Consider the following 56982-nt stretch of genomic DNA (forward strand, 5'->3'; position numbering starts at 1 on the left):
AGAAGAACAGATCAACCGAAATGTACGCGCCGAAGAACTACAAATCGTGAATTCTTCAGTGCTTCCCTAGAGACTAGACGCTGTCAATCTGCTGTGTCTAGGTTAAACGCCTTCTTTACAGGTGGACCTTCAAACGACTGGTCTGTCAGAGGATCGTAATAACCGCCTGGCAATTGCAATACAAACTGACCACTAGGGTGGTTTTTGAATCGGTAAAGACTTGTAATGTCTAAATGTCTCTCAATAGTTTGCCCAGGCTGAATGATCTCGTAATCGTCTAGCGTTAAAGGCCCACGTTTCACCATCACGCCAACGTACTTTACCTCTTCACCATTTTGATCAAACACCTCGAAACGAGGCGCCGATTTTGCAAGGTACAGCGACCTTGAAGATATGTTTTGGTATTGAGTGTCAATCAATACGTGCCCATTCAAATCTTTGGAAACAGTAATTTTGAGTTGGAAGAATTGAGTGTTCATAGAATAGCCAGTAGTAACAATTAACAAACTAATGAAAAAAAGTGCAAGTCTCAAGAACCTCTTCATTGATCTTCCACCCAATATTCAAAGCTATCGGCATGCTTCATAGCTAGTTCTGGTTTTGCCTTCGCTAGTGCGTGGCTGGCTTCCATTCCGTAAATGGAAGTGCCTTGTTTGTAACTTGTAAAATAGTCTGCTGTGTCGCCAATATCCTCAAAATGAGACATCTCGTGAGTCAGTGTGCCAGCCTTTGAATCTTCGCCTTGCAATGGTGCTCGCCAGAATGCATCGCCCAAATAAATTGAATGTTTCTTAACATCGTCTGGATGAACATACGCGTACAAGCTACTCGGATCGATATCTGGCGTATCTTTGTTGTTGGCTTTTTTAAATTGCCCAACCCCTGTCTTTGAGTTCAGCGTCAACATTCTGTCTAAGCGCCTTTTAATCTTTAATCTGCTCAATTCGCTGTCATCACCGAAGGCCAAAATAAACTTCTTTTGATCACTTTCAGACCATCGTTTCAACTCGGAAAGCTTAGCCTCCAATAATTTCTTTTGAGCCTGGAGCGCTTCATGTATTTGTTTCTTCTCAGAATCAGAAAAGCCATGAGGTGGCTCCTGCGTCGAAGCCTCTTTATCATTGTCAGCCTTAAAAGCCTGCTCAAAGCTTCCTGTCACTGCAATTAATGTTGCCCCACAAGCTGTTTTATGGCCATGTAAGGCCACTCGCATATAGTTGTCCGTGAAAATCGGATCGCCTTCAACTATTGGAAATACATGCGGAGGACAACGGACAAGATGTCATGTCTCCAACGCGTGCAATCGGAATTCTAGAAGGGCCAAAGAAAGTTGTCGGACTACCCGAAATAACTTTGCCCCCGTGAGAGGTTGCGTCCCCCATGACCACTTGAGCGCGGCCGTTTACCAATGGACGAGAAGTCATGCGAATCGCGAAAAATTGACGATCCGCAAGCTTAATTCAGCCTCTGGCGAGGACCAAATTGAGGACCAATGGCTAATCCAATGTGATTAATCAGAGGAAAGATCTAAGGGTTCAAAAGAGAGCCCGGTCACCACCGCATTTCGCAAAAACTGCTTTTCATAATGCCGGTTGCGTCTGGCCTGCTTGGCTTTGGCCCTTTTTCCAATCCGTTTGTCGACCACTAATTCGTCAAGATTGGTGAGTTGATCAAGGCTTTCGACCTGCTTCATCGAATTTCGCTTTGTCATCGGTGCTGCTCAAATAGTTTTTAATCAATGCAACGGCCTCGGGAACATGCATCAAGCCCGAGTGCGAGGCCCGCACATTCGGAAACTCGTCCTGCAGCAACACATTGGTTACCTCAGGTTCTTGCAAAAACTGGCTGCTGACAGGTGTCACCACTTCATCCTGTTTGGTGGCAATAATCAAGGCCTTCACGCCTTCGGAGTCCATTTTTTCTGAGTGCACGCGGGCCATGAATTCAGAATTGGCGCCCTGCTCTGCACACGCCGGGCAATGTTCTGAATTGAAGTCGGCAGGTACACGCGTTGTACCCCGCAAGCTAGGCGCCACCGCCACAATGCGATCAATTTTGCCCTCAAACTCGGGCCTTCTGGCCATCAAAAAGGCAATCAGGCCACCTTGCGAATGACCCACCAAAATCACTTTGCCGGCACCCGTATTACGCAACACGCCGTCCGTGAATTGACTGAGTTGATCCACCGAGGTGTCGATTTCTGCCATGCCGTTCAAACCGAACATGCCACGGCTGCCGTAATTCATGGCGTACAAACAATAGCCCTGCCGCTTTAAAACCGGGGCAAGGCTTGAAAACGCCCTGCGCGTGTTGGCAAAGGTGCCATGAATCAGAATAACGGGGGGACGATCAACCGATTGGCAATCGACGTTGACCAAACCCGGCAGGCCCAAAGACTGATCTTGAAAATGCGCGCAGCCCGCCAGCCAGAGCGGTAGCGATAGCAAGAACATGCGCAAGGTCAGTTTTGAGAAGAAATGCATGACGACGAGGGGCCAAAAACTGTGATGACAATTCTACAGTCGGTTATAAGGCCTTGCCTATCGGCACTTTTTACGCAGTAAATTGCGTGCCGGTTTACTTCCCCCAATGCCCTTCAAAATCGAATGACAATTGCTTCTGGTGCTTGATCGAAAGCAGGTAAAGCGTGTCTTCAACTTGGAGGTAAAGCACCACATGGCTTTTCATCACATACTCACGCAAGCTGTTCAATGAGGAACCGGCCAAGGCAGCCAGCTTGGCTTGCAGTTCGGCATTGGCATTGGCAGCTTCCGCAGAACCGACGGCCCTGTTGAAAAACGGTCCGCCCAGTTCAGGGAACCGTTCAAGGTTGGGCAGCACCGTATCGAGTAACTCATCAATCAAAGTGTCAAATGCTTGCGGGGCTTCCGCCTCTGCCAAGAAGTGTTCAATGTCGGCCAGATTTCGCTCGAAGTTCGCAGTAAGCTTAATTCTCATGCGACTGTGCGTCGCTTTTTGATGGCTTTCAATGTTGCCTTCGCATCTTTGGTGCGTCCTGCCACAACATCATCCAGCCCCTTGGATGCTTCGTCGATCAACAAGAGGTGAATGCGCTCACGCTCTAGCCGGTGATAGTAGTCGAGTCTTTTTGCGTCTATGATGGCGATATACGCTTCACCGTTTTTGGTAATCAGTTTTTCAGCGCCACCCTTCACCTCTTCCGCGAGATCAGAAAAGTTGGCACGGGCGGAGGACAGGGGAATTACATCGCTGGCTGAGATCGTCATAAGAACCTCCATACATTAAAAACGTACAAAATTTTGTACACTATACTCCTGTATTTTTGAATCAATCAATAGTTTTATCCGAATTGGTGCGACCATGATCAGGAGAGCAACTATTTAAAAAGATGATTGTTTTTCTCAGGTGAGCAGCCTTGTTAATAAACACCGCGAGCGACGAACCATTAGCCACTTGAAAGGAGACCCAATGACCAAAGACAAAACGAAAAATCAAGATTGTGCTTGCGGATGCGGCGGTAGGCCTGTAGCAGGTGATTTTTTACCCGGGCATGATCAAAAGCTAAGATCTGAACTTGAAAAGCGTGTAGGCGGCTTAATTCCACTCAGGATGCTGGTGGAAGCCGCAGAGTATTTCGCTGATGGGACAATTCAAGCCAGTATGTTCAACAACATGGTCAAAGATATCTTCCGAATGAGTGACCGTCACTAAAACATACTCACAACCTCCCCAACCATACCAAATAGGTACTTTGAGGCACAGAAAAGAAAAAAGCCCTTTCGGCTAAAAACCGTAAGGGCTTGATTCAACTTCAATATTTGGCTCCCCGACCTGGACTCGAACCAGGGACCTGCGGATTAACAGTCCGTCGCTCTACCGACTGAGCTATCGGGGAAAGAGCCGAGATTATAGCAGCGAAATTTTTTTGTGCAACCCTTACCACCCGATTTGGGCAAAAGAATGACAAAAAACCTCGCTGCTGGCCGTCAAGGCTTTAAGACAGCGCTTTGGCGATGCGCTCGCAAGCCTTTTCAAGGTTGCCCATGCTGGTCGCAAAAGAAATACGGAAATAACCTTCAGCGCCGAATGCAGAGCCAGGCACCACGGCCACACCGGCTTCCAGCAGGTAGGCGGTCAGTTCCAGGTCGTTGGCCGCCTTGATCTTGCCGGCAGCGGCCAGCTTTTCAATGGCTTTGCGTGCATCCACAAATGCGTAGAAAGCGCCTTCGGCCTTCAAACACTGAATGGTGGGCACGGCGTTCAAGGCTTTGAACACAAACTCGTTGCGCTCGCGGAAGGCGTTGACCATGGGCACCAAGCACCCCTGATCGCCACTCAGCGCGGCTTCAGCAGCCACTTGCGAAATGGACGTGGGGTTGGACGTAGACTGGCTTTGCAGGTTGGTCATGACGTCGATCAGCTTGGCTGGGCCAGCGGCAAAACCAATACGCCAGCCGGTCATGCTGTAGGCTTTGGACACGCCATTCAGCACCACTGTGCGGTCTTTGAGGGCTGGGCAAGCGTTCACGATGTTCACGAAGGGCACGCCGGTCAGGTTGATGTGTTCGTATATGTCGTCGGTGGCCACCAAAATGTTGGGGTGCTTCAGCAGCACTTCACCCAGCGCAGCCAACTCTTCCTTGGTGTACACGGCACCAGTGGGGTTGCTGGGGCTGTTGATCATGAACATTTTGGTTTTGGGCGTAATGGCCGCTTCCAGCTGGGCTGGGGTAATTTTGAAGCCTTGCTCAATACCGGCAAACACCAGCTTGGGTACGCCACCTGCAATTTCAACGATGTCGGCGTAGCTGACCCAGTAAGGGGCAGGAATAACCACCTCGTCACCGTCGTTGATGGTGGCCAGAATCATGTTGAAAATACACTGCTTGCCGCCGACGCCAACCACCACTTCATTGGCCTTGTATTCCAGGTTGTTGTCGCGCTTCAGTTTGGCGATGACCGCATTTTTCAGGCCCACGGTACCGCCCACGGCGGTGTACTTCGTGAAGCCGGCGTCAATGGCTTTCTTGGCGGCTTCCTTGATGTGGTCGGGGGTGTCGAAGTCGGGTTCACCAGCGCCCAGGCCGATGATGTCCTTGCCTTCCGCTTTCAGTTGGGCTGCCTTGGCAGTGACAGCAAGAGTGGGGGAAGGTTTGATCGTAAGTGCGCGATTTGAAAGCATGATTCCGTTTGCGTTAGTTCAAAAAAAGAATTTGTCAAGTCTGGAAAACTTTTTGATTTCCAACGATAATGTGCGATTGGCACCCAGTCGCAATCATCGCAAAACTGCAACTACAACACCATGTTTTTGACGCATCACATGTCAGCCATGCACCGTAAAACAGACAGGTCTAGCCACAAAGCAGCATTCTAACATGACATCCGGTTTCGTGACTTTTCCGGGCAGCCCCTTCCAGCTGTACCAGCCCTACCCGCCCGCGGGTGATCAACCTCAGGCCATTGAAAAACTGGTCGAGGGGATCGACGACGGCCTCAGCTTTCAAACGCTGCTGGGGGTGACTGGTTCGGGCAAAACTTACACCATGGCCAACGTGATTGCACGCACTGGCCGCCCTGCCCTGGTGCTGGCGCCCAACAAAACGCTGGCTGCGCAGTTGTACGCTGAAATGCGCGAATTCTTCCCGAACAACGCGGTGGAATATTTCGTCAGCTACTACGACTATTACCAGCCCGAGGCCTATGTGCCCAGCCGCGACCTGTTCATCGAAAAAGACAGCTCGATTAACGAGCACATTGAGCAAATGCGCCTGTCGGCCACCAAAAGCCTGCTGGAACGCCGCGACACCATTATTGTGGGCACCGTTAGTTGCATCTACGGCATTGGCGACCCCTCTGATTACCACGCGATGATTCTCACGCTGCGCCACGGCGACAAAACCAGCCAGCGCGACGTGCTCAAACGCCTGATTGCCATGCAATACAAGCGCAACGACCTCGACTTTTCACGCGGCACCTTCCGCGTGCGTGGCGACACCATCGACGTGTACCCGGCCGAACATTCCGATTTGGCCGTCCGAATTGAACTGTTCGACGACGAAATTGATTCCATCCAACTGTTTGACCCACTGACCGGCAAAATACAGCAGCGCATACCGCGCTTTACGATCTACCCCAGCAGCCATTACGTCACGCCGCGCACCACGGTGCTGCGCGCCATCGAGACCATCAAGGAAGAACTGCGCGAGCAACTCGACTTCTTTGTGAAAAACGGCAAACTGGTTGAAGCACAGCGTCTTGAACAGCGCACCCGATTCGACCTTGAAATGCTGGCCGAGCTGGGTTTCTGCAAAGGCATTGAGAATTACAGCCGCCACATGTCGGGCGCAGCACCGGGCGAACCACCGCCCACGCTGATTGATTACCTGCCCAAAGACGGCCTGATGATCATTGATGAAAGCCACGTCACCATTGGGCAACTGGGCGGAATGTACCGCGGAGACCGATCCCGCAAGGAAACACTGGTTAACTTCGGCTTTCGTCTGCCATCTGCCATGGACAATCGCCCCTTGCGTTTCGAAGAATTCGAGTCCAAAATGCGTCAGACAGTGTTTGTCTCTGCCACACCGTCCAATTACGAGAAGACGCACGCAGGGCAAGTGGTGGAACAGTTGGTGCGCCCAACCGGGTTGATCGACCCAGTCATTGAGGTGCGCCCTGCCGCAACACAGGTGGACGATCTGCTCAGTGAAATACACGAGCGCACAAGCGCTGGTGACAGGGTTTTGGTAACCACGCTGACCAAGCGCATGGCCGAAGACCTGACCGATTACCTGAGCGACAACGGTGTAAAGGTTCGTTACTTACACTCTGACATCGACACTGTTGAACGAGTCGAGATTATTCGTGATCTTCGGCTTGGCGAATTTGATGTATTGGTTGGTATTAACTTGTTGCGGGAAGGTTTAGACATTCCCGAAGTATCTTTAGTCGCTATTTTAGACGCAGACAAGGAAGGTTTTTTGCGAAGCGAGCGAAGTTTAATACAAACCATCGGCCGTGCTGCACGCAATTTGAACGGCAAGGCCATTCTGTACGCCGACAGGGTCACCGACTCCATGGAGCTGGCCATGGGCGAGACTCGCCGTCGCCGCGACACGCAAATTGCCTTCAACCTTGCAAACGGCATTACGCCGGTCGGCGTCAAAAAGCAGGTTCGGGAACTTATTGACGGCGTGTTTGATCCAAACGCTGCGAAGAAAAAAGCCCAAACCCGCGAGCTAGAGGCACTGCCCGCCAACGAAAAACAACTGGCCAAAGAGATCAAGCGACTTGAAAAAGCCATGCTTGAGCACGCCAAGAACTTGGAATTTGAGAAAGCGGCCCAACTTAGAGACCAACTGGGCCGCCTGAAGGAACAGGTTTTCGGCAGCAACGGCAGCAGCAACGTCATACCGATAGAGACCAAGAAAACCGCCTGAATGCCTTCGCGCATTCGGCAACACGATTTTTATTTGATGGGTTTTAGCAATAGGAACCAATTATGAAAAGCAAAGTCTTGTTTGTGTGTATGGGAAATATTTGCCGCTCTCCAACAGCGCAAGGCATTTTCCAGCAGATGGTTACAGACGCAAATCTAGACCATGAAATTTCTGTGGATTCAGCAGGTACGCACGCTTATCACCTGGGCAAAACCCCCGACCCCCGCGCAGTGGCAGCAGCCGCCAAGCGTGGCTACGACATTTCCAACTACGTTTCCAGGCAGGTAACTGCGGAAGACTTCCGCGACAGCGACGTCATCCTCGCCATGGACTGGGACAACATGTCACTGCTTCAGCAGCAATGCCCACGCCAGTACTCGCACAAAATCCAGCTGATGATGCGCTACGCCACCGAGCACGACGAAGCCACTGTGCCCGACCCCTACTACGGCGGCCCAGACGGTTTTGACACCGTGCTGAACTACATCGAAGACTCTTGCACGGGTCTGCTTGAAGTGCTGCGCAAGCGCGTATTTCAGTTCGCGGCAGCTTAAAGTCGGCTCGTATGCAATGAACCCCGGGGTCTGGAGACAGGCCACCGGGGTTTTTGTTTGGCCGCTGACTTGCCTTTTCTCGCAAAGCAAATTCTGGCTGGCCTAGAGCGCAAAGCCCGGTCTGTCTTGCCCTTGAATTGGGCTGCGACAGACCGGGCAGTGCGCTTGGGGCAAGATTCAGCAGCCGCGTCACCCACGAGAGGGGTGAACAGACACCACTTTTGCTAGGTTAAAGCCAGAAACCTATACTGCATCGGGTCCGGAGATTCAACTCGACCGATGCAATTCATCCACCGACTACTCAAACCAGTTTCACTGATCGCCGCAATCGGCGCGCTTCTACTGCTGACCAACCAAGCAGAGGCTTTTATGTTCTCGAAAAATGTGTATTGCTCGCCCGTGCACGGCGTCATTCAGCTTCACGGCAAACCACTCCCTGGCTTGCAAATCACCAGAACCCTGATCAGCGGCGGTTTCAAAGGCAGGCGTTACCAGGACACCACAACAACCGATTCCAACGGCAAATTTGAACTTCCAGAAGTCAGCAATCGCACCTTCTTCAGGCCGGATTTGTTGTCGCCTTACCCTAGAGTCGATCAGGAATTCCTGTTGACTTATGAAGGCAAAGACTACGGAATTTGGGAGTTCACGAAGGAAAACTTTGAGCTTGGGGGTGAAGTTAATGAACCAGAAAAAGTCATCAATATGATGTGTGATCTGAAAAATGCGGAATCTGCGGGAGAAGCGCGAATTGTTCGCTGCTCCACCAATGAAAGGAAAAACAATGAGTGAACTTTCACCGAGCCTTGCTTTAGGCTTCGCCAAATCAGCATATAAAGCAGCCGAATTCAGCCAGATAGAGCTAGAGCGATACTTACTTAAACATGAAGCTCAAATCGACACTCAATCGCTGGTTCGGCTTAACGGCACCGCGAGCCTGTAAAAAATTCTGTGTAAGTTCATTCGGAATCAAGGGTGGTGAACGGTAACTCGTTCGCCGAATTCCAGAACAAATCTGTTCAGTGCCATTTTCCAGTTTTGTATCGGCATGGTCCACTTTCGACTGGCTTGCTCGATGGCAAGATACACCACCTTTCTGGCCGAGTCATCCGTGGGAAATACCTTTCGTCGTTTGGTGGCGGCACGAATGACGCTGTTCAAGGACTCCACGGCGTTGGTGGTGTAGATGGCCTTGCGAATCTCGGGTGGGTATTCAAAGATAGTGCGCAGGTTGGCCCAATGCGCCGTCCACGATTTGCTGATCTGTGGATACTGCGAGTCCCATGCTCTGCCGAATTGCTCCAGATTGCTCAAGGCTTGATCCTCAGTGGGCGATTGGTAAATCGTCTTCAGGGCCGCTGTGACCGCTTTGTAATCCTTCCACGACACATAGCGCAGGCTGTTGCGAACCATGTGCACAATGCAAAGCTGAACACGGGTTTGGGGAAACTCCACCGCGATGGCGTCTGGAAAGCCCTTCAAACCATCGACACAGGCAATCAGAATGTCTTGCACCCCACGGGCCTTCAGCTCAGTGAGCACGGACAACCAGAACTTGGCCCCTTCGTTCTCACTCATCCACAGGCCCAGCAAATCCTTGTGGCCGTCCATATTCACGCCTAGAGCCAGGTAAATCGATTTGTTGATCACCCGCATGTTCTCGCGAATCTTGATGACAATGCAGTCCAGATACACAATCGGATAAATGGGATCAAGGGGTCTGGATTGCCATTCGGTGATTCGGTCAATCACACTGTCGGTGACTTTGGAAATGAGCGCTGCCGACACATCGGCATCGTACATTTCCTTGAATGCAGCAACGATTTCACGGGTGCTCAAGCCCTTGGCATACAGCGTCAGGATTTGATCATCCATCTGCGTCAGGCGGCTTTGGTGTTTCTTCAAAAGCTGTGGCTCGAACGATCCATCGCGGTCACGCGGGGTGTCGATTTGAACTTCGCCGTGCTGGCTCTTCAAACGTTTGGGCGTGCTGCCATTTCGGCTGTTGCCCTTGGCGGGTTTGCTGTCGGCGTGTTTGTCGTAGCCCAGGTGATCCGTCAATTCGGCACCCAGCGCTGTTTCTACGGTCAGTTTCAGCAGTTCCCGGGACAACGCGTTCAAGTCTGCTTCAGTCTTGATGTCCTTGGCCAGCTCGCTGGCCAAGGCTTGTAATTTGCTACGATCCATTGTGTGTGTACTCATCATCGGTCATTTCCTCAAAAGAGGTTAATTGGCCGAATGCACTTACACAAATTTATTTACAGCCTCGGCACCGCTGGCATGTTCAGCGATGTTCAAAGTGGCTTCGGTTTCATTGCCAGACTGAAAGGCGCTCGTTCCCGGGAAATTCTGATTGCAAGCCGTGGCACAGACCCCGGTAGGGCTTCCGACATCGGCACCGACCTCAATGCCCTACTTGTTCAGGGCCCAACCGGTCAGCGAATCCACAAAGGTTTCAACAGCACGTTCAAAAGCTACGTTCAGCAAATCGACGCATTTTTGAAGCCTCAAACCCTTGGCTTTAAACCATCTGCCATTCATTGTGTCGGGCACAGCCTGGGTGGTGCCCTGGCCAACCTGAACGCCGCCGCTTGCGCTGAACTGGGTTACAACGCCTACATGTACACTCTGGCAGCCCCCAGGGTGGGCACTCTGCCTTATGCAGAACACGTCAGCAAAAAATTCAATTCCGCACACACTTACCGAATCGCCAACGCATCAGACCCGGTCACCATGGTGTCCTGTTATCCATTCATCCATGCACCCTACCAGCGCGGCACCTACCTGCTGAACGGCGGCACGCTGATCGTGAACCCTGCCAATCATTTGCTTGGCGTTGGTTATCAATCGCTCAGCGGTAAAAGCTGGGCGCAGCTTAAGGCTGAAAGCGATGGCCAGATCAAATTGCTCGAACAAACGCTTTTCCCCGGTAACAATTTCGGCATTGGTGTTGACAAAATGCTGTCGATGCCAGTGATGCACTTCAGCGCAACCCTCTTGAGAAGCATCAATCTGGCGATCAACAAACTACTTCAAAAAATCGGGGCCCAGAACCTGATGTGCGTCAATCATTTCTCAACGGGTGCATTCACGACGCTGGATCAACTGGCAGAAATGCTCGTTCGTGCCGCCACAGCTTGCATTGATCACGCCAAAGAGGTCTACAGCATGTACGCAGCCGTTATGCAATTTTTGGGCAGAAAAGCGGGCAACGTTACGGGTATGACTGTTGCCTTGCTGCGTTGGGCATTTAATCTGATGTATTCCAGCATGCTGGGCATGGCATCCTTGGCAATCAAGCGGTTGCAATAACAGCATGCTGGTTGCTCTGCGCGCAACTAAGATGCAAAGCCTGATCTGTTTCGCCTAGAAAACTGGCCCAGTCTGGCTGGCCTATGGCGCAAAGCCCAGTCTGTCTTGCCCTTGAATTGCCCGATTCACTTTGAATTGCCTCTGGCCTTGGAAGCCCGAGCGACAACTCGCCCCGGTAAAGCCGGGGCTCAGACAAGTCGCAGGTCGGGCAAGTTCCAAGGCTGCGAGTCAACATAAGCGGGGCGATTCTTGAATCGGGCTTCGACAGACTGGGCAGTGCGCTCGGATCAGACCGAGGCTTTGTAGGTGGGTGTGTCACGCAGCGCGATTCAGGGTTGCCCGGCTGTTCAGAGCCCGCAGCTTTGGAACATGCCCGACCTGCGACATGTTTGAGTGGCTTGCAAAGCCACGAGTTGTCGCTCGGGCTTCCAAAGCCAGGGTTCTGATCAGCGCTTTTGGGGCAAACCAAGCGCAAGTGACATACACACCTGCAATAGCCGACGCAGCAACAGCCGACTCAGCATGCAAACCCGCAACAGCCAACCCAGCCACAGCCCCCCCAGTGTTTACCCTCAAACCCGCACACTTCCAACCATTGCTGCACCGCAAAAAGTTGATCAAAACACTCAACTTTGTTAAACTTGACTGAAATAGTAGGTTATTAGGAACCCACATGCGTTTAACCACCAAAGGCAGATTTGCTGTGACCGCCATGATCGATCTGGCCATGCAACAAAGCAAAGGCCCGGTTGCGCTTGCGGGCATTAGCCAACGGCAAAACATTTCTCTCAGCTACCTCGAACAACTGTTCGCGAAATTGCGCAAACACGAGCTGGTTGACAGTGTGCGCGGCCCTGGTGGTGGTTATCAAATCGTCAAGAATCTGAACGAGGTCAGCGTGGCCGACGTCATTCTGGCGGTCGATGAACCGCTGGACGCCACGCAATGCGGTGGCAAGGAAAACTGCACCGACGAGGGCCAGTGCATGACGCACGACCTGTGGTCCAGCCTGAACCGCAAGATGCTTGAATACCTGGGGTCGGTCACCCTGCATGCACTGGTTGAACAAAACAACCGCAAGCATGTTGAACAACCGATTCAGTTAATGAAAACAACAGCAGTCTAATGGAGTACAGAACACGATGAAGATGCCGATTTATCTTGATTACAGCGCGACAACCCCTGTAGACCCACGTGTTGTGGACGCCATGATCCCTTACCTGCGTGAAAGCTTCGGCAACCCCGCGTCACGCAGCCACGCCTATGGTTGGGAAGCGGAAGACGCCGTTGAAACTGCCCGCGGCCACGTGGCTGCGCTGGTCAACGCCGACCCGCGTGAAATCGTCTGGACCTCCGGCGCGACCGAATCCAACAACCTGGCCATCAAGGGTGCCGCCATGTTTTACGGCGAAACCAAGGGCAAGCACATCATCACGCTGAAAACCGAGCACAAAGCGGTGCTTGACACCTTCCGCGAGCTAGAGCGCCACGGCTTTGAAGCCACTTACATGGACGTTCAGGAAAACGGCCTGATCACGCTGGATGCGCTGAAAGCGGCCATTCGCCCCGACACCGTGTTGGTCTCCATCATGGCGGTCAACAATGAAATCGGCGTGATTCAAGACATCGAGGCCATCGGTGAGCTGTGCCGCGAGAAAGGCATCATCTTCCACGTGGACGCAGCGCAGGCCACCGGCAAAATCGAAATCGACCTGCAAAAGCTGAAGGTCGACCTGATGAGTTTCTCTGCCCACAAAACCTACGGCCCCAAAGGCATCGGCGCGCTGTATGTACGCCGCAAGCCCCGTGTTCGCATTGACGCGCAAATGCACGGTGGCGGTCACGAGCGCGGCATGCGCTCAGGCACTCTGGCCACCCACCAAATCGTGGGCATGGGCGAGGCGTTCCGTCTGGCCAAAGAAGAAATGGCCGCTGAGCTGCCACGCATGCGCGCACTGCGCGACCGTTTGCTGAACGGCCTGCGCCAAATCGACGAAATTTACGTCAACGGCGACCTGGAGCGCCGCGTGCCCCACAACCTGAACGTGAGCTTCAACTTTGTGGAAGGCGAATCTTTGATCATGGCGATCAAAGACATTGCGGTTTCATCCGGCTCAGCCTGTACTTCCGCTTCTCTCGAGCCGTCCTACGTACTGCGCGCACTGGGCCGCAGCGACGAATTGGCACACAGTTCCATCCGTTTCTCAGTGGGCCGTTTCACCACCGAAGAAGACATCGATTTCACCATCAACCTGCTGAAGGCCAAAGTGGCCAAGTTGCGCGAGTTGTCACCCCTCTGGGAAATGCACTTGGACGGCGTGGACCTCAGCACCGTGCAGTGGGCAGAACACTAATTCAAGGAGTAAAAGATCATGGCATACAGCGACAAAGTTCTCGATCACTACGAAAACCCCCGCAACGTGGGTTCATTTGACAAAGGCGACAACGAAGTGGGCACCGGCATGGTCGGCGCTCCTGCGTGTGGCGACGTCATGAAGCTTCAAATCAAGGTGGGTGAAGACGGCAAAATCACCGACGCGAAGTTCAAAACGTACGGCTGTGGTTCAGCCATCGCCTCGTCTTCACTGGTGACTGAATGGGTCAAGGGCAAAACCCTGGACCAGGCACTCGAAATCAAGAACACAGCCATTGCGGAAGAACTGGCCTTGCCCCCAGTCAAGATTCACTGCTCCATTTTGGCCGAAGACGCCATCAAGGCGGCCGTGGAAGACTACCGCAAGAAGCACGCTTCCTGACCTGTGTTGTATTTGTAAAAGGAATTGGCAATCATGGCAGTCTTAGTGACCGAAAAAGCAGCCGAACACATCAACAAGTTTCTGCAAAAGCGGGGCAAAGGCCTCGGTTTGCGCGTGGGTGTACGCACCACGGGCTGCTCGGGCATGGCCTACAAGCTGGAATTTGTAGACGCGCTGACTGAAGGTGACACCGTGTTTGAAAGCAACGGTGTGAAAGTGATTGTGGACCCCAAAAGCATGCCGTACCTGGAAGGCATTGAACTCGACTTCGCCCGCGAAGGGCTGAACGAGGGCTTCAAGTTCAACAATCCGAACGAAAAGGCGCGTTGTGGCTGCGGGGAAAGTTTTACCGTTTGAGGAAAATTCCCCCGGGTTGATATGGCTTCATTGAATGACAGTGATTTTGAAATTTTCGGTTTGCCCTGCCAGTTTGAGATTGACTCAGCCGCGTTGGGCAATGCCTACCTGAATCTTCAGAACCAAACCCACCCCGACCGCTTTGCCAACGCCAGCGCACAAGAAAAGCGCCTGGCGGTGCAATGGACAACCCGCATCAACGAGGCGTACAAGCGCCTATCCAACCCGGTTGAACGTGCCATTTATTGGTGCGAACTTCAAGGTGAAGACCCCCGCGGACGTCAAAGCAATCTGCCCGCCGATTTGCTGATGCAGCAAATGGAATGGCGTGAGGCACTGGAAGACGCTAGGGGCGTCGCCGATCTGGACCAACTGCTGGCGCAGGTACGTGCAGAAAAGCAAGCCAAGCTCACTGAGATGGCCGCGCGGATCGACCAAGACCGCGATGCAAAAGCCGCCACTCAGACCGCCCAAGCCTTGCTGTTTATTGACAAATTCTTGCTTGAACTGAACAAGCGAATCGAAATTCTGGAGGACGCCAGCTAATGGCACTGCTACAAATTGCCGAACCTGGCCTGTCAACCGCCCCCCACGAGCACCGACTCGCCGTGGGCATCGACCTTGGCACCACTCACTCATTGGTGGCCAGCGTGCGATCAGGCAGCGCTGAATGTTTGCCCGACGAACGTGGCCGCGTGATTTTGCCCTCTGTGGTGCGTTACGGTGAACAGGGCGTTCGCAACCTGGGCGAAGACGCTCTGGCTTGCGCAGATCAAGACCCGTTTAACACCATATTTTCGGCCAAGCGCTTGATGGGCCGTGGCTACGCCGATGTGGTCGGTCTAAAGTTGCCTTATCGCTTGACCGACGGCCAGGGCATGGTGGGCATACAGACCGACTTTGGCGCGAAAAGCCCGGTTGAAGTGTCTGCCGATATTTTGCGCAGCCTGAAAAAGCGGGCCGAAGCCACCTTGGGTGGCGACCTGGTGGGCGCGGTCATTACCGTGCCGGCTTACTTTGACGACGCCCAGCGGCAAGCCACCAAAGACGCCGCGCAACTGGCCGGGCTTAACGTATTGCGCTTGATCAACGAACCCACCGCTGCGGCACTGGCCTACGGGCTGGACCAAAAGGCGCAGGGCCGCTTTGTGGTGTTTGATCTGGGTGGTGGCACCTTTGACGTGTCAGTGCTGCGGCTTACAGGCGGTGTGTTCGAGGTACTGGCCACAGGCGGCGACTCTGCCCTGGGCGGCGACGACTTCGACCGTGCATTGGCCGACCACTTCATCACCACTCACAAGCTGAACGACCTGAATCACCAGCAGCGCGGCCGCTTGGTGATGGCCTGCAGGCGCGTGAAAGAGCAAATCTCAAGCGAACACACTGCCTTTTTGAGTGTTGAATTCGAAAAGGGCATGACCATCGCTGAAACAGTAACAGCTGAGCAATTCCGCGAAATTACGGCGCACTTGGTCAAAAAGGCCATGACAGCCACGCGCAAAACCCTGCGCGATGCTGAGTTGAGTATCGACGACATCGACGGTGTGGTGATGGTGGGGGGTTCAACCCGCATGCCGATTGTACGCAAAGCGGTTGCCGAATTTTTTGGCAAAGACCCGCTGATCAACCTGAACCCGGATGAAGTGGTGGCCATTGGCGCCAGCATTCAAGCCGACAAGTTGGCGGGCAATCGCAACGACGAAGAATTGTTGCTGCTGGACGTGATCCCCCTGTCACTTGGCCTTGAAACCATGGGTGGCCTGACTGAACGCGTCATCAACCGCAACTCCACCATTCCGATTGCGCGTGCTCAAGAATTCACGACCTTCAAAGACGGGCAAACCGCCATGGCCATTCATGTGGTGCAGGGCGAGCGTGAACTCGTCAGTGAAAACCGCTCACTGGCCCGCTTTGAATTGCGTGGCATTCCGCCCATGGTGGCGGGTGCAGCGCGTATTCGCGTCACCTTTCAGGTGGACGCCGATGGCCTGCTGGAAGTCACCGCCATGGAAACGACATCGGGCGTGTCTGCGCACATCGAGGTCAAGCCCTCTTATGGCCTCAGCGACGATCAAATCGCCGACATGCTGAAAAGCAGTTTCGCCAACGCCGAGGCTGACATGCATGCCCGCCAGTTGCGCGAACATCAGGTGGAGGCCATGCGACTCGTTGAATCCATTGAAAGTGCGCTGGCGCACGACAAAGCGCTGCTAGACGAGCAGGAGCTCGCTGACATTGAAAGTGAAACCCGCCTGCTGAAGCAACTGGCCCAAACGGAACAACTTCGTGACATCGAGGCTGGCATTGAAAAACTGAGCCACCTGACAGAAAATTTTGCCGCCCGCCGAATGGACGCGGGCATCAAGAAGGCGCTGACCGGAAAGACCATCGACGGCATCAGCACCACCTTCGGATCCAAATGAGACAGCATCATGCCAATTATTAAAGTATTGCCCCATGAACAGCTTTGCCCGCAAGGCAAAGAATTTGAAGTAGCCGCAGGTGCACAGCTGTGCAAGGCACTGCTGGACAACCACATCGAAATTGAGCACGCCTGCGAAATGAGCTGCGCCTGCACAACCTGCCACGTGGTCGTGAAGGAAGGTTTTTCAAGCCTGAACGAAAGCGACGACGACGAGGATGATCTGCTGGACATGGCTTGGGGTTTGACGCCGCAATCGCGACTGTCTTGCCAGGTGAAGGTGGCCGACAAAAACCTGACCATCGAACTGCCGAAGTACACCATCAACCACGCCCGCGAAAACCACTGAGCCAGGAGCCACTGCGATGAAATGGACCGACACGCTGGACATTGCGATTGAATTGTCAGAAACCCACGCCGACGTAGACCCCCGCTACATCCGGTTTACAGACCTTCACGCCTGGGTAATGGCCTTGCCCGGCTTTGATGACGAACCCAACAAATCCAGCGAAAAAATTCTGGAAGCCATTCAAATGGCATGGATCGACGAAATGAACTGAGCCCTGTGGCTCAAACACCCTCAGGGCACCAGGGCCGTTTCATCCCATGTGCCCGTTTGCCTATTCAAGGCAAAGCCCACACGCTGGTGCCCTTCCCTGTCCAGCTTTAGCCAATCCATGTGTTCAGCCTGAAACTCCAGCACGGTGAAGTGCTGGCGGGCCAGGCTGAAGTCGTGCACCACCCCTGCGCCAGTGGCTGCACCCGGCGCGCTCAAGGTTGCGTAATCCTTTCTTGCATAGTCAGGTATGCGCTGCCAGTGCGCGTTCACAATGGTGTCATCGGTCAGGGGATACGCTTTGCCAGTCAGCCGCAATTGCTCATTGCTTCTGGGGTTCCAGAACAGCAGCGCAACAGCCTGTGTATGCTGAAGGTGGCTCATTTTCTGACTGCGTGAGTCGGTGTAAAAAACAAGCCGCTTGTGTTCAACATCGGCGCCGCGCAGAATGACTGAACGCGCAGCGGGCCCTTCGGCGCTGGCTGTGCAAAAGCTGACCACACGCCAGGGATGCTTTTTGTCCACGGTGGCGCGCAGCAGTGTCTGCCAGATTTCAACGGCATGATTCATGCTTTGCTCCCTTCAAAAGCCCGTTTTTCAACGATGTACCTATTTTCCGGGATAAAAAAGTGTCTATTCATGTTGCCTTACGCCACATTACGCGTTACCACTACGACAGACTGATCAACCTGGGCCCCCAAGTGGTGCGTCTGCGCCCTGCACCGCATTGTCGCACGCGAATTTTGAGTTACAGCATGCAGGTGTTGCCCGCCGGGCATTTCGTCAATTGGCAGCAAGACCCGCAAAGCAACCACTTGGCTCGCCTGGTGTTTCCCGAGCGAACCACCTCCCTTGAAATCGCGGTGGAGTTGGTGGCTGAAATGTCGGTATTGAACCCTTTCGACTTCTTTCTGGAAGAAAGCGCTGAAGAATTTCCGTTCAAGTACGACCAGTCGCTGGACCAGGAATTGGCGCCCTATTTCAAGCGATGCAAAACGGGCAAGGCCTTTGAGAAATACGTCAAAGGCATATCGCTTGAGAAGACACGCACCATTGATTTTCTGGTGGGGCTGAACCAGCGAATATTCAATGACATCCGTTATTTGATCCGTATGGAACCGGGGGTGCAAACCCCCGATGAAACACTGACCAACGCCTCCGGCTCCTGCCGCGACAGCGCCTGGCTGATGGTGCAAGTGCTTCGGGAAATTGGCCTGGCTGCGCGGTTTGTGTCGGGCTACCTGATCCAGCTGACCAGCGATGTGAAGGCCATTGACGGCCCCAGCGGCCCTGAAGCCGACTTCACGGACTTGCACGCTTGGTGCGAAGTGTATCTGCCCGGTGCTGGCTGGATAGGACTAGACCCCACCTCCGGCCTGCTGGCCGGTGAAGGACACATTCCACTGGCCTGCAGCCCCGAGCCTGGCAGCGCAGCACCCATCACCGGCGCGCTGGATGAGTGCGAGGTGAGCTTCGAACATGACATGCAGGTGACCAGGGTGTATGAATCGCCCCGAACCAGCAAACCTTACACAGACACGCAGTGGCAGCGAATCGCTCAATTGGGCTTTGAGGTGGACAAGATCCTTCAAAGCCATGACATTCGCCTGACCATGGGTGGCGAGCCCACCTTCGTGGCCGATGGCGACCGGGGCGGGGCTGAATGGAACACCGATGCATTGGGCCCCACCAAGCGCGCCTTCGGCGTCAGCCTGCTTCAACGGCTGGCCCGGCACTACGGTGCAGGTGGGCTGTTTCATTTTGGACAGGGCAAGTGGTACCCCGGCGAACAATTGCCACGCTGGGCACTGACAATGGTGTGGCGCAAAGACGGCAAACCCGTCTGGCACAGCGCAGACTTGCTGGACGACGAACGCAGCCCCCGTGAGATCGGCTTTGCCCAGGGCCAGCGATTCATTGAACACTTGGCTGTTGAACTGGGGGTGACCACGCTGACCATTCAACCCGGCTATGAAGACGCTTGGCACTACCTGCTGAAAGAAAGAAACCTGCCCGTCAATGTGGACCCTTTTGACAGCAAACTGGCCGACCCCATTGAACGGGCCCGCTTGCGCAAGGTGTTCACGGACGGACTGGACAAAACCGTGGGCCACTGCCTGCCACTGGCCTACTCCGACATTGGCTGGAAGACCAGCCACTGGCCCTTGCGTGACAAACGCCTGTATCTGATTCCGGGTGACTCACCCATGGGTTACCGGCTGCCCTTGGCCTCGCTGCCTTGGCTAGACCCCCGGCAGGCAGAGGTTGAGCATCAGGTAGACCCCCTTTCACCGGTGATGCAAAGCCCCATTGTGGTCGCACAAGGCCCACGCACAAGCCAGGCGGTTGACCCTGCACCCAAGCCGGTAAACCTGGTTCGAACTGCACTGTGTGTGCAGGTTCGCAATGGGCACCTGTACGTCTTCATGCCCCCTTTGACCACCATCGACGCTTACTTTGAACTCGTCAGCGCCGTGGAACGGACCGCAGCAGAATTGGGGCAACCCGTGATTCTGGAAGGCTACCCACCGCCCCGTGACACCCGGGTCAACCTGTTGCAAATCACGCCCGACCCTGGCGTGCTGGAAGTGAACATTCAGCCTTGCAACAACTGGGGGGAATTGCTGGAACTGACTGAAACCCTGTACGAAGAAGCAAGGCTGACCCGGTTGTCCACCGAGAAATTCATGCTGGACGGGCGCCACAGTGGAACGGGTGGCGGCAACCATTTTGTGCTGGGTGGTGCAACCCCGGCGGACAGCCCGTTTTTGCGCCGGCCCGATTTGTTGGCCAGCTTGCTGAGGTACTGGCACAACCACCCCGGTTTGTCCTATCTGTTTTCAGGCCTGTTTATTGGACCCACCAGCCAGGCCCCGCGTGTGGACGAAGCCCGCAGCGACCAAGTGCATGAGCTTGAGCTGGCTTTGAGCGAACTGGACCGGCAAATTGCAAAACACAAGGGCCATGTGCCCCTGTGGATGGTGGATCGCGTGCTGCGCAACATCCTGGTGGATGTGACCGGCAACACCCACCGCAGTGAATTTTGCATCGACAAACTGTACAACCCGGACTCGACCACAGGCCGACTGGGGCTGCTGGAATTGCGCGCATTCGAGATGCCGCCCAACGCCCGAATGAGTTTGACGCAGCAATTGCTGTTGCGTGCACTGGTGGCCAAATTCTGGCAAACCCCCTACAAAGCCAAACTGGTCAAATGGGGCAACCGGCTTCACGATCAATTCATGCTGTCCAGCTTTGTAGCCAATGACCTTGAAGAAGTGGTGGATGACCTGAATGCGTCTGGCATTGCGTTCGACATGGAATGGCTTGCGCCGCATTTTGCCTTCCGCTTTCCGAAGCTGGGCGACTACGCAATCAATGGCATAGAACTCGACCTGCACGCGGCACTGGAGCCCTGGCATGTGCTGGGCGAAGAAGGCACCGCAGGTGGCACCGTGCGTTACGTTGACTCGTCAGTAGAGCGGCTGGAAGTGAAGTTGCGCAATTACGTCAGCGAACGCTATGTGCTGACCTGCAACGGTGTTGCGGTTCCGCTGCATCACACCGGGCGTGAGGGTGAATTTGTGGCGGGTGTGCGCTACCGGGCCTGGCAGCCACCCAGTGCGCTGCACCCCACCATTGAAGTGGATTCCCCTTTGCATTTCGACATTTACGACACCTGGAACCGACGCAGTCTAGGTGGATGTACCTACCATGTTGCACACCCCGGCGGCCGAAATTACGATATATTTCCGGTCAATGCATTCGAAGCTGAAAGCCGCCGTTTGGCGCGGTTTTTCCGCATGGGCCACAAGCAGGGGCAATTTGATTTTGCACCCGCCAAAACCCGCGACGAGTTTCCGATGACGCTTGATTTAAGGTGGGTGTAAACAATTTGAGTGCGAATCCGCAACCCGAGGCAAAGCAGGATCAGGGTGTGCTGTGGCAACAGGCCATTATTCAGGGCACCAATGCCTATTACAGTGAGCTGAGCAACGGGCTGGAACTGCGGCCCGACTGGCTGGATTTTTTCAGCCATTTGCCACGCACTGGCAGTGCAGAAACCCTGCACGCCAAAACGGCAGCACTGGCCAAGCAGATTCGCGACAATGGCATTACCTACAATGTGTACGCCGATCAGGAACAGGGTGCCGCGCGCCCGTGGTCACTCGATCTGCTGCCCTTCATCATCAATGACACCGAATGGTCCGTGTTGTCGGCAGGCATTGCACAGCGCGCGCGCCTGCTGAACCAGTTGATGGAAGACGCCTATGGCGAAAAAACCATGCTGGCCAAGGGCTTGCTGCCCGCCGACCTGTTGTTTGGTCACCCCGGGTTTTTAAGCCAGATGCACGGCACAAAGCCCGCAGGCAATGTGTGGCTTCACCTCGTTGCATTTGACCTTGGCCGTGGCCCGGATGGGCGCTGGTGGGTCATCAGCAACCGCATTCAAGCCCCCTCGGGCCTGGGTTATGCCCTTGAGAACCGCCTGAGTATTTCACGCAGCTTCACACGGGCCTTTCGTGAAATGCAGGTGCAGCACCTGGCGCGGTTTTACAAAACCTACATCTCGTCTTTGCAGCAGTTGTCGCCCAAAGGCGAGAACACACGCATCGCACTGCTGACACCCGGCCCGCACAACGAAACCTACTTCGAGCACACCTATCTGGCCAAATACCTGGGTATTTCGCTGGTGGAAGCGTCAGACCTGGTCTGCCGCCAAAACATGCTCTACCTCAAGACCGTCAACGGGCTTGAGCAGGTGGACTGCCTGATCCGCCGCACCGACGACCAGTGGCTGGATCCCCTTGAACTGCGTGAAGACTCGCACTTGGGTGTGCCCGGTTTGCTGCAAGCCCTGCGAAACGGTGGCGTGGTGTTGGCCAACATGCCCGGGGGCGGCTGGCTGGAAAGCCCGGCACTGCACGGCTTTTTACCGGGTTTGGCAGAACACTTCACCGGCGAAGACCTGATACTGCCCAGCGTGCCCAGCTGGTGGTGTGGTGAAAGCCCCGCTTGGGCGCAGGCCAGCGAACGGCTGGAGCACTTGGTGATCAAGTCCACAGGGCCGGATCGTCAGGGCCGGGTCATGGAAACGCTGATGGGGTCTGAGCTGGATGAGGCGACCAAACGCAAGTGGCTGTCCCGCATCAGCCACAAGCCCTCGAAATACACGCTGCAAGAGTTGATTCCCTTGTCGCGCGTGCCCATTTGGACTGGCAACGGCCTGCAGGAACGCGCCATGATGCTGCGCCTGTTCGCGGTGACCGACGGACAAGGCAATTACACCGTCATGCCGGGCGGACTGACCCGGGTGGCCGGGGGCGTGCACGGCGTGGTGTCCATGCAGAAAGGCGGCAGCAGCCTTGACACCTGGGTGAGAAGCCCGGAGGCTGTAGACCGGACGACCAACTTGCGGGGCAACCTGCAAGCCAAAGACCTGCATGCGCTGAGACGCCCAGTGTCAAGCCGCGCGGCAGAACACCTGTTCTGGCTGGGCCGCTACACAGAACGCGCCAGCTTTTCGCTGCGCTTGTTGCAACAGGCGCGCAACCTGTTGAATGACGAAGATTACCTGGACACAACCACCCTGTCTTTCTTGCATGAGATGTGTAGCAAGCAGGGCTTGTCGGAAGAATACGACCTGACAAGCCCACTGAGCCAGGACATGCTTGAAGCCGACCTGTTGGAGCGCCTTTGGTATGAAAACGGGCCAGACGCAGAACCCGCAAAAGGGCTGGCCTCTCAGTTGAACTCGCTGGCGATTGTGGCGGGTCAATTGCGAGACCGCTTGTCCAGCGGACACTGGCGTTTGCTGACAGACTCTGCCAAGCTGTTGAACATGACCCTGAACCCGGCAAACACCAAGACCTTTCCGGTTGAAACGCTGGAGCAACTGCAGTTGTACCTGATGGCCATGCATGGCGAGCAGTCTGACCACATGACGCGCGACCATGGTTGGCGCTTTCTGCAGCTTGGCCGACAAATCGAGCGGCTGGTGGGCGCCTGTGAATGCCTGTTGAGCATGACTGCAGTGCCCGGGCGCGCCAACGAACCAGGGCTGGCCCTCAGCATCGCGCTGGCAGACAGCACCATCACTTACCGATCCAGATACCAGCACCGTTTTGAATGGCTGCCGGCGCTGGATCTGCTGATTTTTGACGAGGACGCACCCTACTCCGTGAAACGCATTCTGTACAAGATTGACATCGTTCTGGACAGACTGCCGGGCGACTCCGCCCCGGCAAGAAAGTTGTTTGAAAACGTTTACGGCAATGGCCGACTGCCCAACGGACTCTCTCTGGAAGGTCTTCAACCACCGTTTCCCGTCGAGACCAGCAAGGCCTTGAGAAGCTGGCTTCAAGGTTTGCTGGACATGTCCGCAAGCCTGTCCGATCTGATTGGCGCACAATATTTCAGGCTGGCAGAACTGCCTGACCAGGTCATTCAGGGCCGCTGATGAACCACGACAGCAGCCAGATTCGGGAAGTCAGCCACGAGACCCGATACGAATACGACAGCCCGGCGGAGTGTTCGCAACAGATTTGCATCCTGCAGCCGCAGGAGGGGCCGACAATGGCCCAAGGGCTTCTGCGAAAGGGCCAACGTCTGCTGGACTACAAGTTGCAGATTCAGCCCAACCCGTCAATGGTGCAAACCAGTTGTGACAGCTTTGGCAATGTGGTGCATCACTTTGAAATGAACTACCCGCACGACAGCCTGTCCGTCATGTCGCGCAGTCAAGTTGAAGTGTCACCCATGCTGTACAACGGGCCTTTGGACGACCTTGCCTCACCGTCCTGGTTTGCCTTGTCTCAAAGCATGAATTACCTGGCCGGGCAAGCTGCGGCGCTGGAAAGCCAGTTCCGCTTTGAATCGCGCCACGTGCCCATCCTGAACGCCCTGCGAGACTACAGCATGCTCGACTTCTGGCCCGACAGGCCAGTGGTGCAGGCGGCTTATGCGCTGATGCAGCGCATTCACCGTGAATTCACCTACGAAAGCGGTTCAACATCGATTGACACCCCCATTCTGACCGTGATGGACACCCGCAAAGGCGTTTGCCAAGACTTCGCCCATGTCATGTTGGGCGTGCTGCGGGCCATTGGACTTAGCGCGCGATACGTCAGCGGTTACATGCTGACCGACCCGCCACCCGGCCAACCCAAGTTAATGGGTGCAGACGCCAGTCACGCTTGGGTGTCGTTGTGGTGCGGCGCTGAAATTGGCTGGGTCGACTTTGACCCCACCAACAACCAATTGCCCGACACGCGATATGTGACCGTGGCTGTTGGGCGGGACTACGCCGATGTGCCGCCGATTCGGGGAGTGGTGCATGGGGGTGGTACGGCGAAGCTCAGTGTGGCGGTGACGGTTTTCTGACAGAACAGCATGCCTTGTGCGAGCAGAACGGCAGACCAACTCCCCCTCGTGACAGGCAGTCTGCTAACGAATGGCAGACCAACTCCCCCTTGTGACAAGCAGTCTGCTAACGAACGGCAGACCAACTCCCCCTTGTGACAAGCAGTCTGCTAACGAACGGCAGACCAACTCCCACTCGTGACAAGCAGTCTGCTAACGAACGGCAGACCAACTCCCACTCGTGACGGGCAATCTGTTTCTCACAAACTGAGCCTCGCGATCGCTGGGGCCGACCCTCCAAAAAAGAAGTCGGGCTCGCCCCCTTTTCGCGCCTGCTCGGCACGTTTGTGCAGATTGCCCTGACCGTCACTGCGGGGGAATTGATCCGCCGTTCTGCCGTTCTGCTGGTCTGCTGGTCTGCTGGTCTGCTGGTCTGCCGCCACATGATGCATTCGAAGCGCATCTGCTCAGTGCGAACTTCAAGCACCCCGAAGGTTTGACGGTCGGGCTGAAGAATGGCCACGCCAGTGGCGCCGGTGCACGCTTGTTTGAGCCCCTCAAGGGCGAGTTGCGTGACCGGTTTCTTCGGGCGACCGGCAACCTTTACCACAGGGTGCCGTTCGCGGTGCGCAGGTGGGCTTTGAATGTGATGAAAGCTGCGGATCGTGTTTGAATAAGCCTGCTCGGCACGTTTGTGCAGATTGCCCTGACTGTCACCGCGGGGGAATTGATCCGCCGTTCTGCTGGTCTGCCGCCACATGATGCATTCAATGTCCATCTGCTCAGTGCGAACAGCACCCTGAAGGCTTGACGGTCAGGCTGAAGAATGGCCACGCCAGTGGCCCCGGTTCACGCTTGTTTGAGCCCCACAGGAGCGAGTTGCGTGACCGGTTTCTTCAGGCGACCGGCAACCTTTACCACGGGGTGCTGTTCGCGGTGAGCAGGTGGGCTTTGAATGACCTAAATCAGTCTTCCCGACGCAAATGCGGAAACAGAATCACATCCCGAATGTTGGGACTGTCAGTGATCAGCATCATCAATCGGTCAATGCCAATGCCGCATCCACCCGTCGGGGGCATGCCGTATTCCAGGGCGCGAATGTAGTCGGCGTCGTAGAACATGGCTTCGTCGTCGCCTGCTTCTTTGGCTTCAACCTGCTTTTTGAAGCGATCGGATTGATCTTCGGGGTCATTCAATTCCGAGAAGCCGTTGGCAATCTCGCGGCCGGTCACAAACAATTCGAATCGTTCGGTGATCTCGGCATTCGCATCGGATGCGCGCGCCAGTGGTGACACTTCGACCGGATAATCCACGATGAAGGTGGGTTCCCACAGCAGGCTTTCGGCGGTTTCTTCAAACAGGGCCAGTTGCAGTGCGCCAATGCCCGCGTTTTTCAAGGCGGGCTCTTTGTCGGTGTTCACGCCTTTTTTCAGCAAGGCGGCTTTCAATGCGGCCTTGTCGTTCAACTGTTCAGTGGTGTACTCGGGGAAGTACTTTTGAATGGCCTGAACAATGGTCAAACGGGCGAACGGCTTTGACAAGTCCAGTTCACGCCCCTGATAGGTCAACACGGCGGTTCCACGGGCTTCAATGGCGGCGTGCTGAATGACCTTTTCGGTGAAGTCCATGAGGTCGCGGTAATCCCAGTAGGCCGCGTAAAACTCCATCATGGTGAACTCGGGGTTGTGCCTTGGGCTAACGCCTTCGTTGCGGAAGTTTCGGTTGATCTCGAACACACGCTCAAAGCCGCCGACCACCAAGCGCTTCAGGTAAAGCTCTGGCGCAATGCGCATGTACATTTCCATGTCGAGCGCGTTGTGGTGGGTAATAAATGGCTTGGCCGATGCACCACCGGGAATGGGGTGCAACATGGGTGTTTCCACTTCCAGAAAACCGTGCTGCGTCATGAAGTTGCGAATGGACGACATGGCGCGTGAACGGGCCACGAAGGTGTTGCGCGTTTCTTCCGTGACGATGAGGTCAACGTAACGCTGACGGTATTTGATTTCCTGATCGGCCAGGCCGTGAAATTTGTCGGGCAAGGGGCGCAGGCTTTTGGCCAGCAGGTGAATTTCGGTGCAGTGCACGCTGAGCTCACCCTTGTTGGTTTTGAACAGCTTGCCCTTGGCGGCGATGATGTCGCCCAGGTCCCAGTGCTTGAATTCACCATGGGCGGCCTCGCCCACACCGTCGTTGTTGATGTAGAACTGAATGCGGCCGGTGCCGTCTTGCACGGTGGCAAAACTGGCCTTGCCCATCACGCGCTTCAGCATCATGCGGCCAGACACACTGACTTCAATGCCTTGAGGGTCGAGTTCTTCTTTGGACAAATTGCCATAGTGGGCGTGCAGATCAGCCGCCTTGTTGGCGGGCTTGAAGCCGTTGGGGAAGGCCTGGCCTTTCTCGCGCAGCTTGGCCAGCTTGCCGCGGCGCTCAGCGATGATCTGGTTTTCGTCCAGAATGGGTTCTTCAGCCTGCGTGGGGTTGGTTTTGTCGTTCATGAAAATGTCCGGTTTAAATGCCTTGCTTCAGGCTGGCAGAAATAAAGGGGTCAAGGTCGCCGTCAAGCACACGCTGCGTGTTGGAAATTTCAACACCGGTGCGCAGGTCTTTGATGCGGCTGTTGTCGAGCACGTAACTGCGAATTTGATGACCCCAGCCCACGTCGGTTTTGGTGTCTTCAAGGGCCTGTTGCTCGGCCATGCGCTTGCGCATCTCGAACTCATACAGGCGCGACTTCAGCATTTGCCAGGCTTCGTCGCGGTTGCGGTGCTGTGAACGGTCGTTCTGACACTGCACCACAATGCCGGTTGGAATGTGGGTCAGCCGAACCGCAGAATCGGTTTTGTTGATGTGCTGACCACCCGCACCGCTGGCGCGGTAGGTGTCGGTTCGCACGTCGGCCGGGTTGATGTCGATCTCGAAGGAATCGTCCACCTCGGGGTAAACAAACAACGATGCAAACGAGGTGTGGCGTCCACCAGAAGAGTCAAACGGCGACTTGCGCACCAAGCGGTGCACGCCGGTTTCAGTGCGCAGGTAACCAAAGGCGTACTCACCTTCGACCTTGATGGTGGCTGATTTGATGCCTGCCACGTCGCCGTCAGACTGCTCCATGATTTCAACCTTGAAGCCCTTGCGTTCGCAGTAACGCAGGTATTGGCGAAGCAACATGGACGCCCAGTCTTGCGCTTCCGTGCCGCCTGCACCGGCGGTGATGTCAATGAAGCAGTTGCTGGGGTCGGCCGGGTTGGAGAACATGCGGCGGAATTCGAGGTCTTCAATGACCGCTTTGTAAGACTGCGAATCGCCCTCGATGGCCACCAGCGTGTCTTCATCGCCTTCCGAGCTGGCCATTTCAAGCAGCTCAATGGCGTCGTTCAAATTGGCCTGCACGGTGTTGACCGTGACCACCACACCTTCAAGTGATTTCTTCTCGCGACCCAGCTCTTGGGCGTGTTTGGGGTCGTTCCAGACGTCGGGCGACTCTAGCTCGGCATCGACCACAACGAGCCGTTCGGCCTTGCGATCGACGTCAAAGATACCTCCGTAGCTCGCCGCCCCTGTCTTTCAGGTCGGTCAGCAAGTTGATGAGGGCGTTTAAACGTTCAGCTTCCATGTTTGGGTCTTTGCAGTGCAGGTCAACAGATAACCTTCAATTGTATCGCAAAAAGCCGTTGAATCCTTGGCGCTTTTATTGCTGAAACTGCAACAGCTGGGTATTCTTGCCTTACCCTTCTTCAAGAAAAGGACTTATCCGTGAAGCACCTTCGTTTAGCTGCCCTGCTGTTGCCCTTGGCCAGCCTTTCCATCGCCCAAGCGGGCACCATCGCAAAAGGCAACCCGCTGGTCGGCATTTGGCGTGTTGATGTTCCGGGTTATCAATGCAGCGAAACCTATGTGGTGCGCGACGACGGCACGCTGAAGGTCAGCAGCGGTGACGAAATTTCCGAATCAGACCTCAGCATTTCAGACAAACCCAGCGCGAGCGGGTTTTACCGCTGGGAAGACAACCTGGTGAAAGACAACGGCAAGAAAGACTGCACGGGCGAGATCATGCAGGTGGGCACACGCTCGGTGACCTTTATTTACATGAAAGACACGGGCGACCAGTTCATGATGTGCCGCGAAGAAAACCTGAACGCCTGTGTGGGGCCGTTTGTGAGAATTGCCGACGAAAATACTTAACCCCCAAACGGGGCATCACCAATCTTAGAGATTCCCGAGGCAGCATCCTTACCCAAAAATGTTAAGTAATTTTTTGCATTACCAACAGGAAGTAAGCATGCTTAACACCCTTCGCGCCAAAATTGGATTCGGATTCACAGTCGTCAGTGCCCTCGGGCTTGTCATCGGTGCTCTTGGCCTAGGCAGTGCCAAAACAATCAAAGAAACCGGTTACATGAATGAACACACCTTGCAGGTACTGAAAGATGTGGGACAAATTCGCGAATCCATGATCAACATGGAAACTGGCGAACGAGGTTTTCTGATCACAGGAAAAGACGAATTTCTAGAACCGTTTATGACGGGGAAAGCCAACATTGAAGGTCAGTTTCAGCAGGTTAAGCAATTAACCGCCGACAATCCTGCACAAACCAGCCGGTTGGATGCGCTACACAATGAGTACATCAACTGGCTAAACAATTCTCTCTCAAAAACCATTGAAGCCCGACGCAGTCTGAACCAGCAGGCCATAACGCAAGAACAGTTTCTAGAGCAATACTCGGCTTTGTCCGGCAAGCCTATGATGGACAAGATGCGTGGCATCATGCAAGACATTGAAAAAGAGGAGTCGGGATTACTGGATGTGCGACGCAAAGCAAGTGCAAGTTCTTATGATCAAGCAATTTGGGGTGTGGGACTTGCGCTTGGTTTGCTGTTGATAGTATCTATTGTTGCAACCATCACGCTGGTACGTTCAATTGGTAACAAATTGAGCCTGGCTAACAGACACATCTCTGAAATTGCAAAAGGCAATCTGAGCAGCGATATCCAAAGTGCCAACAAAGACGAGGTGGATCTGCTCTTGACCGAGATGGCCAAAGCACAAAGAAACCTGCGAGAACTGATTGAAAAAATCCAAAAATCTGCCATGGAGCTGAGCGTGAGCGCCTCTCAGGTCAAGGAATCTTCAACTTCTATGGCAGGAGCAAGTTCTGAACAGGCCGACGCAACTGCGTCGATGGCGGCTGCGGTGGAAGAACTGACCGTCAGCATTTCCCAGATTTCCGAAAACTCCAATGAAGCGACCGCCACAGCAGCGGTAGCCAAAGAATCTGCAGATCAAGGCATGGAAACTCTCAGCGGTGTTGTAAGCAACATTCAGCGAATTGCAGAATCGGTGAAATCAAGTGCACATGCTGTACAAACGCTGGAGAAGCAATCCACTGCGATTTCCGACATCGTGTCCACAATCACTGAAATTGCCGACCGCACGAACTTGCTTGCCTTGAATGCAGCGATAGAAGCGGCCCGAGCCGGCGAACAAGGCCGTGGTTTTGCGGTAGTCGCCGACGAAGTTCGAAAACTAGCCGAACAGACCAAGGGCTCGACAGACCGCATTTCAAAGATGGTGTTCGACATTCTCGACATCACGAAAGGTGCCGTGAACTCAATGGATGAGAGCGTGCAGATGGTCCAGCAGGGCATTGAGCAGGCGGATGTCGTGAATTCAACTATTTTAAAAATCAAGCAGGAGTCTGATCGTGTTTCAGAGGCGATTGCAGCGATCGCAATTTCCATGAAAGAACAATCCAACGTCAGTGTCGAGATCAGCCGCAATGTCGAAAGAGTTGCACAAATGACCGAAGAAAATACGGCTGCTGCGCAACAGAATACTCAAGTGGCCATGCACTTAACAACAGTATCAGAATCACTGATTCATTCTGTGAAAGCGTTCAATTGAAGACATAAAAAGCAGCATGGCCACGCAGATGGACAAAAAGGCGGGTACAAACCCCTGCCAGCCACACACCGAGGCACACCAAAAGCGCCAGGTCGTAATTGCGCTGGGCAAGCGGCGCGTTCAGGACAGCACCTGTTCCACAATCAGTTGCACAGCATCGCCTCCGTTGAAGGTGTCGCGTTCTACCCGGTAGGCCAACAACACCCTGCCCGACAGGGTTTCGGTGTTGCGCCAGCGCAGCGCCACATAACGCTTTCCATCGCGCAACAGCATGAACTTGCTGTGCGCGTTTTTCAGCAACTGCTGGCTTTGCACTTCAAATTCATCCACAAACAACGGGGCCGGGAAGCCCTGACCCCACACCTGGGTATTCAGCATGTCGGCCACGCTGGCCTGAATGTAGCCTGTCGGCAGTGAACCGTCACTTTCGACTTTGCGTTGCAGGGCCGACGCATCACTGAGCGTTTCCACGGCCTGTGCGAAGGCGGTTTTGAAGGGTTCAAGAAACTCCGACTGCAAGGTTAAACCGGCGGCCATGGCATGCCCGCCAAATTTGGGCATTGCGCCCTCAGGCAGCCTTTTGCTGACCAGGTCCAACACATCCCGAAGGTGCACACCCTGAACCGAACGCCCGCTGCCTTTCCATAGCCCATCGTCGCCGGGGGCCAGCGCAATCACCGGCCGGTACAGGCGGTCTTTGATGCGTGAGGCCAAAATGCCGATGACGCCTTGATGCCACTCGGGGTGGGCAACGACCACGCCCGCAGCCGGGTTTTCATCTTTCAGAAAGGACTCAATGTCTTCCAGCGCGTCGCGTCGCATGCTTTCTTCAATGCGTTTGCGCTCTTCATTCATGCGGCCCAGTTGGGCTGCCAGTTCACTGGCCTGAGCGTAATCGTCAGCCAGCAGGGCGCGAATGCCGATGCTCATGTCAGACAATCGCCCAGCTGCATTCAGGCGTGGGCCAATGGCAAAACCCAGGTCGGCAGCAAGGGCCTGGCGCGGGTCGCGGCCAGCCTCATGAAACAGGGCCAGCAAACCGGGTTGCGCACGGCCACTTCGAATGCGCTGCAAACCATGGGCCACCAGCCTGCGATTGTTGTCGTCAAGCTTCACCACATCGGCCACGGTGCCCAACGCAACCAGGTCCAGCAGGGCGTCCAGCCGAGGTTGGGTGTCGGCATCAAAAGCACCGCGTTGCCGCAGTTCGGCGCGCGTGGCCAGCAACACATAAAACATCACGCCCACACCGGCAATCGACTTGCTTGGGAAGGGGCAACCGGGCTGGTTGGGGTTCACGATGGCCAAGGCATCGGGCAGCGTGTCACCGGGCAAATGGTGGTCGGTCACCAAAACCCCAATGCCGAGGTCTGCGGCAGCCTGAACCCCTTCGACGCTGGCAATGCCATTGTCCACAGTGACCAACAGGTCCGGTTCAAACTGCTCTGCGGCCAGTTGCACGATTTCGGGGCTTAGGCCGTAGCCGTATTCAAACCGGTTGGGTACCAGAAATTCAATCAGTTCGGCGCTTTGGGCGGACTCTGCACCCAAAGACTCCAGCAGCATGCGAAGCCCACGCACGCCCACGGCCGTGGCTGTTGCGCCATCGCAGTCGTAGTCGCCGACCACCACAATTTTGGCCCCCGCCTCCAGCGCGTCTGCCAGAATTTCGGCCGCGCGGTCTATGCCTTTCAGGGCTGCAGGCTTCAGCAGGTCAGCCAAGCCCGTGCGGGGGGCTTCGTGCGGATCAACACCCCGATTGGCCAGCAGACGGGCCATCAGGGGGTGAATGCCCATGCCGCACAGGGCGGCTTCAACGGAGGGGTCGGCGCTGCGCACCTGGTGTTCAATCATGAGGGGTCCCATTGAGAATCAATGGCGGCCTGATCGCGCTGCCCAGCCGCCCAAGCGGCCCGTAAATCGGCTTCGTCAGGGGCCAGTTCATCGGCGGGTTCAGACAGCCATTGCCAGTCAGGCTGCCTGCGCCAGAATCGCAAACGCTCTACCCAGGTGGCGTGCAAGGTGCGCCAGCCATTCAGACCCAACAGCACCCATTCGAAGGCAAGCCCGGCCATTTTCATGGGCTGGATGACTTCCGATTCAAGCACCTGAAGCGCATCGGCTGCACCGCCCCACCCCTCAAACTGCACGCAGTACAGGCTTGGCCTGCAGGTTGGGGGCTGCTCATCTTGCGTGGGGTTCATCAATTCGAGCAAATTGAGCCAGAACACAAAGCGATTGACTGCTTCGTCGGCGTCATCAGTCATTTTGGCCAATTCATACACCCCATCGGCACTGACTGAGTACACGCGCGGCAAGGGCTTTTTCGCAATCCAAGGCTGTCCGCCACCCCAGAACCACAGCGCATTCAAGGGCTTTAAGCCACGCTGTTCGCGCTGGGTGTTGAATTCAGCATTGTGCAGTTCAACCTGTAGCGCGTGCCACATTTGACGCCAGTCTGCACACTCGTCGTTCAGCGGCAGGTAATCGCTTAAGCGAACGCTTTGAACCGACCAGGGCGAGGCCTGTTCCATCGGCAGGGGTTTTTCGCTGCGCAACAGCTGGTGCCATTCCACCAAGTCCACATGGCTTTGCCCAAACGACCAGCCATGGCGCTTCAGAATGGGGCTGACCACAGTCCAGAATTTCTGCAGGTCACGCTCGGTGATTTGCAGCAATTCGGGCGGCGTAAACCGAACACCGTCGCGGGTGACCTCCAGATTGCCGACACTTCCCCAGAACTGGGTAAAGGCGGGCGCGCTGCTGTTCATCATGGCCCAGGGTGGGTAATGTTCGAACTTTTCCGGCAGGGCGTCATCCAAGTGATGCATCAGCCACGCTTCAAGCCTGTCGAGCTGGCCTGCTGAGGTGTAAGGGCTGTTGCCACAGCGCGCAAGCGACCTTTTCAGGCCATCCGGAAGGGTTTGCTGCATGGTGGCTTTCTGAGCCTCGGGAACCCGGGCAAGCAGTTCTTCGGGCAATAGAATATTCGGTACGAACACGCACAAAGGTGCTTCTTTCATGGTTGCCAATGTTTGATTCAAACTACAATGGTGACGCGTTGAAATCTCAACCCATCGTCTGGAAATTTTGTGATTAGTTTACCCTTTGATATTGAAATTGCGCTGCGCTATGTGCGCGGTGGTGGTTCCCGAAGTCGAGATCGATTCATTTCATTCATTTCCGGACTGTCCATGGCGGGCATTGGCCTGGGTGTGGCCGCGCTGATCGTCGTCATCTCAGTCATGAACGGATTTCAAAAAGAAGTGCGCGACCGCATGTTGTCCGTGATTGCCCACGTTGAGGTGCTGGCCCCCGCCGATGGCTTCGAGAACTGGGAAAACACCATGCACACCATTGAAAAGGCCGACAAGCGCGTGGTGGGCGTGGCGCCTTATGTGGCGGGTCAAAGCATGTTGGCCTTCGACGACAACTTGCGCCCGGCGCTGGTGCGCGGCATCAATCTCGACCTTGAACCCAAGGTGTCTGACTTTCATGACGTGGTGGCCGGCAGCCTGTCCACCCTGCAGCCCGGCTCATTCAACATTGCCATCGGGATCGAGTTGGCCAAACAGCTCAACGTCACCCCGGGCGACAAAATCACAATCATCGCACCGGCCGGGCAAGTCACACCCGCCGGGGTTATTCCGCGGCTGAAAGCCTTTCGGGTAACGGCTGTGGTCAGCACTGGCCACTATGAATACGACAGCGGCCTGGTGCTGATGAACATTGAAGACGCTGCCCGCTTTTACCGCACGGCCGGCCCCACTGGCCTTCGCATCAAGCTGACCGACATGAACGACGCACCCGCCGTGGCCAGCGAACTGGAAAAAATTCTGCCCGCCACTTATTGGGTGCGCGACTGGTCGGTGCAAAACCGCACCTGGTTTGCAGCCGTTCACACTGAAAAACGCATGATGTTCATTATTCTGACGCTGATTATTGCGGTGGCGGCTTTCAACCTGGTCTCGATGTTGGTGATGACCGTGAAAGACAAGCGGGGTGAAATCGCGATTTTGCGCACGCTGGGTGCAAGCCCATCGTCGATCCTTCGCATTTTTATTGTTCAAGGTGCGCTGGTCGGCTGGATCGGCACTTTCTTTGGCGTGTTGATCGGTTATTTGCTGGCACTGTATCTGCCCAACATCATTCCGGTGATTGAGCACATCTTCAACGTACAATTCCTGCCACGTTCCATTTATTTCATCAGCGAACTGCCGTCTGACCCACGCTTCTCCGACATTTCAACCATCGTGGTTGTCGCTTTGGTCCTCAGCGTGGTGTCCACCATTTACCCCAGCTGGCGGGCTTCCCGCGCCGAACCTGCGGAGGCGCTGCGCTATGAGTAAAGTCGTCATTGAAACGCGCAAGTTGAGCAAAGCCTTCAAAGGCATCACTGCGGCAGACCAAGCCACGCGCGTCATTCACGAGCTGGATTTCAAGGTCATGGAAGGCGAAACCGTGGCCATCGTCGGCGCCTCAGGTGCCGGAAAAAGCACCCTATTGCACGTTCTGGGCGGGCTGGAAAGCCCGGATTCCGGGCAAGTGCTGTGGGGCACAGAGGCCATTGACCAGTGGTCTGTGCGTGAATTGGGCTTTCAGCGCAACAAAACGCTGGGCTTTATTTACCAGTTTCACCACCTGTTGCCTGAGTTCAGCGCGCTGGACAACGTGGCCATGGCGCTGCGCATTGGTGGCACGGATAAAAAACAGGCCCGTCAACGGGCTGCCGTGGTGCTGGAACGCCTGAACTTGGGCCATCGCCTGAACCACCGCCCCGCCGAATTGTCGGGTGGTGAGCGCCAGCGAGTGGCCATTGCACGGGCCTTGGTGACCCAACCCAAGGCGATTTTGGCGGATGAACCCACGGGCAACCTGGATCTGGAAACAGCCAATCAGGTGTTTGCCAGCCTGATCGACAACAACCGCGAGGCCAAAGCCGCTTTGGTGATGGTGACCCATTCGCTGGAACTGGCCCACCGTTGTGAACGGGTGTTGTCCCTGTCCAAAGGGCAATTAACGGTCGTGAAGTGAACGGCGCAGCCGTCGTCTGCGCCTTCGCACCACGCTGATTCGAATGCCGACATTCCACAACACGCGAACGGCGCAATAGCCCACCAGGGCCAGCGTCAGCATGGTGGCGGGCAAACCCACCGCCAGTGAAGGCCCCAGGTTCAAACCCCAGTGAAGCAGGGCCTCGGTAGACCCCCACCAGTTCGACCAGTCCCACTCAGGCAGCACCGGAATTTTGCCCTCGCCCACGCCCCCCAGCAGCCAGTTGCCGTAAGCCACGGCAAAAACGTACAGGGGCACGATGGTCAAAGGGTTGGTGTAAAAGGTGGTGACCACCGCCGTCGGCAAATTGACGCGAAACAGCACCGCGCCCACCACACTGCCAAACACCTGAAACGGCCCAGGAATCAGCCCAGTGAAAAGCCCCAGTGAAATGCCGCCCGCCACACTGCGGCGATTGATCGCCCAGATGTTGGGGTGCGCGAGATAGCGCTTGAATGGGCGTGCCCAGAAATACCGTTCAATGGAACTGGCTTTGGGCAGCCTGTTGCGTAACCACCGTCGAATCATGGCAAACTTCAGGAATGTGGACCGACACGCACCTTCACCTGGACGCCAATGAATACGCCCCTGACCGGGAGTTGGTGACTGCGCGCGCGCGTGACAGGGATGTTACCCGTTTTGTGGTGCCCGCGGTGTGCAGGGCCAACTTTGACACCGTACAACAACTGGCCCACCAAACGCCCGGCGTTTTTTATTGCCTGGGCATCCACCCCATGTTTGTACACAACGCGCAAGTGGAAGACCTGGATGCACTGCGCAGCAAAGTGCAGGAATGTCTGAATGACCCGCTGTTTGTAGGCATCGGTGAAATCGGACTGGACGGCTTTGAGCCCAACCCGGACTGGACACGGCAAACCCTGTTTTTTTACTCGCAACTGCGGCTTGCACGCGAATTCGATTTGCCCGTGGTGATGCATGTGCGGCGCTCTCAGGACCTGATCTTGAAAGGCTTGCGACAGTTCAAGCCAAAATCGGGCATTGCCCACGCCTTCAATGGCAGTTTTCAGCAGGCTGAAGAATTTCTGAAGTTAAACATGTGCCTGGGCTTTGGCGGGGCCTGCACATTCACCCGGGCGCTTCAAATTCGCCGGTTGGCCACTGAGTTGCCGCTGGAAGCGCTGGTACTTGAAACCGATGGGCCAGACATTGCCCCCAGCTGGATTGCCAAAGAACGAAACGCGCCCGAACACCTGCCCCGCATTGCGCAGGTGGTGGCCGGGCTGCGTGGAATCGATCTGCCTGCCTTGTCTGCAGCCACGCAGGCCAATGCGATTCGGGTGTTGCCTAAATTGCAACCGTAGGGCCAAACACTTCGTGTGACAACTGCGCCTCTGGCAACTTCAAGCCATCGTGCAAAATGGCCTGCAAGGCAGCCATGAAAGGCAGCGGCCCACAGAAGTACACCTGCGCATTGCGGTCGCTGATCCAGTCTTTCAAAACAGGTTCAGTCAGGTAACCCGCCACGTCACCCCCCTCCCCGTATTCATAGGCCAATTTCACGGTGACATTGGGCAGCTTGGCCATTTCACGCAGTTCATGGGCAAACACCTGAAGTTCGGCGTTCTTGCTGCAGGCAATGAAAGTCAGCTTCTGGCCACTGCTGCGCTGGGCCAAAGCCTGCTTCATCATGGCGTACAGGGGCGTAATGCCCACGCCACCGACAATAAACACCTGCGAAGGGGCTTGCGCGTTCAATACAAAATCACCTTGGGGCGGGCTTAACAACACCTGATCACCCACCTTGGCATGGTGCAACTGGTTGGACGCAATGCCGCCCTCCTCCGCCTTGACAGTGATGCGAAAATAGCCCTGCTGACCCCAGTAAGACAAGGAATACTGACGAATTTCATCGTGCCCACTGGCTGTGTTTTTCAGCTGGATGCCGATGTACTGACCACCCTTGTACGCGGGCACCGTCTTGCCATCTGCGGGGTAAAGCAGGAACGATTGCACCAACGCAGTTTCACGTTCAATGGCCCGAATCTCGAAGGGCCTGAAACCGCGCCATCCGCCCTCAGTGGATTCAGCCGCCTGATACAGACCTTCCTCTGCATCCACAAACACCTTGGCCAGCACACCGTAAGCCTCACCCCACGCTTTCAACGCCGTATGGTCAGCGGGCAGCCCCAACACCTCTTGAATGGCGGCCAACAGGTTTTCACCTACCACTGGGTAGTGGGCGGGCAAAACACCCAGGCTGGCGTGCTTGCTGGCAATGCGTTGCACCGCGGGCAACAGCGCCGCCAGGTTGTCAATGTTCATGGCGTAGGCCAGCACCGAGTCGGCCAATGCGGTGGATTGGCGACCACTGCGCTGATTGGACATGTTGAAAATATTCTGCAATTCAGGGTGCTGTTTGAACAAACGGCCGTAGAATGCCTGAGTAATTTGTCGGCCATGCTGCTGCAACAGGGGTACGGTGGATTTAACGGTGGCAATGGTGTCGGCTGAGAGCATGGTGGTTATTCCTTAAAGATTCATTTAAAATGTATCTTTAGATTAGGGGCGCACTGACAGTGTCGTCAAGCCTCCAAAACAGGCCAACGCAATACTTTTTAATACATTTAAATTTATGCAACTGACCAAACACACCGACTTTGCCTTTCGCACGCTGATGTACCTGGCGTCGATGCCCTCGGACCAAGCCACCATCAAGGAAATTGCCGAGCGTTTCGACATTCCGAAAAGCCACTTGATGAAGGTTGCGAATTCACTGGTGCATCACGGCCTGGTGCAAGCCAGTAGGGGCAAAACGGGCGGCATACGTCTGGCCAAAAAGCCGGAGGAAATTGGTCTGCGGCAGGTGGTGGAATGGATGGAAAACACCTTGGAGCCGCTGGACTGTGCGGGGCAACCGTGTGTGATCCTGAAAAGCTGTCAGCTGAAATTCAAGCTGTCGCAAGCGCGCGACGCCTTTCTGGAAAGCCTCGGGCAATTCACGCTGGCCGATGTCATCGACACCCCCACCAGAAATGAACTTCACACCATCCAGTTACACCTCGGATAACCCAGGCTGACGACCTGGTCGCCATCGTTTAAATCTGCGGGCATGCTGTAGGCCCTTGTGTCCTGCCCACGGCCTGAATTGCCCACACTTTCCCGCTTTCCGTCGCTGTGCCTGCTGGCAGTCGGCCTGTTTGCGGGGCAATCGCTGTTTCACAGCCAAACGCAATGGCCAAACTGGACCAGTTTTGTACCCGCTTGCCCACCCCCATTGAATGCCTGTGGCCTGATGCTCATGGCCCTGTTTTTGTTGCTCTACACGCGGGGTTGGTGGCTTTTGGCTTTGGCCCTGTTGCTGGGGTATGCCGGCACTTTGCCGCTGGCCAAATGGCACTTGGAACATCGAATTCCGCTTGAATGCCACGGGCAAATTGTACAAACCGATTTTGAACTGCTGTCTGCTGCGTGGCAGGTCGATGGACAAACGCGCTGGCGCATTCGCGCGCAACACAGCCCAAACCCCTGCCTGCCAGACGACACCACCCTGTGGCTGCAAAACACCAGTGGGCAAGCACCAGAGTTTGCTGCGCATTACCGGGCCAAACTGCAGTTGAAAGCGGCCTATGCCCCTTTGCAACTTGATGGGTTTGACGCCAATGCCCGCTGGTTTGCCGACGGCATCGGCGGCTTTGCCAAACCAAAGGGCCCTGTTCAGTTGTTTGCTAGCACGCCTAGGACCCAACTCAGCGGCCTTCTGCAAAGTGGCCGATGGGCGATTGAACAGTGGATTGTCAAAGTGCTCGGAATGACACCCCAGGCGGGCATTGTGCTGGCCCTGACGGTGGGCGAGCAGGGGCTGATTGATGCACAAACCCGTGACCTTTACGCCAACACAGGCGTTGCGCACCTGATTGCCATTTCAGGACTGCACATCGGGCTGATGGCCTTGATGGCGGGCTGGTTGGCTCGCGCAATTCTGACCCGCGTGCCTTGGCAGGCGCTGCGCACCCATGCGCACCTTGCCACCGTGGTGGCCACTGTTGCAGCCGCACTGGCCTATTGCCTTTTGACAGGCTGGGGCTTGCCTGCGCAAAGGGCGCTGATCATGCTGGCGGCGCTGGTGTTAAACCAGTACAGCACAGGCAGGGCCAACCCCTGGGACAGCCTGTGGCTGGCCTTGTGTGCAACGCTGGCAATCGACCCCTGGGCCTGCCAGCGCACCGGGCTCTACCTGTCATTTCTGGCCGTGTTTGCCCTGTTGGTGGTTGGGCAAGGGGTGTATCGCTTTCCACGCTTGCGCTCTGAAAAATTGTGGCTGGGCATTCGCTCGCAATGGGCAGTCACCGTGGCCTTGTTTGTGCCTTGCAGTGTGTTGTTCAACCAGCAGTCGCTGGTTAGCCCACTGGCCAATACATTGTCGATTGCCTGGATGAGCCTTTTCACCACGCCGCTGGCGCTGGCTGGCAGCCTGCTGCACAGCGCAACCGCCCTGCACCTGGCCGCATTCACTTTGCAAGTGCAGAACCACTGGCTGAATGCATTCAACGCCCTAAGCTGGGCCACACTGCCAGTGCCCAATCAGCCATGGCCGATCGTATTGCTGGCATTCTTTGGCAGTTTGCTTTGCCTTACGCCGCTGGGGTGGAAAACACAGATTACCGGGCTTGCGCTGATGGCACTCATGCTGTGGCCGAGCCCACGCCCGGCTGAGGGCAGTTTCACACTGAATGTGCTGGACATCGGCCAAGGCACGGCACTGGCAATTGACACCACGCACCACCGCCTGCTGTTCGACACGGGCCCCGCCTACTCCGCTGAAAGCGACTCAGGCAGACGCATTGTCGCGCCATGGCTGCGGCAGCAAGGCACCCAACCCTTTGACGCTTTGTGGGTGTCGCACAACGACAGCGACCACAGCGGCGGCGCACCTTATTTGCTAAACCACTTCAAGCCCGCCTTGTTTGTCAATTCAATGCCAGCCGACAACCCATTGAATGCCCTTGCCCAACAGCGCGGTATTGCAACAGCCTTTTGCCACACCTTCAAAGCCTGGCGCTGGGATGGCGTGCTGTTCGAACCCTTGCCCCTGTGGCAAGGCAGTGCCAAGCCACCCAAGGGCGACAACAACCAAAGCTGTGTGTTGAAAGTCAGCAATGCCCACCACAGCGTGCTGTTAACGGGCGACATCGAGGCACCCGCCGAGCAATACCTGCTGACCCATTTCAAACCTGGCCAACTAACCAGTGAAGTGCTGATCAGCCCGCACCATGGATCAAAAACCTCCTCAACGCCTGCCTTTCTGACCGCAGTGGCGCCCCACTTCATCGTGATCGAATCGGGCTGGAAAAACCATTACCACCACCCTGCCCCACAGACCGTCGACACCTACCAGCACACCGGAGCATTGTTGTTCAATACGGCCCAACTTGGTGCATTGGCCTTTCACTTTCCGGCAAACAGAACGCCGCCAACATTCAATATTGCGGGTGAAGTCCGCAAACGCTATTGGACGCTGCACGAAAGCAGTGCAAACCGCCCCGTTCGCTGGTAAGTTTGTATTGCAGACTGTCAAATTAACAGCACATGCACGTGGCACAGTTCTTGAATAAACCCGATCATCAGGCACAGGAAAACAAGAAAATGGCATCCACTCCTTTTGACGAAATGTATCAAGCCCCTGACGATGTGCGGGCTCATTATCAGGACTTCAACAAATGGCTCGGTCAGCAGGCCGACGAGAAGCTGGCCAACAAACGCGCTGAAGCGGACCTGATTTTCCGGCGTGTGGGCATTACCTTTGCCGTGTATGGCGACGACGCCGGCACCGAACGGTTGATTCCCTTCGACATCATTCCACGCATCATTCCTGCCCATGAATGGAAAATTCTGGAGAGCGGATTGCGCCAGCGCGTGACCGCACTCAACATGTTCCTGAAGGACATCTACAACGAACAAAAGATCCTGAAAAACGGCCTGATTCCGGCTGAGCAGATTTTCGGCAACGAACAGTACCGCGTTGAAATGCAGGGCGTGAAAGTGGCCAGCGACATTTACGCGCACATTGCGGGCGTCGACGTGGTACGGGCCGGTGAAGGCGAATTTTACGTGCTGGAGGACAACCTGCGCGTGCCATCCGGCGTGAGCTACATGCTTGAAAACCGCAAGATGATGATGCGGCTGTTTCCCGAGCTGTTTGCCCGCAATCGCGTGGCCCCGGTTGAACACTACCCCGACAACCTGCTGGAAAACCTGCGTTCTGTTACGCCACAGAATTCAAGCGACCCCACCGTGGTGGTGCTGACGCCGGGCATGTACAACTCGGCCTATTTTGAGCACGCCTTTCTGGCCCAACAAATGGGCATTGAACTGGTGGAAGGCAAAGACCTGTTTGTAGAAAAAGAAGTGCTTTACATGCGCACCACGCTGGGCCCCAAGCGGGTGGACGTGATCTACCGGCGGCTGGATGACGACTTTCTGGACCCACTGGCCTTTCGTGAAGATTCTCAACTGGGCGTGCCGGGTTTGCTGTCGGTTTACCGGGCCGGCAACGTCACGCTGGCCAATGCCATCGGAACCGGCGTGGCCGACGACAAATCCATCTACCCCTACGTGCCCGACATGATTCGCTTCTACCTCAGCGAAGAACCGATCATCAACAACGTGCCCACCTGGAAATGTCGCAAACCCGATCATTTGAAAGAAGTGCTGGCCAAGTTGCCTGAACTGGTGGTGAAGGAAGTGCATGGCGCTGGCGGCTACGGCATGCTGGTGGGGCCTGCCGCCACCAAGGCTGAAATTGAAGCCTTCCGCCAAAAGCTGATTGCAGAGCCTGCCAAATTTATCGCCCAGCCTACGCTGGCCCTGTCCACCTGCCCCACTTTTGTTGAACAAGGCATTGCCCCGCGCCACATCGACCTGCGGCCCTTTGTGCTGTCAGGCAGCAAAGTCACCCTGATTCCTGGCGGGTTAAGCCGCGTGGCCCTGCGCGAAGGGTCGCTGGTGGTGAACAGCAGCCAGGGTGGCGGCACCAAAGACACCTGGGTACTTGAACGCTAAAAGGAGAGACACATGCTGAGCCGAACCGCAGACCACCTCTTCTGGATGGCCCGTTACATTGAGCGCGCAGAAAACACCGCACGCATGCTGGACGTCAACGTGCAGACGTCACTGCTGCCACAAGACGCCGACAATTCCGAGCAGGGTTGGCGCGCCATGTTGTCCATTTGCGAGTTGCAACACGCCTACCTGCAAAAGCACGGCGAAGTGGAACCAGAAGCCGTGATCGACTTCATGGTGAAAGACCCCAACAACCCGTCGAGCATTTACTGCTGCCTGCAGGCCGCCCGAGAAAACGCACGGGCTGTGCGCGGCGCGCTGACCACCGAGGTTTGGGAAACCCACAACATGACCTGGCTGGAGTTGCGCAAGCTGTTGGCCGACAACCTCTGCGAACGCGACCCCTCCGAGTTTTTTGAATGGGTCAAGTTCAGATCGCACCTGTCCAGGGGCGTCACCATCGGCACCATGCTGAAAGACGACGCCTTTCGATTCATTCGACTGGGCACCTTTCTGGAACGGGCAGACAACACCGCCCGACTGCTGGACGTGAAATTTCACAGCATGCCCTTCAGCCCCCTGGGCCAATTGAACAACGCTGACCCGCACGCCGATTACTACCACTGGGCCGCCATATTGCGTTCGGTGTCGGCGTTCGAGACCTACCGAAAGGTGTATCGGGACGTGATTACGCCCGACCGCGTGGCTGAACTGTTGATACTGCGGGACGACATGCCGAGGTCGCTGTTGGCGTCGCTTAACGAGGTGTGCGCCAACCTGGCGCTGGTGCGCAACGACTATTCAGACGACACCGAGCGCCGCGCCGGCAAACTGCGCGCCGAATTGCTGTACAGCCAAATCGACGATATTTTGCAGACCGGCTTGCACGCCTACCTCACGAACTTTCTGGAACGGGTGAACGACCTGGGCAACAGGATCAGCCAGGATTTTCTGGTTCCGCTGGAAACATGAAACTGCACATTGAACACCACACGGAGTACACCTACAGCTGGCCTGTGATTTACAGCATTCAGCACATTCGGCTGACGCCGTTCAAGCTGCCAAACCAGAAGGTGCTGAAATGGGAAATCAGCACCCCCGCCAAGGCGTCGCATACGCTCGACCACTTCGGCAACAAAGTGACCCATTTCACCGTGAATCAAAGCCACCAGCGGCTTGAGGTGACAAGCCGGGGCGTGGTTGAATTAACACCCTTGGTGGGCGGCTACTTGCACGATCAGGCTGACCCCGTGAACCCCTTGGTGTTCAGTGGGGCCACGCCGCTGACGGTGTACACCCCCGACATGGCGCAGTTTTCAAGTTTTGTGGCCGACAGCCACATTCCGTTCGAGGCCCGCATGCTGGCGCTGGCCAATGCTGTGGCCGACCGCGTGCAATACAAAACCGGCAGCACCACCGTTGCACACACCGCGGCTGACGCCTTTGAAAATGGCGAAGGCGTGTGCCAAGACCACGCTCACCTGATGCTGGCCTGCCTGCGGGCGCACGGATTCTGCGCCCGATACGTCAGCGGCTACCGGTTTTCAGAACACGCGCCCGAGCACGCCAGCCACGCTTGGGTAGACGTGTACAACCCCGACAAACAAGCCTGGCTAAGTGTGGACGCCACCCACCGGTGCCTGGCCGACGAGTTCCACTGCCGACTGGCAGTGGCACGCGATTTCACCGGCGCGTCGCCCGTGCGCGGGGTTCGGTCGGGTGGGGGTGAGGAAAGGATGAAGGTGGGTGTTCAAATATCGGGAATATGAGTGTCATTCAAAAAAGAGTTGCAAGTCTCTCTTTTTTCGTTTAAAAATATACACAGTGTAAATTTTACACCTTGTCCATTTTAGTAGCGCCGGACAAAACACACACAATAAAAACGACCGGAGACATCTATGCAGCGAACTGGTGTGGCGCTCGCCCTAACCGCTGTTTCACTTGCCGCGCAAGCGGGCACATTCGGGCTTGAAAACGGCATTGATGGCCGTTGGTCATTGACCACGTCCTACGGCACCAGCATTCGAACCCGCGATGCGGACCCAAACCTCATCGGCGTGGGCAATGGTGGTAAGGCTGCCAACGGCAATGCGGACGATGGCAATCTGAACTTTAAAAAAGGCCAATCATTTTCGACCATTGCCAGTGCGATTGGTGAACTGGAGTTGAAGAAAGACAAACTTGGCGTATTTCTTCGAGCAAAAGCGTTCAGCGATGAATCGCTGAAAAACAGACCCGTCATACACGGAAGTTACGACAATGCTTACGTGCCCAACACGCCGCTGTCCGACAAAGCTTTTCCTGCCTTGTCTAAATTTTCAAACATAAAATTTCTGGACGCCTACGTATTTGGGACTTTCCGCCCCATCGCAAACCACCCAATTACAGTAAAGCTCGGCAACGAAGTGGTGCAATGGGGCGAGGGGCTGTTCATCCAGGGCGGCATCAGCCAGTTTGGCCGCTTTGACGCTGCGGCCTCCAGAAGACCAGGCGCACAGCTTAAGGAGGTTTTGTTGCCCATTCCACAAGTATCAGTCAGTGGAAGCGTCAATGACAGCATTAGTCTGGAAGGATTTTATCAACTGGCCTGGCGATCCACAGGAGTAGACGGGTGCGGCACATTCTTTTCTCCAGCAGACCCCTTGAATTGCTCAGGTGCCATTTTCAATCCGGGAACCGTGGTCATGAATGGCATCACCTTGGCCAGCTTTGATAGCAGAAGTGACCAGCAAGCCTACAACGGCACTTCTCCGGGCACCTTGCTTGGCACGCAGCTGATGTTGCCTTCGCTGTCGCTGATTAATTTCAGGGCAAGCCGCCTGTCAGACAGTCAACCGAAAAGTTCTGGACAGTTTGGTCTGGCTGCACGCTATTTTGACAGTGAATCCGGCAGGGAATTTGGCTTCTTCCATGCCCAGTACCACCAGCGCATTCCGGCGCTTGGCCTGAAACGTCAACCGTCTAACATCCCTGGCTCGCTGTTCAGCACCAATCTCTATCCACTGTCCTTCTATCTCGATTACTCGGCGGAAGACATCAAGGTGGACGGACTCACTGTGACGGACAGCATCGGACCCTATTCGGTATTCGCCGAGATCAGTCACACCAAAGGTCTGCCCGTGCCTTACAACACCAATGATTTTGTGTCGGGGGTGTTGACAGGGACAGGTCCTCTGGGTGCCCTTCGAAACCAGACTGGACGCATTCCAGGTTTCGATCGCAAAGACAAAACTCAAGTGCAGTTCGGTGGCATACGGGTCATTCCGAGGGTGCTGGGTGCTTCAAGTCTATCGCTCATCGGCGAAGTCGGTTTCGAGCACTACTCCGGCATTGGCGACCCCATGAACAGCGTTCGATACGGTCGACCACCCACCTTCGGCATCGCTGAAACCAGTGCAACAAGCTGTGCGCAAACGGGCAACGCCAACCCGGACACCTGCGAAGCTGTGGGCTTTGTGACCCCCAACTCATGGGGCTATCGAGTGGTTGGACAACTCAGCTATCCCAATGTGATTGCTGGTGCCAACCTAAGTCCGCGGGTCTTCTGGTCACACGATGTGAAGGGTTATTCAGGAGACCTTCTGTTGGTCGAAGACCGCAGGATTTTGGGACTTGGAGTGAAGATTGACTGGCGCTCTCGCTATTACGCAGACATCTCATACAACCGCTTCGGACGGGTGGCGAAATACGATCAATTCCGTGACAGGGATTACGCCTCTGTCGTGGTTGGCGTTGATTTTTAACTAAAACAAAATAACGGGGACAACATGAAATTAAAAGCGGTAATTGGAACGTTTTGCATCACCTGTTCAATAGGCAGTGCTGTGCACGCGGCCGTAGGAGCCAGCGACATCGACAGGCTGGGCAAAGACCTCACCCCCATTGGCGCTGAAAAAGCCGGCAACAAGGATGGCACGATTCCGGCCTGGACAGGTGGTATGACCAAGCCGCCAGCAGGCTGGGACCGGGAAAAAGGCTATGTCGATCCGTTTGCCAGTGAAAAGCCACTGTTTACGATCACAGGCGCAAACGCTGGGCAGTACAAGGACCACCTGACAGCAGGACAACAAGAAATGCTGAAGCGCTACCCGAGCTATCAGATACGGGTCTTTCCGACCCACAGAACGGCTGCTTACACTCAAAGCGTTTACGACCTGGCAAAGCAACAGGCCTTGAAAGTTCACCTGGCTTCGGGTGGAAACGGTGTCATGGACAGCGGAAAGAGCAACGTGCCATTTCCAATCCCTCAATCTGGCATTGAAGTGCTGTGGAACCACCTGATGCGATTTGTTGGCGGCGAATTTCTGCGCTACTCGGCGGACATGCCCGTTCAAGCGGATGGTGGCTACACCGTTGGTACCCGAACCGAAACCGTAGCCATGGCTTCCGTTTTACCGGATGCCGAACGAAACCGCATTCTTTACTACATTCAACAATTGACAGCGCCTTCGAATGTGGCCGGGCAGGCCATTCTGGTTCATGAACCGATCGATCAAGTGAAAGAATCGCGTCTGGCCTGGCAATACAATCCAGGCCTGAGGCGAATCATCAAGGCACCAGACCTTGCATATGACTCCCCAGGCATTGGCGTAGACGGGCTTCGTACCAACGACGACCTGAACGGATACAACGGATCACCCGACCGCTACACATGGAAACTGCTGGGCAAGAAAGAAATTTACATCCCATTCAACGACTACAAACTGGCTGACAGAACCGCAAAATACAAAGACATCGTGATGCCGCATCACCTGAACCCCAACTACACACGCTATGAATTGCATCGTGTGTGGGTGGTTGAGGGTGAACTGAAGCCGGGCATGCGCCACATTTACAAGAAAAGGGTTTTCTACATTGATGAGGACACCTGGGGCATTACCTTGGGCGACCAATACGACGGTCGCGGCGAATTGTGGCGTTCAAAAGAGCTGTTTTTCATTCAAGGCTACGATCAGATCAACCCTGTGCCAGTGGCTGAGGTCACCTACGATTTCCAGGCCAGGCGCTATCTCGTAGGTGGCCTGAACAATGAGGAAAAAATGTACAAATTCGGACTGAATCTGAATCTTGAAGATTTTTCTCCGAATGCACTCAGACGCCTGGGTAACTAGGCCACGGGGACGCCGGGCAACAAAGCATCCACGATTCGGTCGAGTTCACGCATCGCGTGTTCACGACCGATCAATCCGTCCCAGATCATTTGACGCAAACCCCAAAACGACATGATCAACATCCAGACGAGAGACCTCAAAGAATCTGAATTGGCAGTATTGCGATCGAAAAATGTCGTCATCCAGAGTCCAAGAATGAAGTCTCGAATTTGCAATCTCAGTTGCTCCAGTTCCCGGGAGCCGTAATTCATGCCAGCGATCAACTGCCACAGTGCGTTGCCTCTGCCTTTCGGTAAATCCAGTGAAACTGCCGCTGCACACTTGATGGCGTCCCGAAGGTTCCCACTGTTTTTTTCCACTGCAAGTCGGGATTCATTCATAACCTCGAAAAAAATGAAACTGGCCGTTTCAACCAGCAGGGCATCGAGGCTTGGAAAATGTTGATAAACCAATTGACGGCTTACCTTCGCAGAAGTCGCCAATGCGCTCATGTTCAAAACGGCCCAGCCCTTTTGCTCAACAAGAACTGCGGCATTTTCAATCAGAAATTGCCGACGCTCTTGTTTGTCGAGATAGCTTCTCTTGCGGGATTTGGAGTCTCGATTTGACATTGCTTCAGTTCCGGAAGTCCTGAAAAAAAGCCTCGGCATTCGCTTCGACTACGGGGATAAACAAGATTATATATAAATTTGACAGTATGTAAAATTTATCGTTAAATTAACCAAAAAATGATTAAAAACAATCAAAACAGGTTGGAGACATTCATGGCACGGCACACCCTCTATGGCTGGCACATGTCGTATTTCACAGGCAAAGCACTGTGTTACTTGCGTTACAAAAAGGTTGACTTTGACTTCAGACAAGTCAATTACATAACGTTGATGAAGAAGATCAAGGCCAAGACCGGTGCTGTGGTCATGCCTGTGATCAAAACAGCCGATGGGCAATGGATTCAGGACACCAGTGTCATCATTGACCGGTTTGAAAGTGAGACCCCCGTCAATCCGGTCATGCCAGACACTCCCCTTCAACAATTTGCATCCCGACTTCTCGAGGCCTGGGGTGATGAATGGTGGATTCCGTCTGCCATGTACACACGCTGGTGTCATCCAGAAAATTACGTGGTCTTCGAACACGACGCGGGCAAAGGGCTACTGCCCTGGGCACCTTGGTTTATCCAAAAGCGGGTTGCCGCCATACCTGCAAAGGCCATGCGATCCCTGCTTCCATGGGTGGGTGTCATTCCTGAACAGTACAAGGCGCTTGATGATTGGAATGCGCAAATGATGGATGCTCTGGATGCGCATTTCAAACAGACACCCTTCTTGCTCGGCAATCGCCCAAGCCTGGGCGACTTTGGATTGGTCGGTAGCATGTACGGGCACCATGGACGAGACCCTTGGCCCAAGCGTGAATTGCTAACCCCACGGAAAAACCTGTCTGCGTGGCTGACTCGCATGACGAATCCCGAACAATTCAGCCAAGGCGCACTTTGGCCAGCCGATGAAATGCCGCCCACTCTCGATCCGGTTTTTCACTCCATATTCCGTGAATTTGTTCCTTTCGTTAGAAAGACAGCGGATGCTGTGAGTCTCAAGTTCGCCGATTTTCCAGTCGGGAAACCTTTGCCCCGCAGAGTGGACATGATCGAGGGAAATCTGGCCGGAAAGCCATTTACGCGAGGTGGACTTGTGTACATGATCTGGATGGTCCAGAGAGCACTGGACACATTCAACAGCTTTTCCGCAGAAGACCAAAACACCATCCGCAAATGGCTTAAAAGCTGGGATGCGGAAGATCTGGTTACCAAAGCCTGGCCACGCGTAGAACGTGTTGCATTGACTGTTTGCCTTGCCGAACGCATCGAATCAAAAAAGGTGGCAGCATGAGCAAAACCATCGTGATCACTGGCGCATCGTCTGGCATAGGTGCAGCGCTTGCACACTATTACGCCAGTCAAGGGTGTGCATTGGGCTTAACGGCCCGTCGAATTGAACGACTGGAAGCCTTGAAGACCGAACTGACCGCACAACATGGTGTTCAAATTGAGGTAATGAGCCTAGATGTTAATCGGGTTGACCAGATCGACGGGGCCATGACAACACTGATTGAAAAGCTGGGTGGCGATGTGGACATCCTCATCGTCAACGCCGGTGCCAATCAGCTCACCAAAGTCGGCAACAACCAATTGAGCGAAGAATTGGGTTTGTTGCAGACCAATCTTTTGGGTGCGGTTGCCACCATTCACTTTGCGGCGCGCTATTTCAAGACCCGCGGCAAAGGGCACATTGTCGGCATTTCATCACTGGCCTCCCTGATGCCGATTCCACGCCAAGCCGCCTATTGCGCAACCAAAGCAGGCTTGTCGATGTATCTGGACACCGCTGCAATCGAACTGAAACGCCACAACGTGGCTGTCACGAAGATACTGCCTGGCTTTGTGAAAACCGAAATCGTGGATGACATGGACAAATACCCCTTCGTCGTTAGTGCAAATGAGGCAGCCCGACAAATTGCAGGCCATATTGAACGGGGCAGCGGCACTGGTGTGGTTCCCGCTTACCCATGGCGATTCTTCAAGCCTGTAATGGGGAAAATGCCGACCAGTCTGTGGCGCTTTTTCAAATAAGGCCACGGTCATGAAACCGACTAAGGTCCAATTGCGGTTGATCGGGTTTTGCGCAGTCGCCCTTTTCATTGGAATCATGGAGCACATCACACAGTCGCCGGAAAAGGGGCGCCTCATTCTGGTGACGCCGGCCATGCGTCAATTCGTAAGGGAACAGATCAGCGACGCCAACTCATTGGGTCCCACTGAGAAAAATTACGACCTGGCTCTCACGAGCTACTTGAACGATGAGGTGCTTTATCGAGAGGGCATGCGTCTTGGCCTGGATCAGGACGACCTGATCGTACGCCGGCGGGTCATCCAGAAAATGCGCTTTCTGATGGAAGACACGACCCCATTGAAAGAGCCTCGTGAAAGCGAGTTGCAGGACTGGTTAGACAACCACACTGCGCAGTACCAAACTGGCCAATCCATTTCATTTGAACAGATTTATTTCTCGACTGATCGGCGAGGTGATCAGGCTCTGTTTGATGCGCGCAAAGCCCTGTCGCTGCTGCGTGCAGGCAAACAGCCAGTGGTCGGCGACCCTTTTCCTCAGATCAGTGGAAGTACAGAGTTGAGTCATCAGGCGTTGCAACGGACGCTCGGGACATGGCTGACCGACCGAATTTTTCAGGAAATGCCAGGGCAATGGTCCGAACCAATTGTCTCACCCATGGGTGTTTTTCTCGTGAAGGTCAACCGTGTTGAACAGGGTCGGACCATGACAGTGCAAGAAGCCGGGGAGCGTCTGATCAATGACGTGAAAGACGCGCAACGTCGGGCATTGAACGAAAAGAGCCTGACCGCCTTGAAATCACGATACACCCTGAAAGTGGTGAACTGAGATGAAGGCCCTGCGGATGATCATCGTTTGCATGTTGCTGGTGCTCCTCTATGGTCCGGGCCTGTCGCATGCGCATGAAATGGGTACGGCAGCCTTGCACCTCACCGAATTTTCCACTGGATCAGGTCAACTGAGTTTCAAGAAAACACGCGGTGTTTCGGGTGACATTGCACCTATTTCCTTTGAGTTGCTACCCGCTTGCAAACTCAGCAATGTGCACACCAGCTGGGAGGGAAAAACCGAGGTTCAGCAAGTGGCTGAGTTCCACTGTGATCAACCACTCGACAGGCACTCCGTGCTGGTGGATGGATTCACCAGACTTGCCCCCGATCTCATCGTCAGCGCCCACTTTTTGGACGGAACTGAACGCGTGCAAATTGCCAGTTCTACCCACACACTTTTGAAGCTGAAAAGCGATACCACTCAGTCGAATGTTGACACTGACTACTTAGGCATCGGCATTGAACACATTTTGGGCGGCATGGATCACGTGTTGTTCGTCACTGGTCTTTTTTTGCTGTGGCGACAACACCAGGAGTCGCTCAAGGCACTGATCGGGCGTTTCACTGTTTTTACCCTGGCCCACAGCGTGACCCTCGCGCTGCTCGTACTGGGCTGGATCACCGTCCCGGCTCGCGCAATTGAAGCCCTGATTGCCCTCAGTGTTCTGTGGGTTGCATTTGAACTCCTTGAGGATGGCGAGGGCAATCGGCCATTTTCCACAAACTGGGTTGTGGCGGCTTTTGGTCTGCTGCACGGCAGTGGCTTCGCCCTGTCAATGGCAGACCGTGGCTTCCCGAAAGACAGTCTGCTTTCAACACTTCTGCTTTTCAACATCGGCATTGAAATGGGTCAATTGCTCATCGTGGCAGACCTGTATGTCGCATTTCTTGCCGCGGACCGCTGGCTTGTTTTCAAGGCGAGGTATGCGATTCAGTGGCTTCTCACGGTGCTTATGGGCGGATCGGCACTTTACTGGACTATCGAAAGGGTGATGGTTTATGTCTGAATACAAAAAATGGATGCGAATCGGACTACTGTCGTTGGCGCTGCCTGTTGGTCTGTGTGCATGCCTGGGAAATGGCTCATCCGATGCAAGCTCTTCGCCGACACCTGCGGAGGTGACAGCGTCACAAGTCGACAATTCGAATCCGCCACCATCCACCAACGATGGCCAAAGTGAGTTCGAGTGCCTGAATACAAAATCCACAGTGAAGCAGGCGTTTTTTGGTGATATTCACGTTCACACCAAGTTGTCCTTTGACGCCTATTTTCTGAACTCACTGAACGGACCGAAAGAGGCCTACGACTATGCCAAGGGTGAATACGAATATCTACCCTCCGGCAATGATCCTGACAAACCGGTCAGGCGTGTCAGTATTGGTAGACCGCTGGATTTTGCGGCGGTCACAGAACATGCCGAGCAATTGGGTACTTTCAGCCGGGTCTGTGAGGCCAACGGCACACTTCCGGATGGCACCAACCCAGCTTGTTCGGTGTTCGGTCAATTTATACGCGATAACATCTCGACATTTATCACCGGCCAGGTACCGCTTTACCTGCAGCTCGTCACCAGCGCCGGTCGCAATGCGCCCAGCACCTCAACCTGGCAGCAAATTCAGCAAATCAATGCTTCCGAAAATGAGCCCTGTCACTTTACGACGCTGAATGGGTATGAGTTCTCTTCCAATAAGGGGGGGCAGGTTTTACATCGAAATGTGATCTTTGCCAGCGACACGGTACCCAAAGATGTTTACAGTTCGGTTCCTCCCATTCCAACCGAAGACAACACCAACGACGAATGGGGTCTGTTTGACAGTCTTAAAGCAAACTGTCTGGATGTGCCGAAGTGCGATGTCATCACGATTCCACACGGCACCAACCAAAGCGACGGGCGGTTTGCCCGCCCGCGTGAAGCGGACACCGGTCTGCCATTGGCTCGTGACAACAGGCCCTTGACCGTCGCCGACGCACAATTGCGAAACACCTTCGACAAAAATCTGGAAATCATTCAGCACAAGGGTGCCAGCGAATGCCTGACCGGATTTAACGGCGCCTTGCTTGCTGGCGAAGAGGCAGGCTGCGGCTTTGAGGAATGGAAAACCTTGTGCCGAGGCAAAAACGATGACCCACCCGAGTGCAAGCTGGTGTGCAAAGGGTCACCGAATGACCCGATTTTTTGTCAGGTGAACCAGAACCACGGTGCCACTGACAGCCTGCATGATGTTCGGCCTTGCGACAAAGTGGCCATTGGCGGATCAACACCAAGCGACTGCACTTCGCCGCTGGACTATGCCCGAAATGTAATCCCCGAAGGCATGGCGCTGCAGCGAAAGCTGGGCGTGAACCCCTATCAGTATGGTTTTATAGCGTCTAGCGACACGCACAACGGCCTGGCTGGGCGCACAGACAATAAGAAATACGCGGAAAACACGGGCCACGGCGGCGTTCTGGACGACGAACCCAGGGAGGCCTTGGGTCACTGGGATTGCACAGAGCCGCCATTACCGACTGACCCGATCACTGGATTCAAGGTACCGGTTCACAATTACGACGCATCAAACCCATCCAATTGCAATGACCGCCATTTCAACCCGGTGGCCATCAATTTCACGCCAGGCGGATTGGCAGGGGTGTGGGCTCGGGAGAACACCCGGAAAGAGATCTTCGCGGCATTGAAACGCCGGGAAACATTTGCCACATCAGGATCACGTATGCGAATCCGGATGCTGGCCTCAGCCACACCGCTGCCACCGGACATCTGCACAAGACTTGAAAAAGGAGAAAGTCCCATTGAGGAGGGATACATCCAGGGCGTGCCCCAAGGTGGCTCTCTGACGCCTGGTGCATCGGGTCCTTATCTCGTGGTGTACGCCATGCAGGACCCAGGTGGTCAAGAACCAGGAATGCCGCTGCAAAGCATCGAAATCATCAAAAGCTGGGCGGACAGAAACAACCAGATCAGAGAGCACCGAATCGTTCTGGATGCAATCAAAAACCCACCTGAACCCGATCAGCAATGCCAGGTTCAATACCGAGGCCCGGCTCAAATGTGCAAGGTGTTTCAGGACAAGGATTTCGATGCAAGCCTCGGTGCCTCGTATTATGCGCGAGCCCTTGAAAATCCATCGTGCAGATGGAGCACTCGCATGTGTTCAGCCAAAGGCGTGCAGTGCGACACAATCCAGGCCTCCAACGGCCAGTTTCCAGCGGGAAGTCCGTTTGCCGGCTTTGAAGGCTGCTGCAAGATTGCTGGCGAGCCTGGCACTTTCTCGGCAGTCAACCGGTTTATCACACAACAGGAGCGGGCCTGGAGCTCGCCAATCTGGGTTCAGGCAGCCCAACAAAAAAAGGACAACAAGCCATGAAGAAAAAATGGGTGGGGGGAATAATCGCAACAGTGATACTGGTTTCAGCAGGCTTGTATGCCGCCAGAATCCCGATCGCGATGAGCGTGGCCGAGAAAATAGCCATGCGCCGTTTAACGTCGTCAGACATCAATTTGCCAGATGGCTTGCACGTCGGCCTTTGCGGAACGGGGTCGCCCATGCCCGACCCCGATAGATCCGGGCCCTGCACGGTTGTGATTGCGGGCAAACAACTCTTCCTGTTCGACGCAGGCACAGGCTCTAACAAGATGCTTGCGCGGATGGGCCTGGGTGTTGGTGCATTAAACGGCGTCTTTCTGACCCATTTTCACTCTGACCATCTGGATGGATTGGGTGAAATCATGATGAACCGCTGGGCCCAGCAAAGATCGGGAAAGCCACTGACCCTGTATGGTCCACAGGGGCTTAAAACCGTGTATGACGGATTTGAAGAAGCCTACAAGCTGGACACGGGTTATCGAATCGCCCACCACGGCACAACGGTGATGGTCCCTGACTTGCAAGGTGCCCGGCTTCACGAATTTCAGGTGAACGGTGATGCAGCCATTTCTGTTTTACGTGAGCCCGATCTCGAAATTGACGCATTCGCAGTCGATCACGGTCCGGTCAAGCCCGCCGTGGGATATCGGATTCGCTACAAAGGCCGCTCTGTGGTCATCAGTGGCGACACCGCTGCAACACCACAAATCACCCTCAATTCCAAAAACGTGGATCTGCTGATCCACGAAGCCTTGTGCCCAGAACTCGTGAACGATCTCGGCAATTGGGCGGGTCAGGCCAATCGACCCAAAATCCAGAAAATCATGCATGACATTCTGGGCTATCACACCAGCCCGGAGCAGGTGGCCGCTGAGGCGCAGGAAGCCAAGGTGAGGGCCGTCGTCTTTACGCACATTATTCCACCCATTCCCGCAGCGCCATTGCGCGAGATTTTCATGGGCAAAGCCAAATCGATTTTCCATGGGGACATGCGAATTGGCTCCGATGGCGATCTGATCAGTCTGCCACCCAACTCAGATCGCATCGAATACAGCAACATTCTGGGAAATTGAACGCCATGAACCTTCGAACACTGCTGATGCCGATCATGACAGCGAGCATGCTGTCAGAAGCCAGACTTCAACGACATTGGGCGCAGGCGGAAAAGGCGCGACAGAAAAAGGGGCTTGCCCATGTCATCCACTATTTTCATCAGGTCGACGACCCCTACAGCGCTCTGGTGGCTCAAGCCATACCACAATTGATGCAGAGGTACGTGGAGGTGCAATGGCAGTTCCATTTGGTACAAGCCCCCTTACAAGAGCATGCCCCTGAACGGGATCGATTGATGCGCTACAGCCGAACTGACGCCACTCGACTTGCCAATTATTGGGGACTGAAATTTTCTGACCCTGGCAGACAGCCCGACGAAAAATCAGTCCAACTGGTGCAGGGCAGTCTTGTGACTGCTCTGGAGAAAGGCTTGTCTGCCTTTGAGCTTGCCGCCCCGCTTAGCCATGCGCTTTGGGAAAACCCAAGCAAGCTGAGCCTCAGTGATATTGGCATACAGCCAGCCAGTGCGGTCCAAATACAAAAGCGCTTGCATGACGACACCCGCTTGCGACAAACACTTGGACACTATCTGGGCACCACACTGTATTACGCGGGTGAATGGTATTGGGGAATCGACAGACTTCATCATCTGGAGTCCCGTTTGCAAGCGCTTCATTGCGACAGTCAGCCTGGACGTCCCCCCTGCTTCCCAGCCATAGTCGAAAACCACGCACTGATATGCGAACCCGTACTTCGCGAATTTGATTTTTTCTTCTCCCTGAGAAGCCCTTACTCTGCGATCGTTGCTCCCCGGGTTTTCGCCATGGCCCAACGCATGGGGGTCAAGGTGAATCTTCGATATGTGTTGCCCATGGTCATGCGTGGGCTTCCCGTGCCCGCTGCAAAAAGAAAGTACATTGTGCTGGACACGGCGCGCGAGGCACGACTTCACCACACACCCTTTGGCCGAATCAGCGATCCAGTGGGCAAGCCCACCGAGCGTGGATTGTCGTTGATTCCGCTTGCACAGGCCAAGGGTGTGGCACAGGCCTACATCTGCTCGTTTATGAAAGGCGTCTGGGCTGAAGGCGTGAATGCAGGGAGCGACCGGGGTTTACGCCTGATTGCAGAAAGAGCAGGCCTGAGTTGGGACGACTGCAAACAAGCCATGACGGATAACCAATGGCGTGCAATTGCTGAACAAAACCGGGAAGCATTACTTGGGCTGGGGCTTTGGGGCGTGCCCTCGTTTTCAGCGGGTCAATGCGCGGT

The 56982-nt window shown here is 55.0% G+C and carries 53 protein-coding genes and 1 tRNA gene (1 of these 54 only partly in view); 36 read left to right on the top strand and 18 right to left on the bottom strand.

The features are described 5' to 3' along the window. Window positions 1–83: 83 nt before the first annotated feature. The 7 genes from QQJ87_RS00530 to QQJ87_RS00560 all read right to left on the bottom strand — a co-directional run bounded on the left by QQJ87_RS00530 (window position 84) and on the right by QQJ87_RS00560 (window position 3248). Complete coding sequence (locus QQJ87_RS00530; RefSeq protein WP_284279314.1) at window positions 84–533, bottom strand: hypothetical protein; 450 nt, start codon at window positions 531–533, stop codon at window positions 84–86. 8 nt (window positions 534–541) lie between these two features. Beyond that, window positions 542–1213 (bottom strand): M35 family metallo-endopeptidase, encoded by a 672-nt coding sequence (locus tag QQJ87_RS00535; protein WP_348534566.1) that lies wholly within the window; start codon window positions 1211–1213, stop codon window positions 542–544. A gap of 28 nt (window positions 1214–1241) precedes the next feature. Next, window positions 1242–1424, bottom strand: coding sequence for a PAAR domain-containing protein (locus QQJ87_RS00540; protein ID WP_348534567.1), 183 nt, complete (start codon window positions 1422–1424; stop codon window positions 1242–1244). Between the two features lie 86 nt (window positions 1425–1510). Further along, on the bottom strand, window positions 1511–1693 hold the full coding sequence (locus QQJ87_RS00545) for a hypothetical protein (RefSeq protein ID WP_284279315.1): 183 nt from the start codon (window positions 1691–1693) through the stop codon (window positions 1511–1513). Beyond that, on the bottom strand, window positions 1671–2483 hold the full coding sequence (locus tag QQJ87_RS00550) for an esterase/lipase family protein (protein WP_284279316.1): 813 nt from the start codon (window positions 2481–2483) through the stop codon (window positions 1671–1673). Before QQJ87_RS00550 ends, QQJ87_RS00545 begins: the two co-directional genes overlap by 23 nt. 94 nt (window positions 2484–2577) lie before the next feature. Further along, window positions 2578–2958, bottom strand: coding sequence for a type II toxin-antitoxin system RelE/ParE family toxin (locus QQJ87_RS00555; protein WP_284279317.1), 381 nt, complete (start codon window positions 2956–2958; stop codon window positions 2578–2580). After that, window positions 2955–3248 carry a type II toxin-antitoxin system Phd/YefM family antitoxin gene (locus QQJ87_RS00560; RefSeq protein ID WP_284279318.1) on the bottom strand — a complete coding sequence of 98 codons (294 nt, stop codon included), beginning with the start codon at window positions 3246–3248 and terminating at the stop codon, window positions 2955–2957. Before QQJ87_RS00560 ends, QQJ87_RS00555 begins: the two co-directional genes overlap by 4 nt. A gap of 202 nt (window positions 3249–3450) precedes the next feature. Between QQJ87_RS00560 and QQJ87_RS00565 the strand changes: the two genes are divergently transcribed. Next, complete coding sequence (locus tag QQJ87_RS00565) at window positions 3451–3693, top strand: hypothetical protein (RefSeq protein ID WP_284279319.1); 243 nt, start codon at window positions 3451–3453, stop codon at window positions 3691–3693. A 108-nt stretch (window positions 3694–3801) separates the two neighbouring features. Here QQJ87_RS00565 and QQJ87_RS00570 read toward each other — a convergent pair. Continuing rightward, window positions 3802–3877: transfer RNA gene (locus QQJ87_RS00570), tRNA-Asn, on the bottom strand. A 99-nt stretch (window positions 3878–3976) separates the two neighbouring features. Next, on the bottom strand, window positions 3977–5164 hold the full coding sequence (locus tag QQJ87_RS00575; protein ID WP_284279320.1) for a pyridoxal phosphate-dependent aminotransferase: 1188 nt from the start codon (window positions 5162–5164) through the stop codon (window positions 3977–3979). A 193-nt stretch (window positions 5165–5357) separates the two neighbouring features. On the opposite strand from QQJ87_RS00575, the gene uvrB reads away from it, so the two are divergent. The 4 genes from uvrB (at window position 5358) to QQJ87_RS00595 (ending at window position 8918) form a co-directional block, all read left to right on the top strand. Next, complete coding sequence (uvrB, locus tag QQJ87_RS00580; protein ID WP_284279322.1) at window positions 5358–7421, top strand: excinuclease ABC subunit UvrB; 2064 nt, start codon at window positions 5358–5360, stop codon at window positions 7419–7421. 62 nt (window positions 7422–7483) lie between these two features. Next, window positions 7484–7975: a low molecular weight protein-tyrosine-phosphatase gene (locus QQJ87_RS00585; RefSeq protein ID WP_284279323.1), complete on the top strand. Its 492-nt coding sequence runs from the start codon at window positions 7484–7486 to the stop codon at window positions 7973–7975. A gap of 279 nt (window positions 7976–8254) precedes the next feature. Next, a complete protein-coding gene (locus QQJ87_RS00590; protein ID WP_284279324.1) occupies window positions 8255–8767 on the top strand; it encodes a DUF6795 domain-containing protein in 513 nt (170 codons plus the stop codon). Further along, the gene (locus QQJ87_RS00595; protein ID WP_284279325.1) at window positions 8760–8918 is read left to right on the top strand and encodes a hypothetical protein; all 159 of its coding nucleotides are present in this window, start codon (window positions 8760–8762) and stop codon (window positions 8916–8918) included. Before QQJ87_RS00590 ends, QQJ87_RS00595 begins: the two co-directional genes overlap by 8 nt. Window positions 8919–8944: 26 nt before the next feature. Here the strand turns inward: QQJ87_RS00595 and QQJ87_RS00600 are convergent, their stop codons facing one another. After that, window positions 8945–10162, bottom strand: a complete 1218-nt coding sequence (locus QQJ87_RS00600; protein WP_284279326.1) for an IS256 family transposase — start codon at window positions 10160–10162, stop codon at window positions 8945–8947. Between the two features lie 51 nt (window positions 10163–10213). Between QQJ87_RS00600 and QQJ87_RS00605 the strand changes: the two genes are divergently transcribed. The 9 genes from QQJ87_RS00605 to iscX all read left to right on the top strand — a co-directional run bounded on the left by QQJ87_RS00605 (window position 10214) and on the right by iscX (window position 17382). After that, entirely contained in the window at window positions 10214–11287 is a 1074-nt protein-coding gene (locus QQJ87_RS00605; protein WP_284279327.1) for a lipase family protein, read from the top strand. A gap of 673 nt (window positions 11288–11960) precedes the next feature. Continuing rightward, window positions 11961–12413: a Fe-S cluster assembly transcriptional regulator IscR gene (gene iscR, locus QQJ87_RS00610; protein ID WP_284279328.1), complete on the top strand. Its 453-nt coding sequence runs from the start codon at window positions 11961–11963 to the stop codon at window positions 12411–12413. 16 nt (window positions 12414–12429) lie between these two features. After that, a complete protein-coding gene (locus tag QQJ87_RS00615) occupies window positions 12430–13641 on the top strand; it encodes an IscS subfamily cysteine desulfurase (protein ID WP_284279330.1) in 1212 nt (403 codons plus the stop codon). 18 nt (window positions 13642–13659) lie between these two features. After that, window positions 13660–14043, top strand: coding sequence for a Fe-S cluster assembly scaffold IscU (gene iscU, locus QQJ87_RS00620; protein ID WP_284279331.1), 384 nt, complete (start codon window positions 13660–13662; stop codon window positions 14041–14043). Between the two features lie 33 nt (window positions 14044–14076). Further along, window positions 14077–14400, top strand: coding sequence for an iron-sulfur cluster assembly protein IscA (iscA, locus tag QQJ87_RS00625; protein ID WP_284279332.1), 324 nt, complete (start codon window positions 14077–14079; stop codon window positions 14398–14400). Between the two features lie 21 nt (window positions 14401–14421). Continuing rightward, entirely contained in the window at window positions 14422–14946 is a 525-nt protein-coding gene (hscB, locus tag QQJ87_RS00630; protein ID WP_284279333.1) for a Fe-S protein assembly co-chaperone HscB, read from the top strand. Then, window positions 14946–16823: a Fe-S protein assembly chaperone HscA gene (hscA, locus tag QQJ87_RS00635; RefSeq protein WP_284279334.1), complete on the top strand. Its 1878-nt coding sequence runs from the start codon at window positions 14946–14948 to the stop codon at window positions 16821–16823. The genes hscB and hscA overlap by 1 nt, the downstream gene beginning before the upstream one ends. A 9-nt stretch (window positions 16824–16832) precedes the next feature. Beyond that, entirely contained in the window at window positions 16833–17171 is a 339-nt protein-coding gene (fdx, locus tag QQJ87_RS00640) for an ISC system 2Fe-2S type ferredoxin (RefSeq protein ID WP_284279336.1), read from the top strand. A gap of 16 nt (window positions 17172–17187) precedes the next feature. Next, window positions 17188–17382: a Fe-S cluster assembly protein IscX gene (gene iscX, locus QQJ87_RS00645; protein WP_284279337.1), complete on the top strand. Its 195-nt coding sequence runs from the start codon at window positions 17188–17190 to the stop codon at window positions 17380–17382. Window positions 17383–17402: 20 nt separating this feature from the next. On the opposite strand, the gene QQJ87_RS00650 is transcribed toward iscX, so the two are convergent. Beyond that, window positions 17403–17948, bottom strand: a complete 546-nt coding sequence (locus tag QQJ87_RS00650) for a pyridoxamine 5'-phosphate oxidase family protein (RefSeq protein WP_284279338.1) — start codon at window positions 17946–17948, stop codon at window positions 17403–17405. Between the two features lie 59 nt (window positions 17949–18007). Between QQJ87_RS00650 and QQJ87_RS00655 the strand changes: the two genes are divergently transcribed. Genes QQJ87_RS00655 through QQJ87_RS00665 form a run of 3 tightly spaced genes read left to right on the top strand, consistent with a single transcriptional unit; the run spans window position 18008 to window position 24761 of the window. After that, a complete protein-coding gene (locus QQJ87_RS00655; RefSeq protein WP_284279339.1) occupies window positions 18008–21268 on the top strand; it encodes a transglutaminase family protein in 3261 nt (1086 codons plus the stop codon). Between the two features lie 5 nt (window positions 21269–21273). Continuing rightward, a complete protein-coding gene (locus QQJ87_RS00660) occupies window positions 21274–23838 on the top strand; it encodes a circularly permuted type 2 ATP-grasp protein (protein WP_284279340.1) in 2565 nt (854 codons plus the stop codon). Beyond that, window positions 23838–24761 carry a transglutaminase family protein gene (locus tag QQJ87_RS00665; RefSeq protein WP_284279341.1) on the top strand — a complete coding sequence of 308 codons (924 nt, stop codon included), beginning with the start codon at window positions 23838–23840 and terminating at the stop codon, window positions 24759–24761. Before QQJ87_RS00660 ends, QQJ87_RS00665 begins: the two co-directional genes overlap by 1 nt. Window positions 24762–25705: 944 nt before the next feature. Here the strand turns inward: QQJ87_RS00665 and lysS are convergent. Continuing rightward, the gene (gene lysS / locus QQJ87_RS00670; protein WP_284279342.1) at window positions 25706–27241 is read right to left on the bottom strand and encodes a lysine--tRNA ligase; all 1536 of its coding nucleotides are present in this window, start codon (window positions 27239–27241) and stop codon (window positions 25706–25708) included. Window positions 27242–27254: 13 nt separating this feature from the next. Beyond that, window positions 27255–28359, bottom strand: a protein-coding gene (prfB, locus tag QQJ87_RS00675; RefSeq protein ID WP_284279344.1) for a peptide chain release factor 2 whose coding sequence is annotated in 2 segments (ribosomal slippage) — window positions 27255–28286 and window positions 28288–28359 — 1104 coding nt in all. Because the reading frame shifts where the segments join, the coding sequence is not laid out codon by codon here. Between the two features lie 140 nt (window positions 28360–28499). Between prfB and QQJ87_RS00680 the strand changes: the two genes are divergently transcribed. Both QQJ87_RS00680 and QQJ87_RS00685 read left to right on the top strand, forming a co-directional pair. Continuing rightward, the gene (locus QQJ87_RS00680) at window positions 28500–28928 is read left to right on the top strand and encodes a hypothetical protein (protein WP_284279345.1); all 429 of its coding nucleotides are present in this window, start codon (window positions 28500–28502) and stop codon (window positions 28926–28928) included. A 97-nt stretch (window positions 28929–29025) separates the two neighbouring features. Beyond that, on the top strand, window positions 29026–30648 hold the full coding sequence (locus QQJ87_RS00685; RefSeq protein WP_284279346.1) for a methyl-accepting chemotaxis protein: 1623 nt from the start codon (window positions 29026–29028) through the stop codon (window positions 30646–30648). Window positions 30649–30768: 120 nt separating this feature from the next. Here QQJ87_RS00685 and recJ read toward each other — a convergent pair whose 3' ends face one another. Both recJ and QQJ87_RS00695 read right to left on the bottom strand, forming a co-directional pair. Then, window positions 30769–32502, bottom strand: a complete 1734-nt coding sequence (recJ, locus tag QQJ87_RS00690; protein ID WP_284279347.1) for a single-stranded-DNA-specific exonuclease RecJ — start codon at window positions 32500–32502, stop codon at window positions 30769–30771. Beyond that, window positions 32499–33671: a hypothetical protein gene (locus tag QQJ87_RS00695; RefSeq protein WP_284279348.1), complete on the bottom strand. Its 1173-nt coding sequence runs from the start codon at window positions 33669–33671 to the stop codon at window positions 32499–32501. The genes recJ and QQJ87_RS00695 overlap by 4 nt, the downstream gene beginning before the upstream one ends. 72 nt (window positions 33672–33743) lie before the next feature. Here QQJ87_RS00695 and QQJ87_RS00700 point away from each other — a divergent pair, with 72 nt between their 5' ends. Together QQJ87_RS00700 and QQJ87_RS00705 are read left to right on the top strand one after the other, a co-directional pair. After that, window positions 33744–34997: a lipoprotein-releasing ABC transporter permease subunit gene (locus tag QQJ87_RS00700; protein WP_284279383.1), complete on the top strand. Its 1254-nt coding sequence runs from the start codon at window positions 33744–33746 to the stop codon at window positions 34995–34997. Then, complete coding sequence (locus tag QQJ87_RS00705; RefSeq protein ID WP_284279349.1) at window positions 34990–35682, top strand: ABC transporter ATP-binding protein; 693 nt, start codon at window positions 34990–34992, stop codon at window positions 35680–35682. Before QQJ87_RS00700 ends, QQJ87_RS00705 begins: the two co-directional genes overlap by 8 nt. Here the strand turns inward: QQJ87_RS00705 and QQJ87_RS00710 are convergent. Beyond that, complete coding sequence (locus tag QQJ87_RS00710; protein ID WP_284279350.1) at window positions 35665–36231, bottom strand: DUF2062 domain-containing protein; 567 nt, start codon at window positions 36229–36231, stop codon at window positions 35665–35667. The genes QQJ87_RS00705 and QQJ87_RS00710 overlap by 18 nt on opposite strands. Before the next feature lie 14 nt (window positions 36232–36245). On the opposite strand from QQJ87_RS00710, the gene QQJ87_RS00715 reads away from it, so the two are divergent. Further along, window positions 36246–37025 carry a TatD family hydrolase gene (locus tag QQJ87_RS00715; protein ID WP_284279352.1) on the top strand — a complete coding sequence of 260 codons (780 nt, stop codon included), beginning with the start codon at window positions 36246–36248 and terminating at the stop codon, window positions 37023–37025. Here QQJ87_RS00715 and hmpA read toward each other — a convergent pair. Next, a complete protein-coding gene (gene hmpA, locus QQJ87_RS00720) occupies window positions 37009–38181 on the bottom strand; it encodes an NO-inducible flavohemoprotein (protein WP_284279354.1) in 1173 nt (390 codons plus the stop codon). The genes QQJ87_RS00715 and hmpA overlap by 17 nt on opposite strands. Window positions 38182–38296: 115 nt before the next feature. On the opposite strand from hmpA, the gene QQJ87_RS00725 reads away from it, so the two are divergent. From QQJ87_RS00725 to QQJ87_RS00755, 7 genes are all read left to right on the top strand, one after another. Next, on the top strand, window positions 38297–38731 hold the full coding sequence (locus QQJ87_RS00725) for an RrF2 family transcriptional regulator (RefSeq protein WP_284279355.1): 435 nt from the start codon (window positions 38297–38299) through the stop codon (window positions 38729–38731). 57 nt (window positions 38732–38788) lie between these two features. Continuing rightward, the gene (locus QQJ87_RS00730) at window positions 38789–41218 is read left to right on the top strand and encodes a DNA internalization-related competence protein ComEC/Rec2 (protein WP_284279356.1); all 2430 of its coding nucleotides are present in this window, start codon (window positions 38789–38791) and stop codon (window positions 41216–41218) included. Window positions 41219–41307: 89 nt separating this feature from the next. Continuing rightward, entirely contained in the window at window positions 41308–42723 is a 1416-nt protein-coding gene (locus QQJ87_RS00735; protein ID WP_284279357.1) for a circularly permuted type 2 ATP-grasp protein, read from the top strand. Window positions 42724–42735: 12 nt separating this feature from the next. Further along, the gene (locus QQJ87_RS00740; RefSeq protein ID WP_284279358.1) at window positions 42736–43695 is read left to right on the top strand and encodes an alpha-E domain-containing protein; all 960 of its coding nucleotides are present in this window, start codon (window positions 42736–42738) and stop codon (window positions 43693–43695) included. Continuing rightward, window positions 43692–44492, top strand: a complete 801-nt coding sequence (locus QQJ87_RS00745) for a transglutaminase family protein (RefSeq protein ID WP_284279359.1) — start codon at window positions 43692–43694, stop codon at window positions 44490–44492. The genes QQJ87_RS00740 and QQJ87_RS00745 overlap by 4 nt, the downstream gene beginning before the upstream one ends. A 129-nt stretch (window positions 44493–44621) precedes the next feature. Next, the gene (locus tag QQJ87_RS00750; protein WP_284279360.1) at window positions 44622–46466 is read left to right on the top strand and encodes a DUF1302 domain-containing protein; all 1845 of its coding nucleotides are present in this window, start codon (window positions 44622–44624) and stop codon (window positions 46464–46466) included. 24 nt (window positions 46467–46490) lie between these two features. Continuing rightward, window positions 46491–47834: a DUF1329 domain-containing protein gene (locus QQJ87_RS00755; protein ID WP_284279361.1), complete on the top strand. Its 1344-nt coding sequence runs from the start codon at window positions 46491–46493 to the stop codon at window positions 47832–47834. On the opposite strand, the gene QQJ87_RS00760 is transcribed toward QQJ87_RS00755, so the two are convergent. Then, a complete protein-coding gene (locus tag QQJ87_RS00760; protein WP_284279362.1) occupies window positions 47831–48445 on the bottom strand; it encodes a TetR/AcrR family transcriptional regulator in 615 nt (204 codons plus the stop codon). The genes QQJ87_RS00755 and QQJ87_RS00760 overlap by 4 nt on opposite strands. A 153-nt stretch (window positions 48446–48598) precedes the next feature. Between QQJ87_RS00760 and QQJ87_RS00765 the strand changes: the two genes are divergently transcribed. The 7 genes from QQJ87_RS00765 to QQJ87_RS00795 all read left to right on the top strand — a co-directional run. After that, window positions 48599–49723 carry a glutathione S-transferase family protein gene (locus QQJ87_RS00765; RefSeq protein WP_284279364.1) on the top strand — a complete coding sequence of 375 codons (1125 nt, stop codon included), beginning with the start codon at window positions 48599–48601 and terminating at the stop codon, window positions 49721–49723. Continuing rightward, complete coding sequence (locus tag QQJ87_RS00770) at window positions 49720–50463, top strand: SDR family NAD(P)-dependent oxidoreductase (RefSeq protein ID WP_284279365.1); 744 nt, start codon at window positions 49720–49722, stop codon at window positions 50461–50463. The genes QQJ87_RS00765 and QQJ87_RS00770 overlap by 4 nt, the downstream gene beginning before the upstream one ends. A gap of 76 nt (window positions 50464–50539) precedes the next feature. Beyond that, entirely contained in the window at window positions 50540–51289 is a 750-nt protein-coding gene (locus QQJ87_RS00775) for a peptidyl-prolyl cis-trans isomerase (protein WP_284279366.1), read from the top strand. A gap of 1 nt (window position 51290) precedes the next feature. After that, on the top strand, window positions 51291–52298 hold the full coding sequence (locus tag QQJ87_RS00780) for a HupE/UreJ family protein (RefSeq protein ID WP_284279367.1): 1008 nt from the start codon (window positions 51291–51293) through the stop codon (window positions 52296–52298). Continuing rightward, window positions 52291–54657, top strand: coding sequence for a DUF3604 domain-containing protein (locus QQJ87_RS00785; protein ID WP_284279368.1), 2367 nt, complete (start codon window positions 52291–52293; stop codon window positions 54655–54657). Before QQJ87_RS00780 ends, QQJ87_RS00785 begins: the two co-directional genes overlap by 8 nt. Then, the gene (locus QQJ87_RS00790; protein ID WP_284279369.1) at window positions 54654–55730 is read left to right on the top strand and encodes an MBL fold metallo-hydrolase; all 1077 of its coding nucleotides are present in this window, start codon (window positions 54654–54656) and stop codon (window positions 55728–55730) included. The genes QQJ87_RS00785 and QQJ87_RS00790 overlap by 4 nt, the downstream gene beginning before the upstream one ends. Window positions 55731–55735: 5 nt before the next feature. Next, on the top strand, window positions 55736–56982 hold the 5' portion of the coding sequence (locus QQJ87_RS00795; RefSeq protein ID WP_284279370.1) for a DsbA family protein. Its footprint extends 79 nt past the window's final position; the window shows 1247 of its 1326 coding nt (coding positions 1–1247); its start codon is at window positions 55736–55738; the stop codon falls past the right edge of the window.

Source organism: Limnobacter litoralis, assembly GCF_030160455.1.
GTDB classification, from domain to species: Bacteria; Pseudomonadota; Gammaproteobacteria; order Burkholderiales; family Burkholderiaceae_B; genus Limnobacter; species Limnobacter litoralis.

What these genes read in the sequence shown, in the direction of transcription:
- QQJ87_RS00535 (WP_348534566.1), bottom strand. Translation starts at nt 1,213, where the DNA reads ATGCGAGTGGCCTTACATGGCCATAAAACAGCTTGTGGGGCAACATTA.
- QQJ87_RS00540 (WP_348534567.1), bottom strand. Translation starts at nt 1,424, where the DNA reads ATGACTTCTCGTCCATTGGTAAACGGCCGCGCTCAAGTGGTCATGGGG.
- QQJ87_RS00545 (WP_284279315.1), bottom strand. Translation starts at nt 1,693, where the DNA reads ATGAAGCAGGTCGAAAGCCTTGATCAACTCACCAATCTTGACGAATTA.
- QQJ87_RS00550 (WP_284279316.1), bottom strand. Translation starts at nt 2,483, where the DNA reads ATGCATTTCTTCTCAAAACTGACCTTGCGCATGTTCTTGCTATCGCTA.
- QQJ87_RS00555 (WP_284279317.1), bottom strand. Translation starts at nt 2,958, where the DNA reads ATGAGAATTAAGCTTACTGCGAACTTCGAGCGAAATCTGGCCGACATT.
- QQJ87_RS00560 (WP_284279318.1), bottom strand. Translation starts at nt 3,248, where the DNA reads ATGACGATCTCAGCCAGCGATGTAATTCCCCTGTCCTCCGCCCGTGCC.
- QQJ87_RS00565 (WP_284279319.1), top strand. Translation starts at nt 3,451, where the DNA reads ATGACCAAAGACAAAACGAAAAATCAAGATTGTGCTTGCGGATGCGGC.
- QQJ87_RS00575 (WP_284279320.1), bottom strand. Translation starts at nt 5,164, where the DNA reads ATGCTTTCAAATCGCGCACTTACGATCAAACCTTCCCCCACTCTTGCT.
- uvrB (WP_284279322.1), top strand. Translation starts at nt 5,358, where the DNA reads ATGACATCCGGTTTCGTGACTTTTCCGGGCAGCCCCTTCCAGCTGTAC.
- QQJ87_RS00585 (WP_284279323.1), top strand. Translation starts at nt 7,484, where the DNA reads ATGAAAAGCAAAGTCTTGTTTGTGTGTATGGGAAATATTTGCCGCTCT.
- QQJ87_RS00590 (WP_284279324.1), top strand. Translation starts at nt 8,255, where the DNA reads ATGCAATTCATCCACCGACTACTCAAACCAGTTTCACTGATCGCCGCA.
- QQJ87_RS00595 (WP_284279325.1), top strand. Translation starts at nt 8,760, where the DNA reads ATGAGTGAACTTTCACCGAGCCTTGCTTTAGGCTTCGCCAAATCAGCA.
- QQJ87_RS00600 (WP_284279326.1), bottom strand. Translation starts at nt 10,162, where the DNA reads ATGGATCGTAGCAAATTACAAGCCTTGGCCAGCGAGCTGGCCAAGGAC.
- QQJ87_RS00605 (WP_284279327.1), top strand. Translation starts at nt 10,214, where the DNA reads ATGCACTTACACAAATTTATTTACAGCCTCGGCACCGCTGGCATGTTC.
- iscR (WP_284279328.1), top strand. Translation starts at nt 11,961, where the DNA reads ATGCGTTTAACCACCAAAGGCAGATTTGCTGTGACCGCCATGATCGAT.
- QQJ87_RS00615 (WP_284279330.1), top strand. Translation starts at nt 12,430, where the DNA reads ATGAAGATGCCGATTTATCTTGATTACAGCGCGACAACCCCTGTAGAC.
- iscU (WP_284279331.1), top strand. Translation starts at nt 13,660, where the DNA reads ATGGCATACAGCGACAAAGTTCTCGATCACTACGAAAACCCCCGCAAC.
- iscA (WP_284279332.1), top strand. Translation starts at nt 14,077, where the DNA reads ATGGCAGTCTTAGTGACCGAAAAAGCAGCCGAACACATCAACAAGTTT.
- hscB (WP_284279333.1), top strand. Translation starts at nt 14,422, where the DNA reads ATGGCTTCATTGAATGACAGTGATTTTGAAATTTTCGGTTTGCCCTGC.
- hscA (WP_284279334.1), top strand. Translation starts at nt 14,946, where the DNA reads ATGGCACTGCTACAAATTGCCGAACCTGGCCTGTCAACCGCCCCCCAC.
- fdx (WP_284279336.1), top strand. Translation starts at nt 16,833, where the DNA reads ATGCCAATTATTAAAGTATTGCCCCATGAACAGCTTTGCCCGCAAGGC.
- iscX (WP_284279337.1), top strand. Translation starts at nt 17,188, where the DNA reads ATGAAATGGACCGACACGCTGGACATTGCGATTGAATTGTCAGAAACC.
- QQJ87_RS00650 (WP_284279338.1), bottom strand. Translation starts at nt 17,948, where the DNA reads ATGAATCATGCCGTTGAAATCTGGCAGACACTGCTGCGCGCCACCGTG.
- QQJ87_RS00665 (WP_284279341.1), top strand. Translation starts at nt 23,838, where the DNA reads ATGAACCACGACAGCAGCCAGATTCGGGAAGTCAGCCACGAGACCCGA.
- lysS (WP_284279342.1), bottom strand. Translation starts at nt 27,241, where the DNA reads ATGAACGACAAAACCAACCCCACGCAGGCTGAAGAACCCATTCTGGAC.
- QQJ87_RS00685 (WP_284279346.1), top strand. Translation starts at nt 29,026, where the DNA reads ATGCTTAACACCCTTCGCGCCAAAATTGGATTCGGATTCACAGTCGTC.
- recJ (WP_284279347.1), bottom strand. Translation starts at nt 32,502, where the DNA reads ATGATTGAACACCAGGTGCGCAGCGCCGACCCCTCCGTTGAAGCCGCC.
- QQJ87_RS00695 (WP_284279348.1), bottom strand. Translation starts at nt 33,671, where the DNA reads ATGAAAGAAGCACCTTTGTGCGTGTTCGTACCGAATATTCTATTGCCC.
- QQJ87_RS00705 (WP_284279349.1), top strand. Translation starts at nt 34,990, where the DNA reads ATGAGTAAAGTCGTCATTGAAACGCGCAAGTTGAGCAAAGCCTTCAAA.
- QQJ87_RS00710 (WP_284279350.1), bottom strand. Translation starts at nt 36,231, where the DNA reads ATGATTCGACGGTGGTTACGCAACAGGCTGCCCAAAGCCAGTTCCATT.
- QQJ87_RS00715 (WP_284279352.1), top strand. Translation starts at nt 36,246, where the DNA reads ATGTGGACCGACACGCACCTTCACCTGGACGCCAATGAATACGCCCCT.
- hmpA (WP_284279354.1), bottom strand. Translation starts at nt 38,181, where the DNA reads ATGCTCTCAGCCGACACCATTGCCACCGTTAAATCCACCGTACCCCTG.
- QQJ87_RS00725 (WP_284279355.1), top strand. Translation starts at nt 38,297, where the DNA reads ATGCAACTGACCAAACACACCGACTTTGCCTTTCGCACGCTGATGTAC.
- QQJ87_RS00735 (WP_284279357.1), top strand. Translation starts at nt 41,308, where the DNA reads ATGGCATCCACTCCTTTTGACGAAATGTATCAAGCCCCTGACGATGTG.
- QQJ87_RS00740 (WP_284279358.1), top strand. Translation starts at nt 42,736, where the DNA reads ATGCTGAGCCGAACCGCAGACCACCTCTTCTGGATGGCCCGTTACATT.
- QQJ87_RS00745 (WP_284279359.1), top strand. Translation starts at nt 43,692, where the DNA reads ATGAAACTGCACATTGAACACCACACGGAGTACACCTACAGCTGGCCT.
- QQJ87_RS00750 (WP_284279360.1), top strand. Translation starts at nt 44,622, where the DNA reads ATGCAGCGAACTGGTGTGGCGCTCGCCCTAACCGCTGTTTCACTTGCC.
- QQJ87_RS00755 (WP_284279361.1), top strand. Translation starts at nt 46,491, where the DNA reads ATGAAATTAAAAGCGGTAATTGGAACGTTTTGCATCACCTGTTCAATA.
- QQJ87_RS00760 (WP_284279362.1), bottom strand. Translation starts at nt 48,445, where the DNA reads ATGTCAAATCGAGACTCCAAATCCCGCAAGAGAAGCTATCTCGACAAA.
- QQJ87_RS00765 (WP_284279364.1), top strand. Translation starts at nt 48,599, where the DNA reads ATGGCACGGCACACCCTCTATGGCTGGCACATGTCGTATTTCACAGGC.
- QQJ87_RS00770 (WP_284279365.1), top strand. Translation starts at nt 49,720, where the DNA reads ATGAGCAAAACCATCGTGATCACTGGCGCATCGTCTGGCATAGGTGCA.
- QQJ87_RS00775 (WP_284279366.1), top strand. Translation starts at nt 50,540, where the DNA reads ATGGAGCACATCACACAGTCGCCGGAAAAGGGGCGCCTCATTCTGGTG.
- QQJ87_RS00780 (WP_284279367.1), top strand. Translation starts at nt 51,291, where the DNA reads ATGAAGGCCCTGCGGATGATCATCGTTTGCATGTTGCTGGTGCTCCTC.
- QQJ87_RS00785 (WP_284279368.1), top strand. Translation starts at nt 52,291, where the DNA reads ATGTCTGAATACAAAAAATGGATGCGAATCGGACTACTGTCGTTGGCG.
- QQJ87_RS00790 (WP_284279369.1), top strand. Translation starts at nt 54,654, where the DNA reads ATGAAGAAAAAATGGGTGGGGGGAATAATCGCAACAGTGATACTGGTT.